Source organism: Streptomyces gobitricini (genome assembly GCF_039532985.1).
GTDB lineage: Bacteria > Actinomycetota > Actinomycetes > Streptomycetales > Streptomycetaceae > Streptomyces > Streptomyces gobitricini.
The window spans coordinates 1-55939 of the sequence record NZ_BAAASR010000003.1; the positions used below are offsets into that span (position 1 = coordinate 1).

General features: G+C 72.4%; 53 protein-coding genes (1 of these 53 cut by a window edge). 32 read left to right on the plus strand and 21 right to left on the minus strand.

Translation table 11 applies throughout. The features are described from left to right. Window positions 1-104: biotin carboxylase N-terminal domain-containing protein (locus ABD347_RS03995; protein ID WP_184742946.1), on the minus strand; the 104-nt coding region annotated here is incomplete at its 3' end. Between the two features lie 356 nt (window positions 105-460). Here ABD347_RS03995 and ABD347_RS04000 point away from each other — a divergent pair. Continuing rightward, window positions 461-904, plus strand: coding sequence for a hypothetical protein (locus ABD347_RS04000; protein WP_344356398.1), 444 nt, complete (start codon window positions 461-463; stop codon window positions 902-904). 15 nt (window positions 905-919) lie between these two features. On the opposite strand, the gene ABD347_RS04005 is transcribed toward ABD347_RS04000, so the two are convergent. The 4 genes from ABD347_RS04005 to ABD347_RS04020 all read right to left on the minus strand — a co-directional run bounded on the left by ABD347_RS04005 (window position 920) and on the right by ABD347_RS04020 (window position 3870). Beyond that, complete coding sequence (locus ABD347_RS04005; protein ID WP_344356400.1) at window positions 920-1528, minus strand: Maf family protein; 609 nt, start codon at window positions 1526-1528, stop codon at window positions 920-922. A gap of 68 nt (window positions 1529-1596) precedes the next feature. Further along, window positions 1597-1725 carry a morphogenic membrane protein MmpB gene (gene mmpB / locus ABD347_RS04010; protein ID WP_344356402.1) on the minus strand — a complete coding sequence of 43 codons (129 nt, stop codon included), beginning with the start codon at window positions 1723-1725 and terminating at the stop codon, window positions 1597-1599. 314 nt (window positions 1726-2039) lie between these two features. Continuing rightward, window positions 2040-2249 (minus strand): acyl-CoA carboxylase epsilon subunit, encoded by a 210-nt coding sequence (locus ABD347_RS04015; RefSeq protein ID WP_344356403.1) that lies wholly within the window; start codon window positions 2247-2249, stop codon window positions 2040-2042. 10 nt (window positions 2250-2259) lie between these two features. Then, on the minus strand, window positions 2260-3870 hold the full coding sequence (locus ABD347_RS04020) for an acyl-CoA carboxylase subunit beta (RefSeq protein ID WP_344356404.1): 1611 nt from the start codon (window positions 3868-3870) through the stop codon (window positions 2260-2262). Window positions 3871-3979: 109 nt separating this feature from the next. Here ABD347_RS04020 and ABD347_RS04025 point away from each other — a divergent pair, with 109 nt between their 5' ends. The 5 genes from ABD347_RS04025 to hutH all read left to right on the plus strand — a co-directional run bounded on the left by ABD347_RS04025 (window position 3980) and on the right by hutH (window position 10022). Then, the gene (locus ABD347_RS04025) at window positions 3980-4831 is read left to right on the plus strand and encodes a biotin--[acetyl-CoA-carboxylase] ligase (RefSeq protein ID WP_344356405.1); all 852 of its coding nucleotides are present in this window, start codon (window positions 3980-3982) and stop codon (window positions 4829-4831) included. 108 nt (window positions 4832-4939) lie between these two features. Continuing rightward, window positions 4940-6100 (plus strand): adenylate/guanylate cyclase domain-containing protein, encoded by a 1161-nt coding sequence (locus ABD347_RS04030; protein WP_344356406.1) that lies wholly within the window; start codon window positions 4940-4942, stop codon window positions 6098-6100. Between the two features lie 39 nt (window positions 6101-6139). After that, the gene (locus ABD347_RS04035; protein WP_344356407.1) at window positions 6140-6928 is read left to right on the plus strand and encodes an enoyl-CoA hydratase/isomerase family protein; all 789 of its coding nucleotides are present in this window, start codon (window positions 6140-6142) and stop codon (window positions 6926-6928) included. Between the two features lie 30 nt (window positions 6929-6958). Then, a complete protein-coding gene (locus tag ABD347_RS04040; RefSeq protein WP_344356408.1) occupies window positions 6959-8260 on the plus strand; it encodes a GGDEF domain-containing protein in 1302 nt (433 codons plus the stop codon). Between the two features lie 220 nt (window positions 8261-8480). Beyond that, window positions 8481-10022 carry a histidine ammonia-lyase gene (hutH, locus tag ABD347_RS04045; protein ID WP_344356735.1) on the plus strand — a complete coding sequence of 514 codons (1542 nt, stop codon included), beginning with the start codon at window positions 8481-8483 and terminating at the stop codon, window positions 10020-10022. A gap of 30 nt (window positions 10023-10052) precedes the next feature. On the opposite strand, the gene ABD347_RS04050 is transcribed toward hutH, so the two are convergent. Next, window positions 10053-10343, minus strand: a complete 291-nt coding sequence (locus ABD347_RS04050) for a hypothetical protein (protein WP_344356409.1) — start codon at window positions 10341-10343, stop codon at window positions 10053-10055. Between the two features lie 106 nt (window positions 10344-10449). Here ABD347_RS04050 and ABD347_RS04055 point away from each other — a divergent pair, with 106 nt between their 5' ends. The 3 genes from ABD347_RS04055 to ABD347_RS04065 all read left to right on the plus strand — a co-directional run bounded on the left by ABD347_RS04055 (window position 10450) and on the right by ABD347_RS04065 (window position 12773). Further along, window positions 10450-10791, plus strand: coding sequence for a hypothetical protein (locus ABD347_RS04055; RefSeq protein WP_344356411.1), 342 nt, complete (start codon window positions 10450-10452; stop codon window positions 10789-10791). Between the two features lie 214 nt (window positions 10792-11005). Further along, entirely contained in the window at window positions 11006-12271 is a 1266-nt protein-coding gene (locus tag ABD347_RS04060) for a L,D-transpeptidase (RefSeq protein WP_344356413.1), read from the plus strand. A 220-nt stretch (window positions 12272-12491) separates the two neighbouring features. Beyond that, the gene (locus ABD347_RS04065) at window positions 12492-12773 is read left to right on the plus strand and encodes a DUF1330 domain-containing protein (protein WP_344356737.1); all 282 of its coding nucleotides are present in this window, start codon (window positions 12492-12494) and stop codon (window positions 12771-12773) included. 43 nt (window positions 12774-12816) lie between these two features. Here the strand turns inward: ABD347_RS04065 and msrA are convergent, their stop codons facing one another. Both msrA and ABD347_RS04075 read right to left on the minus strand, forming a co-directional pair. Beyond that, complete coding sequence (msrA, locus tag ABD347_RS04070; protein ID WP_344356414.1) at window positions 12817-13479, minus strand: peptide-methionine (S)-S-oxide reductase MsrA; 663 nt, start codon at window positions 13477-13479, stop codon at window positions 12817-12819. Between the two features lie 219 nt (window positions 13480-13698). Further along, complete coding sequence (locus tag ABD347_RS04075; RefSeq protein WP_344356416.1) at window positions 13699-14808, minus strand: hypothetical protein; 1110 nt, start codon at window positions 14806-14808, stop codon at window positions 13699-13701. 60 nt (window positions 14809-14868) lie between these two features. Here ABD347_RS04075 and ABD347_RS04080 point away from each other — a divergent pair, with 60 nt between their 5' ends. Further along, the gene (locus tag ABD347_RS04080) at window positions 14869-16023 is read left to right on the plus strand and encodes a cystathionine gamma-synthase (protein WP_344356418.1); all 1155 of its coding nucleotides are present in this window, start codon (window positions 14869-14871) and stop codon (window positions 16021-16023) included. Window positions 16024-16046: 23 nt separating this feature from the next. On the opposite strand, the gene ABD347_RS04085 is transcribed toward ABD347_RS04080, so the two are convergent. Genes ABD347_RS04085 through ABD347_RS04095 form a run of 3 tightly spaced genes read right to left on the minus strand, consistent with a single transcriptional unit; the run spans window position 16047 to window position 17370 of the window. Further along, on the minus strand, window positions 16047-16301 hold the full coding sequence (locus ABD347_RS04085) for a hypothetical protein (RefSeq protein WP_344356420.1): 255 nt from the start codon (window positions 16299-16301) through the stop codon (window positions 16047-16049). After that, window positions 16298-16807 carry a sigma factor-like helix-turn-helix DNA-binding protein gene (locus ABD347_RS04090; RefSeq protein WP_344356422.1) on the minus strand — a complete coding sequence of 170 codons (510 nt, stop codon included), beginning with the start codon at window positions 16805-16807 and terminating at the stop codon, window positions 16298-16300. The genes ABD347_RS04085 and ABD347_RS04090 overlap by 4 nt, the downstream gene beginning before the upstream one ends. A 32-nt stretch (window positions 16808-16839) precedes the next feature. Continuing rightward, entirely contained in the window at window positions 16840-17370 is a 531-nt protein-coding gene (locus ABD347_RS04095; RefSeq protein WP_344356424.1) for a MarR family winged helix-turn-helix transcriptional regulator, read from the minus strand. A 114-nt stretch (window positions 17371-17484) separates the two neighbouring features. Here ABD347_RS04095 and ilvA point away from each other — a divergent pair, with 114 nt between their 5' ends. Further along, entirely contained in the window at window positions 17485-18714 is a 1230-nt protein-coding gene (ilvA, locus tag ABD347_RS04100; protein WP_344356426.1) for a threonine ammonia-lyase, read from the plus strand. A gap of 365 nt (window positions 18715-19079) precedes the next feature. On the opposite strand, the gene greA is transcribed toward ilvA, so the two are convergent. Then, complete coding sequence (greA, locus tag ABD347_RS04105) at window positions 19080-19577, minus strand: transcription elongation factor GreA (protein WP_344356427.1); 498 nt, start codon at window positions 19575-19577, stop codon at window positions 19080-19082. 177 nt (window positions 19578-19754) lie between these two features. Further along, window positions 19755-20156 carry a DUF4307 domain-containing protein gene (locus ABD347_RS04110; protein ID WP_344356428.1) on the minus strand — a complete coding sequence of 134 codons (402 nt, stop codon included), beginning with the start codon at window positions 20154-20156 and terminating at the stop codon, window positions 19755-19757. Between the two features lie 97 nt (window positions 20157-20253). Here ABD347_RS04110 and mca point away from each other — a divergent pair, with 97 nt between their 5' ends. From mca to ABD347_RS04145, 7 genes are all read left to right on the plus strand, one after another. Further along, on the plus strand, window positions 20254-21135 hold the full coding sequence (gene mca, locus ABD347_RS04115; protein WP_344356430.1) for a mycothiol conjugate amidase Mca: 882 nt from the start codon (window positions 20254-20256) through the stop codon (window positions 21133-21135). Beyond that, window positions 21128-21424 carry a hypothetical protein gene (locus tag ABD347_RS04120; protein WP_344356431.1) on the plus strand — a complete coding sequence of 99 codons (297 nt, stop codon included), beginning with the start codon at window positions 21128-21130 and terminating at the stop codon, window positions 21422-21424. Before mca ends, ABD347_RS04120 begins: the two co-directional genes overlap by 8 nt. 216 nt (window positions 21425-21640) lie before the next feature. Next, entirely contained in the window at window positions 21641-23671 is a 2031-nt protein-coding gene (locus ABD347_RS04125; RefSeq protein ID WP_344356433.1) for a thioredoxin domain-containing protein, read from the plus strand. Window positions 23672-23953: 282 nt separating this feature from the next. Continuing rightward, a complete protein-coding gene (locus tag ABD347_RS04130; protein ID WP_425575577.1) occupies window positions 23954-25198 on the plus strand; it encodes a glycosyltransferase in 1245 nt (414 codons plus the stop codon). After that, window positions 25195-26913, plus strand: a complete 1719-nt coding sequence (locus ABD347_RS04135; RefSeq protein WP_344356437.1) for an ArnT family glycosyltransferase — start codon at window positions 25195-25197, stop codon at window positions 26911-26913. Before ABD347_RS04130 ends, ABD347_RS04135 begins: the two co-directional genes overlap by 4 nt. Beyond that, a complete protein-coding gene (locus ABD347_RS04140) occupies window positions 26910-28091 on the plus strand; it encodes a glycosyltransferase (RefSeq protein ID WP_344356439.1) in 1182 nt (393 codons plus the stop codon). Before ABD347_RS04135 ends, ABD347_RS04140 begins: the two co-directional genes overlap by 4 nt. 50 nt (window positions 28092-28141) lie before the next feature. Continuing rightward, on the plus strand, window positions 28142-30577 hold the full coding sequence (locus ABD347_RS04145; protein WP_344356740.1) for a galactose oxidase early set domain-containing protein: 2436 nt from the start codon (window positions 28142-28144) through the stop codon (window positions 30575-30577). On the opposite strand, the gene ABD347_RS04150 is transcribed toward ABD347_RS04145, so the two are convergent. Both ABD347_RS04150 and trhA read right to left on the minus strand, forming a co-directional pair. Next, window positions 30567-31145 carry a TetR/AcrR family transcriptional regulator gene (locus ABD347_RS04150; RefSeq protein ID WP_344356743.1) on the minus strand — a complete coding sequence of 193 codons (579 nt, stop codon included), beginning with the start codon at window positions 31143-31145 and terminating at the stop codon, window positions 30567-30569. The genes ABD347_RS04145 and ABD347_RS04150 overlap by 11 nt on opposite strands. A gap of 154 nt (window positions 31146-31299) precedes the next feature. After that, a complete protein-coding gene (gene trhA, locus ABD347_RS04155; RefSeq protein WP_344356441.1) occupies window positions 31300-31977 on the minus strand; it encodes a PAQR family membrane homeostasis protein TrhA in 678 nt (225 codons plus the stop codon). Between the two features lie 206 nt (window positions 31978-32183). Between trhA and ABD347_RS04160 the strand changes: the two genes are divergently transcribed. Continuing rightward, window positions 32184-34061 carry a phosphoenolpyruvate carboxykinase (GTP) gene (locus ABD347_RS04160; RefSeq protein WP_344356443.1) on the plus strand — a complete coding sequence of 626 codons (1878 nt, stop codon included), beginning with the start codon at window positions 32184-32186 and terminating at the stop codon, window positions 34059-34061. A 384-nt stretch (window positions 34062-34445) separates the two neighbouring features. Here the strand turns inward: ABD347_RS04160 and ABD347_RS04165 are convergent, their stop codons facing one another. Continuing rightward, entirely contained in the window at window positions 34446-34838 is a 393-nt protein-coding gene (locus tag ABD347_RS04165; protein WP_344356444.1) for an SCO4983 family protein, read from the minus strand. A gap of 82 nt (window positions 34839-34920) precedes the next feature. Further along, the gene (locus tag ABD347_RS04170) at window positions 34921-36132 is read right to left on the minus strand and encodes a pyridoxal phosphate-dependent aminotransferase (RefSeq protein WP_344356446.1); all 1212 of its coding nucleotides are present in this window, start codon (window positions 36130-36132) and stop codon (window positions 34921-34923) included. Window positions 36133-36259: 127 nt separating this feature from the next. Here ABD347_RS04170 and ABD347_RS04175 point away from each other — a divergent pair, with 127 nt between their 5' ends. The 6 genes from ABD347_RS04175 (at window position 36260) to ABD347_RS04200 (ending at window position 42463) form a co-directional block, all read left to right on the plus strand. After that, window positions 36260-37042, plus strand: a complete 783-nt coding sequence (locus ABD347_RS04175) for an SDR family NAD(P)-dependent oxidoreductase (RefSeq protein ID WP_344356448.1) — start codon at window positions 36260-36262, stop codon at window positions 37040-37042. Between the two features lie 281 nt (window positions 37043-37323). Next, a complete protein-coding gene (gene mptB / locus ABD347_RS04180; RefSeq protein WP_344356450.1) occupies window positions 37324-38790 on the plus strand; it encodes a polyprenol phosphomannose-dependent alpha 1,6 mannosyltransferase MptB in 1467 nt (488 codons plus the stop codon). A 335-nt stretch (window positions 38791-39125) separates the two neighbouring features. Continuing rightward, window positions 39126-39644: a toxin-antitoxin system HicB family antitoxin gene (locus tag ABD347_RS04185; protein WP_344356452.1), complete on the plus strand. Its 519-nt coding sequence runs from the start codon at window positions 39126-39128 to the stop codon at window positions 39642-39644. 81 nt (window positions 39645-39725) lie between these two features. Next, on the plus strand, window positions 39726-40574 hold the full coding sequence (locus tag ABD347_RS04190; RefSeq protein WP_344356453.1) for a DUF4097 family beta strand repeat-containing protein: 849 nt from the start codon (window positions 39726-39728) through the stop codon (window positions 40572-40574). Between the two features lie 84 nt (window positions 40575-40658). Continuing rightward, on the plus strand, window positions 40659-41675 hold the full coding sequence (locus tag ABD347_RS04195; protein WP_344356455.1) for an ATP-binding cassette domain-containing protein: 1017 nt from the start codon (window positions 40659-40661) through the stop codon (window positions 41673-41675). Next, on the plus strand, window positions 41672-42463 hold the full coding sequence (locus tag ABD347_RS04200) for an ABC transporter permease (protein WP_344356457.1): 792 nt from the start codon (window positions 41672-41674) through the stop codon (window positions 42461-42463). The genes ABD347_RS04195 and ABD347_RS04200 overlap by 4 nt, the downstream gene beginning before the upstream one ends. 91 nt (window positions 42464-42554) lie before the next feature. Here the strand turns inward: ABD347_RS04200 and ABD347_RS04205 are convergent, their stop codons facing one another. Beyond that, the gene (locus ABD347_RS04205) at window positions 42555-44222 is read right to left on the minus strand and encodes an N-acyl-D-amino-acid deacylase family protein (RefSeq protein WP_344356459.1); all 1668 of its coding nucleotides are present in this window, start codon (window positions 44220-44222) and stop codon (window positions 42555-42557) included. Window positions 44223-44235: 13 nt separating this feature from the next. Continuing rightward, complete coding sequence (locus ABD347_RS04210) at window positions 44236-45522, minus strand: alanine racemase (RefSeq protein WP_344356461.1); 1287 nt, start codon at window positions 45520-45522, stop codon at window positions 44236-44238. A gap of 123 nt (window positions 45523-45645) precedes the next feature. Between ABD347_RS04210 and ABD347_RS04215 the strand changes: the two genes are divergently transcribed. The 3 genes from ABD347_RS04215 to ABD347_RS04225 are packed head-to-tail and all read left to right on the plus strand — an operon-like array spanning window position 45646 to window position 47923. Continuing rightward, window positions 45646-46764 (plus strand): sugar kinase, encoded by a 1119-nt coding sequence (locus tag ABD347_RS04215; protein ID WP_344356463.1) that lies wholly within the window; start codon window positions 45646-45648, stop codon window positions 46762-46764. Further along, window positions 46761-47522: an IclR family transcriptional regulator gene (locus tag ABD347_RS04220; protein ID WP_344356465.1), complete on the plus strand. Its 762-nt coding sequence runs from the start codon at window positions 46761-46763 to the stop codon at window positions 47520-47522. Before ABD347_RS04215 ends, ABD347_RS04220 begins: the two co-directional genes overlap by 4 nt. Next, window positions 47519-47923: a RidA family protein gene (locus ABD347_RS04225; RefSeq protein ID WP_344356467.1), complete on the plus strand. Its 405-nt coding sequence runs from the start codon at window positions 47519-47521 to the stop codon at window positions 47921-47923. The genes ABD347_RS04220 and ABD347_RS04225 overlap by 4 nt, the downstream gene beginning before the upstream one ends. 179 nt (window positions 47924-48102) lie before the next feature. Here the strand turns inward: ABD347_RS04225 and ABD347_RS04230 are convergent, their stop codons facing one another. After that, window positions 48103-49437, minus strand: a complete 1335-nt coding sequence (locus ABD347_RS04230; protein ID WP_344356469.1) for a M14 family metallopeptidase — start codon at window positions 49435-49437, stop codon at window positions 48103-48105. A 176-nt stretch (window positions 49438-49613) separates the two neighbouring features. Here ABD347_RS04230 and ABD347_RS04235 point away from each other — a divergent pair, with 176 nt between their 5' ends. Further along, window positions 49614-50909 (plus strand): Nramp family divalent metal transporter, encoded by a 1296-nt coding sequence (locus ABD347_RS04235; RefSeq protein WP_344356471.1) that lies wholly within the window; start codon window positions 49614-49616, stop codon window positions 50907-50909. Window positions 50910-51106: 197 nt separating this feature from the next. Here ABD347_RS04235 and ABD347_RS04240 read toward each other — a convergent pair whose 3' ends face one another. Then, a complete protein-coding gene (locus tag ABD347_RS04240; protein WP_425575573.1) occupies window positions 51107-52825 on the minus strand; it encodes a chitinase in 1719 nt (572 codons plus the stop codon). Window positions 52826-53136: 311 nt separating this feature from the next. Here ABD347_RS04240 and ABD347_RS04245 point away from each other — a divergent pair, with 311 nt between their 5' ends. From ABD347_RS04245 to ABD347_RS04255, 3 genes are all read left to right on the plus strand, one after another. After that, complete coding sequence (locus ABD347_RS04245; protein ID WP_344356473.1) at window positions 53137-53979, plus strand: hypothetical protein; 843 nt, start codon at window positions 53137-53139, stop codon at window positions 53977-53979. Between the two features lie 88 nt (window positions 53980-54067). Next, window positions 54068-54790 carry a Flp pilus assembly protein CpaB gene (gene cpaB / locus ABD347_RS04250; protein WP_344356475.1) on the plus strand — a complete coding sequence of 241 codons (723 nt, stop codon included), beginning with the start codon at window positions 54068-54070 and terminating at the stop codon, window positions 54788-54790. A 7-nt stretch (window positions 54791-54797) separates the two neighbouring features. Next, on the plus strand, window positions 54798-55939 hold the 5' portion of the coding sequence (locus ABD347_RS04255) for a CpaE/TadZ family protein (protein ID WP_344356477.1). 106 nt of this gene lie beyond the right edge of the window; only the first 1142 of its 1248 coding nucleotides appear in the window; its start codon is at window positions 54798-54800; its stop codon lies off the right edge, out of view.

Sequence of the window (55939 nt, forward strand, 5' to 3'; positions counted from 1 at the left end):
TCCGGATCGGCGTAGACCGCCACACTCCCGATCCCGGCATCCCGGCAAGCACGGGCGACACGGACAGCGATTTCGCCACGGTTGGCGATGAGCACCTTGCGCACGATGGCTCCCTCCTTGAAACAAGCTGAGTTTAGGGACAGCCGACACGGCGTTTCGACCCGTCCCCAATGGTGAGCTTGCCCACACGGAGCGTGATTCGAGGCGTAGTGGAGTCGTGAAATCCCTTGTCGCACCACGTTACGCAGGGCTTCTTGACGGAACAGTAACCCGCGGGTGTGGTCTAGGTCTCTGTCTTCCCGGTCAGCGCGGCATCCTGATTCTTTGTGGAGTCCCTACGAATGGGCGAATGATTCTTTGCCGCCCCGTCAGAACCCTTGTCCCAAGGTTTACCAGTCAGTAGCCTGCGCGCTGTCGTCGTACCGACTCGTCGCGGCAGGTAACAGGCAGGGGAGCGCCCATGGTGGCCCGCAGACCGATAGCGCTGGCGGCCGGGATCGTGCTCGTCCTCGAGGCGGCGGGGCTGGTGCTGTTGCACATGGTCCTCGCGGAGGTCCTCGCCGGACAGAAGATGTCGCTGGACGGTCTCGACCCGGATCTGATGGTCGTCGCGGTCTGGGTCATGGGCGGGGTCTTCGGGGCGTACACGGCGCTGTGCGGGGCGTTGCTGGTGCGTCTCGGGGTACGGGACCGCTCGCCGGGGCGGGCCGTCCGCATCCTGCTCGTCTCCTGCGCGATCACGCACGGGGTGCTGGGCGCGGTGGCGGTGGGCCTGGTCGGGTGGGCGGCGTTCGCGTACATGATGGTCGTGCTGGGGCTCGTCGTCGCGGCGCTGGTGCTGTACGCGCCGGAGGACGAGGAGCCCGCGCCGCCCGTGGAGCGGGGCGGCGTGGCGGCGGCGTGAGGAGGGTCCGGCGGGTCAGTCCCACAGGTCGGTGATCGCGACGCCCAGTTCGCCGAGCAGGCGGCGGAGCAACGGCAGCGACAGCCCGATCACATTGCCCGGGTCGCCGTCGATGCCGTCGATGAACGGGGCGGAGCGGCCGTCCAGGGTGAACGCGCCGGCCACGTGGAGGGGCTCGCCGCTGGCGACGTACGCCGCGATCTCCTCGTCCGTCGGGTCACCGAAGCGGACCAGGGTGGAGGCGGTCGCGGAGGCGTACCGCTTGGCGGCCGTGTCGTAGACGCAGTGGCCGGTCTGGAGGATGCCGGCGCGGCCGCGCATCGCCTTCCAGCGGGCGGTGGCCTCCTCGGCGTCCGAGGGCTTGCCCAGGGCCTGCTTGTCCAGTTCCAGCACCGAGTCGCAGCCGATCACCAGCGCGCCGCTCACCTCCGGCTTGGCGGCCACGTGGGCGGCCTTGGCCTCGGCGAGGGCGAGGGCCAGTTCGGCCGGGGTCGGGGCGGTGAACCTGTCCTCGTCCACCCCGCTGACGATCACCTCGGGGGCGAGCCCGGCCTGGCGCAGCAGGCCGAGGCGGGCGGGGGACGCGGAGGCCAGGACGAGGCGGCGGCGCTGAGCAGCAGTCATGGGCGCCATCGTACGGAAGGCCCCCCGGGCGGCGGAGCCTTCGGCGGGGCGGGGCGGGGCGGTACAGGTCAGTGCAGCCCCACCGCGAACATCGCCAGCACCATCGCCAGGGCCAGCACAATCCCCGCGCGGCGCAGCATCGCCTGCATGTCGCGCATCTCGTCGGGGGGTTCGTTCTCGGGGTCGGACCAGAGCATTCCTCGATCGTGCGGGCGCGGTCCGCACGGCGCCTGAGTACGCGTACTCAGGCGCCACGGTGCCAACGGACTAATCCGGGGGTGGTCAACCCCTCGCACCGGTCGCCGCGGGCGCCGCCGCGACCGCGCGTTCGGTGGCGGTGAGCGGCGGCGGTCAGCGGCGGTGGTCAGCGGCGGTGGTGGCGGCGCTGAGCGGCTCGTGCCGGCCCGGCCCGGGCGGCTGAACCTCGCGTACGCGTACGGCCTCCGTCCCGACGACACGGACGGACCGCGTCGCCCGGGCGGGGGCCGCCGCCGCTCCGCCGCAGTGACGGCTAGGCGGGCCAGTAGGAGCGCGCCCACGACCGCGGGCCGGGGTGGGGGCGGCTGCTCCGGGCGATCCTCGACGGGTCCGACCAGCCTTCGGGGACGCGCTCCGCGCCACCGGAGGCCGCCGAGGCGGTCGCGGCGGCCCGCGCCTGGACCACCGCCAGGGCGGCGGCCAGCTCCTCCGGGGTCGGGTTGCCCCGCAGAACCTTGATCATGGGGGGCTCCTTAGAGGGGGATGTTGCCGTGCTTCTTCGGAGGCAGGTTTTCCCGCTTCGTGCGCAGCTGACGCAGGCCCTTGACGATCTGGGTCCGGGTCTCGGACGGCATGACCACCGCGTCGATGTAACCGCGCTCGGCCGCCGTGTACGGGTTGAGCAGGGCGTCCTCGTACTCCTGGATCAGCCGCGCCCGGGTCGCCGCCGCCTCGTCCGGGTCCTTCGCCGCCTCGATGGTGCGGCGGTGCAGGATGTTGACCGCGCCCTGCGCGCCCATCACCGCGATCTGCGCGGTCGGCCACGCCAGGTTGAGGTCGGCGCCCAGGTGCTTGGAGCCCATGACGTCGTACGCCCCGCCGAACGCCTTGCGCGTGATCACGGTGATCAGCGGGACGGTCGCCTCGGCGTACGCGTAGATCAGCTTGGCGCCGCGCCGGATGATGCCCTCGTGCTCCTGGCCGACGCCCGGCAGGAAGCCGGGCACGTCGACGAAGGTGAGGACCGGGATGTTGAACGCGTCGCAGGTGCGGACGAAGCGGGCCGCCTTCTCGGAGGCGGCGATGTCCAGACAGCCGGCGAACTGCATCGGCTGGTTGGCGACGATGCCGACCGGATGCCCCTCGACCCGCCCGAAGCCGGTGAGGATGTTCGGCGCGAACATCGCCTGGGTCTCCAGGAACTCACCGTCGTCCAGGGCGTGCTCGATGACGGTGTGCATGTCGTACGGCTGGTTCGCCGAGTCCGGGATGAGGACGTCCAGCTCGCGGTCCTCGGCACTCACCTCGAGGTCCGCCTCCTCGGGGAAGACGGGCGCCTCGGAGAGGTTGTTCGACGGCAGGTAGGACAGCAGGGACTTGACGTACTCGATGGCGTCCTTCTCGTCCCCCGCCATGTGGTGCGCCACGCCGGAGGCGGTGTTGTGCGTCCGGGCGCCGCCCAGCTCCTCGAAGCCCACGTCCTCGCCCGTCACCGTCTTGATGACGTCGGGACCCGTGATGAACATGTGCGAGGTCTGGTCGACCATCACGGTGAAGTCGGTGATGGCGGGGGAGTAGACGGCACCTCCGGCGCACGGCCCCACCACCAGGCTGATCTGCGGGATCACGCCGGAGGCATGGGTGTTGCGGCGGAAGATCTCGCCGTACATGCCGAGGGCCATGACGCCCTCCTGGATGCGGGCGCCGCCCGAGTCGTTGATGCCGATGACCGGGCAGCCGGTCTTCAGGGCGAAGTCCATCACCTTGATGATCTTCTGTCCGAACACCTCGCCGAGAGCGCCGCCGAAGACGGTGAAGTCCTGCGAGAACACCGCCACGGGACGGCCGTCGACCGTTCCGTACCCGGTGACGACACCGTCTCCGTACGGGCGGTTCTTCTCCAGGCCGAAGCTGGTGGAGCGGTGCCGGGCGAACTCGTCCAGCTCGACGAAGGAGTCCTCGTCCAGCAACAGGGCGATCCGCTCCCGCGCCGTCAACTTGCCCTTCGCGTGCTGCTTCTCGACGGCGCGCTCGGAGCCCGCGTGCGTCGCCTCGTCGATACGGCGCTGCAGATCCGCGAGCTTGCCCGCGGTCGTATGGATGTCGATCTTCTGGGGCTCTTGGGGCTTGGCCGGCTCGGACATCGGGATGGCGCTCCCTGCCTGGTCACGGGTTTGTTGGCTACTGACCCGTAGCGTATCGGCGGCGATACCGTTCGGCAGTGCGGTGTTTACCACACCTACGCTGGCTTGCATGACGCCCTCACTTGGTCCAGGGAGCCCCTGGTCGGACCTCGAACGACCGCCCCTGAACGCCGCCTCCCTGCGCCGCGCCCTCCTCCGGCCCGGGTCCCGGTGGACCTCCCTCGACATCGTCCCCGCCACCGGCTCCACCAACTCCGACCTGGCCGCCCGCGCCGCCGCCCTCCCCGAGGGCGCCGTGCTGGTCGCCGAGGAGCAGACGGCCGGGCGCGGCCGGCTGGACCGTGTCTGGTCCGCGCCCGCCCGCTCCGGGCTGTTCTTCTCCGTCCTGCTCAAGCCGGACGTCCCCGTGAGCCGTCTCGCCTGGCTGCCGCTGCTCACCGGTGTCGCCGCCGCCACCGGCCTGGCACGCGCCGCCGGTGTCGACATGTCACTGAAGTGGCCCAACGACCTGATGGTGAAGGTCGGGGGCGAGGAGAGGAAGACCGGCGGCATCCTCGCCGAGCGCGCCGGCGACGACGGCGTCGTCGTGGGCGTCGGCCTCAACGTCACCCTCCACGAGGAGGAGCTGCCCGTACCCACCGCCGGCTCCCTCCTGCTCGCGAACGCGATCTCCACCGACCGCGACACCCTGCTGCGCGCCGTCCTGCGCTCCCTGGAGCAGTGGTACGGCCGGTGGACCGCCGCGGGCGGGGACCCGGTGGCGTCCGGGCTCCAGGAGGCGTACGCGGCGGGCTGCGCGACCCTCGGCCGTACCGTCCGGGCCGAGCTGCCCGGCGACCGCACGCTCACCGGCGAGGCCGTCGCGATCGACGGCGACGGCCGGCTGGTGGTGGCGCCGCCCGGCGGAGAAAGGGAGGCCGTGGGCGCGGGCGACGTCGTGCATCTGCGCCCGGTGGACTGACGCGCTGGGCCGTGGGGACGTGAGCCAGGGCACACCTGCCGTATCGTTGACGACGATCCAGCTACAGATCGGCAGGACAGTGCGCAGGGAACGGGCAGGAGGCGGCCGGTGACCGTCGACGACGCGAACTCGGACGGGTCCGGCTCCGGGCCGAGCGGGGCGGAGTACCCCACCCCCCACCATGTCGTCGACCACACGGCTGAGCCGACCGACGACCCCCTGGCCATCCGGCTGGAGCAGCTGATCCTCGGCGCCGAACGCCGCTACACCCCCTTCCAGGCGGCTCGCACCGCCGGCGTGTCCATGGACCTGGCCTCCCGGTTCTGGCGGGCCATGGGCTTCGCCGACATCGGGCAGGCCAAGGCGCTGACGGAGGCGGACGTGCTGGCGCTGCGGCGGCTGGCCGGCCTGGTCGAGGCGGGCCTGCTGAGCGAGCCGATGGCGGTGCAGGTGGCCCGGTCCACCGGTCAGACCACCGCCCGGCTGGCCGAATGGCAGATCGATTCCTTCCTGGAGGGTCTCACCGAGCCGCCCGAGCCGGGTATGACGCGCACGGAGGTCACGTATCCGCTGGTCGAGCTGTTGCTGCCGGAACTCCAGGAGTTCCTGGTGTACGTGTGGCGGCGGCAGCTCGCGGCGGCGACCGGGCGGGTGGTGCAGGCCGCCGACGACGAGGAGATGGTGGACCGGCGCCTGGCGGTCGGCTTCGCGGACCTCGTCGGCTTCACCCGGCTCACCCGGCGCCTGGAGGAGGAGGAGCTGGGCGAGCTCGTCGAGGCGTTCGAGACCACCTCCGCCGACCTGGTCGCCGCGCACGGCGGACGCCTGATCAAGACCCTCGGCGACGAGGTGCTCTACGCGGCCGACGACGCCGGTACGGCCGCGGAGATCGCGCTGCGGCTCATCGAGACGCTCACCCACGACGAGACGATGCCCGCGCTGCGCGTCGGCATCGCCTTCGGCACGGTCACGACCCGGATGGGCGACGTCTTCGGTACGACGGTGAACCTGGCGAGCCGGCTCACCTCCATAGCGCCCAAGGACGCGGTCCTGGTCGACGGGGCGTTCGCGAAGGAGCTGTCGCGCACGGGCGAGGCTCCGGTGTCGGAGGCCCAGGTCGCGGAGGAGGTGGCGCGCGCGGAGAAGGAGGGCGAGGCGCCGCCGTCGTACCGCTTCGCGCTCCAGCCCATGTGGCAGCGGCCGGTGCGCGGGCTCGGCGTGATCGAACCCTGGCTGCTGACGAGGCGGGAGCCTAAGATCCCCGGATAGCGGTCGCTGACGTTCGTTAACCGGGAGGGTGTGTCGCGCATGTCCGAGCAGCGCTTCGGGGAGTTCGTCGCCGTACGACGTCATGAGTACGTGGCGGAGCTGGTCCTCGACCGGCTCAAGGCCATGAACGCCGTCTCGACGGAGATGGCCCGCTCCCTCGGCGCCGCCTGTGACGCGCTGGCCGCCGACCCCTCGGCGCGCGTGACCGTGCTGACCTCCTCCAACGACAAGGCGTTCTGCGTGGGCGCCGACCTCAAGGAGCGCAACTCGCTGAGCGACGCCGAGCTGGTGCGTCAGCGGCCGGTGGCGCGCGGCGCCTACACCGGGGTGCTGGAGCTGCCGATGCCGACGGTCGCCGCCGTCCACGGCTTCGCGCTGGGCGGGGGGTTCGAGCTGGCGCTCGCGTGCGACATCATCGTGGCCGACTCGACGGCGGTCGTCGGGCTGCCGGAGGTGTCGGTGGGTGTCATTCCCGGCGGTGGGGGTACGCAGTTGCTGCCGCGCCGGGTGGGCGCCGCGCGGGCGGCGGAGCTGGTGTTCACGGCGCGGCGCGTGGCGGCGGCCGAGGCGGAGTCCCTGGGGCTGGTGGACCTGGTCGTGGACGACGCCCGGACCGGCGCCATGGAGCTCGCCGCCCGGATCGCCGCGAACTCGCCGGTCGGGCTGCGGGCCGCCAAGCGGGCCATGCGGCTGGGCCAGGGCCTGGACCTGCGGGCGGGTCTTGAGGTGGAGGACGCGGCATGGCGGTCGGTGGCCTTCTCGGGAGACCGTGCCGAGGGAGTGGCGGCGTTCAACGAGAAGCGGAAGCCGGAGTGGCCCGGGGAGTGAAAAGTCGGGGATCCTCCCTAAGCTTGAGGAATGGGTGAGGATGTCCGGCTACGCGCTGTAGTGGCGCTCGCGCAGGCCATGGCGTCGGCGCACACTCCGCGTGAGACCTGGCGGGCGGCGGCGCTGGGCGCGCGGGACGCGCTCGGTGGGTCGTTCGCCGCGCTCTCGATGTGGGAGCGCGACCTGGGCCGGCTCAAGGTGCTGGTGAACGCGGGTGCGCGGGCGCCGGGTGAGGAGGAGTTCCCGGACTCCGAGACGTACCCGGTCCACCAGTTCTGCGAGATCACCGAGTTCCTGCACGAACGGTGGGCGGGCGGCGGGGAGCCGAACGCCTGGGTGGAGACGGCCGAGGAGCGGGAAGCGCCCGGTGGGCCGGGGTACGCGGCGCTGCGCGGCAGGGTCGCGGCGCTGCGGCGGCGCGGCCGGGGCTGTTGTGTCGTCGCGCCGATAGTGATGCACGGCCGGGCCTGGGGCGAGCTGTACGTGGCGCGGCCGGTCGGCGCGCCGGTGTTCGACCGCCATGACGCGGACTTCGCGACCGTCCTCGCGTCGGTGGTCGCCGCGGGGATCGCGCAGACCGAACGGCTGGAGGAGGTCCGCCGGCTGGCCTTCACCGATCCGCTGACCGGGCTCGCCAACCGGCGGGCGGTGGACATGCGGCTGGACGAGGCGGTGGAGCGTTTCCTGGCGGACGGGACGGTGGTCAGCCTGGTGGTGTGCGACCTCAACGGCCTCAAGCGCGTCAACGACACCCATGGGCACGCGGTGGGGGACCGGCTGCTGGAGCGGTTCGGCTCGGTCCTGTCGTACTGCGGGGCGATGCTGCCGGGCGCGCTGGCGGCACGGCTGGGCGGTGACGAGTTCTGCCTGGTGTCGGTGGGCCCCGAGGCGGACGAGGTGGTGGCCGCCGCGGACGAGCTGTGCGTACGCGCCGGTGACCTGGAGCTGGGCGAGGGCGTGGCGTGCGGGGTGGCGTCGACCGGTGACCCGATCGGACCGGTGCGGTCGGCCCGGCGGCTGTTCCGGCTGGCGGACGCGGCGCAGTACCGGGCCAAGGCGGCTCGGTCCCCCAAGCCGGTGGTGGCCGGCCGCGACGGCACGGTGATCGCCCTCGCGGACCACCCCCCGGCCCCCTCCCGCGACCGCCGCAGCTTCCGCGACGCCCCGCCGGACCCGGCCGTCCTGTCGGAGCTGCCCGCGCCACCGGCGGTGGACACGGCGCGGGCGGTGGACGCGCCTGGAGGCGCGGGGGCCGTGCCGGACGCGGGGGCGGAGCGGGGTGCGGACGAGGCGGAGGGGCCGGAAGGCGCTGCGGGGCGGGAGCGGGGCTGAGGGCCGGAGGGGGTGAAGGGGGCTGATGGGGCGGAGTGAGGCCGAGGCCGGAGGGGGCCGGAGTGGGGCGCCGCGAGGTCCGGAGGGGCTGAGGGTGCCGAGCGCTCGGAGGGGGCTGGAGGGACCGGTGGGCCTTCTGGCGGTGGAGGGGCGTAAGGGGCTCCTGTGAGCCGGGGTAGTGACACGTTGGGATTCAGTCCGTACGCTGCTGAATATGGATATGCACACAGTCGTGGTGGGGACGTCCGGTACCACCGCCCAGGACGTCATCGCCGTGGCCCGCGGCAACGCCCGTGTCGAGCTCTCCCCGGAGGCGCTCACCGCGCTCGCCAAGGCCCGCGAGATCGTCGACGCCCTCGCCGCCAAGCCCGAGCCCGTCTACGGCGTGTCCACCGGCTTCGGGGCGCTCGCCACCCGGCACATCAGCCCCGAACTGCGGGCCCGGCTCCAGCGCAACATCGTGCGCTCGCACGCCGCCGGCATGGGCGCGCCCGTCGAGCGCGAGGTCGTACGGGCCCTGATGTTCCTGCGGCTGAAGACCGTCTGCTCCGGCCGCACCGGGGTCCGGCCCCAGGTCGCCCAGGCCATGGCGGACGTGCTCAACGCCGGGATCACCCCGGTCGTCCACGAGTACGGCTCCCTCGGCTGCTCCGGCGACCTCGCGCCGCTCAGCCACTGCGCGCTCACCCTGATGGGCGAAGGCGACGCCGAAGGCCCCGACGGGCGCGTCCGCCCCGCCGGCGAACTCCTCGCCGAGCACGGCATCGACCCCGTCGAGCTGCGCGAGAAGGAGGGCCTCGCCCTCCTCAACGGCACCGACGGCATGCTCGGCATGCTGATCATGGCCCTGGCCGACCTGGACAGGCTCTACAAGTCCGCCGACATCACCGCCGCGCTGTCGCTCGAGGCGCTCCTCGGCACGGAGAAGGTCCTCGCGCCCGAGCTGCACGCCATCCGCCCGCACCCCGGGCAGGGCGCCGCCGCCGCGAACATGCTCGCCGTGCTCCAGGGCTCCGGACTCACCGGCCACTTCCAGCAGGACGAGGCCCCGCGCGTGCAGGACGCCTACTCGGTGCGCTGCGCCCCCCAGGTCGCCGGCGCGGGCCGCGACACCATGGCGCACGCCCGGCTCGTCGCCGAGCGCGAGCTCGCCTCCGCCGTCGACAACCCGGTCGTCCTGCCCGACGGGCGCGTCGAGTCCAACGGCAACTTCCACGGCGCGCCCGTCGCCTACGTACTGGACTTCCTCGCCATCGCCGCCGCCGACCTCGGCTCCATCGCCGAGCGCCGCACCGACCGGCTGCTGGACAAGAACCGCTCCCACGGGCTGCCGCCGTTCCTCGCCGACGACGCGGGCGTCGACTCGGGCCTGATGATCGCCCAGTACACGCAGGCCGCCCTGGTCAGCGAGATGAAGCGGCTGGCCGTCCCGGCCTCCGCCGACTCCATCCCGTCCTCCGCCATGCAGGAGGACCACGTCTCGATGGGCTGGTCGGCCGCCCGCAAGCTGCGCACCGCCGTGGGCAACCTCGGCCGGATCATCGCCGTCGAGCTGTACGCCGCGACCCGGGCCATCGAGCTGCGCGAGGGGCTCACGCCGGCGCCCGCCTCCCGCGCCGCCGTCGAGGCGCTGCGCGCGGCCGGCGTCCAGGGCCCCGGGCCGGATCGTTTCCTCGCGCCCGACCTGGAGGCCGCCGACGCCTTCGTACGGGAGGGCAAGCTGGTCGAGGCCGTGGAGAAGGTCACCGGACCGCTGGCCTGACCCGGACGTCCACGCGCGGGGCGCGCACCGTCACAGGACGGTGTGCGCCCCGCGGCGTACGGCGAAGGCCACCAGCCCCGTACCGATCCCCAGGCAGGCGGCGCCCCCGAGGAGGTACGGGGTGGTGTCCACGCTTCCGGTGTCGGCGAGGACGAGGTCGCCGCGCGCCCCCGTGGGGGACGCCACCGCGGAGGCTCTCGTCTCGTGCCGCTCCGCGGGTGGCCGTTCGGCGGTGGCGTTGGCCGAGGGGACGAACCACAGCGCGCCGAGCAGGGTCCCGGCGGCGGTGGCGGTCAGCAGCGGTCGACGTGCGACGGACACGGATTCAGATCCCCTTGCGGAACCGAGAATTGGCTGTTGCGCCGATGCTAATGAACACAGCGGGTCGTAGGAAAGTCGTGGGTCCCGGCAGCTTACGCTCCGTCATATGAGCCCTGCTGAGACATCACGGTATGTGCGCCTTCGGGTGGAACTGCTGCTGGAAGTGACGGACCTCGATCAACTCGCCGGAGCCGCGCTGGAGCGCGTGGAAGCCGACGAATTCATGCCGGACGAGGAGCGTACGCACGCCCGCTCCGCGGTACGAGAAGACGAAGCGGAAGCTCTCGCGTACCTCGTCGAGCCGGTCGATCTGGTCGGCCGGGTGCCCGGCGTCGAACTCGCCCGGGCGTCGTGGACCAGCGAGCGGGTCGAGCGCGGCTCCGACGCGGACATGTGGGACCTGGACGAGGAGGATGATGAGGACCACCTCGACGACGTACGGCCGTAGCGTGTGAGCTCTGTCACGTCGCGAGTCCCGGACCGCCGCCCCCGGGGTGGGGTCCGGGGCCCGTTTCCCGCGCGTCCGTGTACCCCGGGAAGATCGGGAACCGGCGGCTCCCCCGGGTGCGTCGATCAGTGGTGTTCCCCACATCCATGCCTGTTGGGGAACTGGACGGGTTGTTATGGGTGTTGTTGAGACAGTTGGCAGGGATTCGGCGACGATGGAGAAGCGTGTGATGACGGACAGCAAGCGGCGCAGGGGTCTGACGGCTGCGTCCGCACTGCTCGGCGGCGTTCTTGTGCTCACCGGCTGCACCGGCGGTGAGGAGAAGGCCGACGCCTCCGACAGTCCGAAGACGTCACAGTCCCAGGTCGACGCGGCGGCGGCGAAGGACGCCTCACAGGCCCGAATAGCGATCACGCCCAAGAACGGCGCGCAGAACGCCGGCATCAACGACGACGCCAAGGTCACCGTCAGCGAGGGAACGCTCACCCAGGTGACCATGACCTCCCCCGACGGCAAGACCGTCAAGGGCGAGATGGCCGCCGACAACACGAGCTGGAAGCCCACCGAGCAGCTCGAGCGGGCGACCACCTACAAGATCGCCGTCACGGCCAAGGACTCCGAGGGCCGCGAGGCCCACGAGAACTCCTCCTTCACCACCGTCTCCAGGGAGAACAGCTTCATCGGGAACTTCACCCCCGAGGACGGCTCCACGGTCGGTGTCGGCATGCCGGTCTCCATCAACTTCAACAAGGCGATCACGGACAAGAAGACCGTGCAGTCCGCCATCGACGTCTCCTCCAGCAGCGGCCAGGAGGTCGTCGGGCACTGGTTCAACTCCCAGCGTCTCGACTTCCGCCCCGAGAACTACTGGGCCGAGGGCTCCAAGGTCACGCTGAAGCTGGACCTCGACGGCGTCGAGGGCTCCGACGGCGTCTACGGCGTCCAGAAGAAGACCGTCACCTTCACGATCGGCCGCAACCAGGTCTCCACCGTCGACGCCGCCGCCAAGACCATGACGGTCACCCAGGACGGCAAGACGATCAAGACCATCCCGATCTCCGCCGGCGCGCCGGAGACCCCGACGTACAACGGGCAGATGGTGATCTCCGAGAAGTTCAAGGAGACCCGGATGGACGGCTCGACGGTCGGCTTCACCAAGGAGGACGGCAAGGGCGAGTACGACATCAAGGACGTGCCGCACGCCATGCGGCTGTCCACGTCGGGCACCTTCATCCACGGCAACTACTGGGGATCCGACTCCATCTTCGGCAAGGTCAACACCAGCCACGGCTGCGTGGGCCTCAACGACGCCAAGGGCGCGGACGACCCGAAGCAGCCCGGCGCGTGGTTCTACGACAACTCCATCGTCGGTGACGTGGTCGTCGTGAAGAACTCCAAGGACAAGACCATCGCCCCGGACAACGGCCTCAACGGCTGGAACATGAGCTGGGCGGAGTGGAAGGCCGGCTCCGCGGTCTGATCCACCGGTACGACGAAGGCGGCGGTCCTCCTCACGGAGGGCCGCCGCCTCCGTCGTACCGGGATGGCGATGATCTCGGGGGTGATCGACTCCCGCCCGCGCGTCCCGGCAGGATGACGGACGTCCCAGCCGGCCAGCCACGAGGCCGGCCACCGCGCCCGCCTACGCCATCGGCAGCCTGCGGCCCCCGGCCGTGCTCGACGACGAGGTCCTCACCTGCATGGAGCGCATCCAGGCCACCCTCGACCCCTTCGGCGGGCGGTTCCTCGTGCACGGCGCGCCGGCCATGGAGGTCCTCGAAGGCGCGTGGACCACCGCGCTCTTGATCATCCGGTTCCCCACCATGGACCGGGCGCGCGCGTGGTACGACTCCGACGCCTACCAGCGGCTCGTCCCTCTGCCCACCCGCCACGTGCCCGGCGACGTCCTGCTCGTCGACGGCGTCGGCCCCGACTGCGACCCCTCGGCCACGGCGGCGCTGCTGCGAGCGGCACGTCCCTGACCGGCGCGCGTCGGACCGGGGGCCGGCACGGTCGCGGAACGGCTCAGCCGTCCGCCCTGGCCACGCCGATCGGGCAGGAGACGCCCGTGCCGCCGATGCCGCAGTAGCCGCCGGGGTTCTTGTCCAGGTACTGCTGGTGGTGGGCCTCGGCCGGGTAGAAGGGGCGGTCGCCGGCCGGGAGGATCTCGGTGGTGATCGTCCCGTACCCGGAGCCGTTCAGCACCCGCTGGTAGGCGTCGCGCGAGGACTCGGCCGCGGCCGCCTGGGCGGGGGAGTGGGTGTAGATCGCCGAGCGGTACTGCGTGCCCACGTCGTTGCCCTGGCGGAAGCCCTGGGTGGGGTCGTGGGACTCCCAGAAGAGCTTCAGCAGCGCGCCGTAGGAGACGACGGACGGGTCGAAGACCACCCGGACGACCTCCGTGTGGCCCGTCATGCCGGAGCAGACCTCCTCGTACGACGGGTTACGCGTATAGCCGCCCTGGTAGCCGGCGAGGGTCGTCCACACGCCTTCGGTCTGCCAGAACTTCCGCTCGGCGCCCCAGAAGCACCCCAGGGCGAAGTCCGCGACCTCCAGGCCCTCGGGGTAGGGGCCGACGAGGGGGTTGCCGAGGACGGTGTGGCGGGAGGGGACGGCGAACCCCGGCTCCGGGCGGCCGCGGAGGGCCTGGTCGGGGGTGGGAAGCACGGGGGTGCGGCCGAACAGCATGACTCGGTCTCCTTTTCGCGCGGACGCGGTGTGCGGGCGGCATCCGGACAACACTCCCGTGCGGAGCGGAATTCCACGACTCGCCAGGCGCGGGCGGACGGGCCGGCGCGGGCGGCCCGGCCGTAGGGCGGGTGGCGGCAGGGGGCGGTGGCGGGCCTCGGTGGCGGCCGTGGCCGTCGTGGCGGTCGCGACCGTCCGCGGGCGGTCCGCCCGCCGGGATCAGTGCGGCAGCGTCGCCGGGCTGCCGCCGTTCGCCTCGTACCCGGCGACGGCCAGCGCCCGGTACACCGCGTACTCCGCCGCCGGGTCCTCGCTCAGCGTCCACGGCAGGGCACCGATGTGGCCGTCCACGTGGACCAGCTGGTGCATGGCCTCCGACCAGCGCTCCGCCCGTACCAGGAAGTGGATCAGCAGGTGCCGCACATGCGCCAGCATCGGGTCGTCCGGGCGGGCCGAGTGCACCGCGTACAGGGCTCCCTCCATGGCCTTCGACACCACCTCGGTGCCGTAGAAGTCCCGCACCAGCGCCACCTCCGGCAGGTGCTCGAAGACCGCGAACAGCGGCAGCGCGGCCAGCAGCGAGCCCCGCGGGGCACGTGCGGCGGCCGCCGTCGCGAACCGGTCCGCGTCCTTCCGGGAGCCGTGCCACTTCTCGCACCAGTAGTGCAGCGCCGCCAGGTGCGCCCCCATGTGCTCCGGCGCCCGGTCGATGATTCTGGCCCACACCTGGTCGAACTGCTCGGGCGTGTACCCCAGACCCCGCGCGACCGCCAGCTCGGTGATGTACGGGACCGGGTCGCCCGGCGCCAGCAGCGCGGCCTCCTCGCAGACCGTGCGCGCCTCCTCCAGGATGATCCGGAAGTCGTCCGTGCCCGCCGCCGACGACCGCCACGCCTGCTGCACCAGGAACTCGGCGTGCACCTCGGCCCCGCCCGGGTCCTTCGGCTTCTCCGCGCGCCACGCCCGCAGCCACGCCCCGCCCCTGCCCGGCTGCTGGGCCAGCTCCAGCGAGGCGGCGCCGGCGAACGCCTGCACCCGCTGCCAGCGCACCTCGCCGTCCTTGTCGGTGCCCGCCAGCAGCTGGGACGCCGCCCGCCAGTCCTGGGTGCGCTGCACCACGTCCAGCACGTCCAGGAGGTCCTGGTCCGGCCCCGGCATCCGTACGTCCAGGTCCTCCTGAAGCACGAAGCCGTACGCGCTCGGGTCGGCGGCGTCCGGCGAACCGGGTGTCGCCAGCCGGATACCGCCACCGGCGCCGCGGCGCCTCAGCCACGACACGAGCACCATGCCGATCAGGCCCATCGCGAAGAGGAACCAGAGAATCTCCATACGGCCATTGTCCCGGACGCGCCCGGTGAGCACTGCCGCCCGCGACTACCCTCGGGACCCATGAGCGACCAGCACACCCACGAGCACTTCGAGACCCGCGCCATCCACGCGGGCAACACCGCCGACCCGCTGACCGGCGCGGTCGTCCCGCCCATCTACCAGGTGTCCACCTACAAGCAGGACGGTGTGGGCGGCCTGCGCGGCGGCTACGAGTACAGCCGCAGCGCCAACCCGACGCGCACCGCCCTGGAGGAGAACCTCGCGGCGCTGGAGGGCGGCCGGCGCGGCCTGGCCTTCGCCTCGGGCCTCGCCGCCGAGGACTGCCTGCTGCGCGCGCTCCTCGCCCCCGGCGACCACGTCGTCATCCCGAACGACGCCTACGGCGGCACCTTCCGGCTCTTCGCGAAGGTCGTCGCCCGGTGGGGCGTGGAGTGGTCGGTCGCCGACACCTCCGACCCGGCGGCGGTACGGGACGCGATCACCGACCGGACCAAGGCGATCTGGGTCGAGACGCCGTCGAACCCGCTGCTCGGCATCACCGACATCGCGGCCCTCGCGGACGTCGCCCGCACGGCCGGGGTCAGGCTCGTCGTCGACAACACCTTCGCCAGCCCCTACCTCCAGCAGCCGCTGGCGCTCGGCGCGGACGTCGTCGTGCACTCGCTGACCAAGTACATGGGCGGCCACTCCGACGTCGTCGGCGGCGCGCTGGTGACGGCCGACGAGACGCTCGGCGAGGAACTGGCCTACCACCAGAACGCGATGGGAGCGGTCGCCGGGCCGTTCGACTCGTGGATCGTGCTGCGCGGCATCAAGACCCTGGCCGTGCGCATGGACCGGCACAGCGAGAACGCCACCCGCGTCGCCGAGATGCTGACCCGCCACCCGAAGGTGACCGGCGTCCTCTACCCGGGCCTGCCCGAGCACCCGGGACACGAGGTCGCCGCCAAGCAGATGCGGAGCTTCGGCGGCATGATCTCCTTCCGCGTCCAGGGCGGCGAGGAGGCGGCCGTCGAGGTCTGCAACCGCGCCAAGCTCTTCACGCTGGGCGAGTCCCTGGGCGGCGTCGAGTCGCTCATCGAGCACCCGGGCCGGATGACCCACGCCAGCGTCGCCGGCTCGCTGCTGGAGGTCCCGGCGGACCTGGTGCGGCTGTCGGTCGGCATCGAGAACGTGGAGGACCTGCTGGCGGACCTGCGCCAGGCGCTCGGCTGAGCCGGAGGCCCTGGACGGTCACGTCACCAGCCCTGGAACGGTGGCGTGACCCCCGTCGGCGGCGTCCGCCACGGCTCGGCGGCCGACGCCCACACCGTGAACGCGACGGCCGCCGCCGTGAGCAGCACCCACAGCAGGCGGCGCGCCACGCGGGCCCGGCGCAGCGCGCGCGTGCCGTGGTCGAGGGCGCGGGGCAGCAGGTCCGGCGGGACCCGGCCGCGCGGTGTGGCGTCCAGCATGCGCCGCACCTCGTCCTCCTTGGGGTCGTGGCCGCTCATGACGCACCCCGCGTTCCGGGCGCTCGCCGCGCATCGGGCGTACTCCGCGTTCCGGGCGCTCGCCGCAGGGTGGTCACCGAGCGCGCACAGGTCGCCCGGACGCGTTCCACGGGGAGCCCGAGCAGCGCCGCCGTCTGCTCCTCGGCGACGCCCTCGTACAGGCGCAGCACGACGACCAGCCGCTCCAGCGGGGCCAGCGGGGACAGGACCCCGCCGCGGGGGCGGTGGAAGCGCCAGGCGGCGCGGGCGAACCGGGTGGCCAGCTCATGGCGGGTGAGGGCGTACGGATCCTCTCCGCGCAACCGGTCCCAGCGCGCGTACGTGGCCCCCAGCGCGGCGGTCAGCAGCGCCTGGGCGCGCGGGGCGCGGCCGGGCGGCTCGGTCGTCAGCAGCGTGGCGGCGTGCAGCAGCCTGCCCGCCGCGCCCGCGACGTACGTCTCGAAGTCCCGCTCCCGGGCGCCGGGGAGCCGCGCCGCCGTGGCCCGATGCCGCCGCTGCTCTCGCACGTCCTCATATCAGGCCAGTCGCCCCGCGCGGGTCAAGAGGCCGGAGCCGTCTCCGTCTCCCGGTCGGCCTCTCGCTCGGCCGGCGGCAGGCCGGCCTGCCGGGCGGAGAGGGCGGAGTTGAAACGGGTGAGCAGGGTGCAGAACGACTCGCGCTCCGCCTCCGTCCAGCCGTCCGTCACCTGGGCCATCAGCTCGCGCCGCGAGGAGCGGACCTCCTCCAGGCGGGCCTGCCCGCGCGGCGACAGCTGGAGCACGACGGCGCGGCCGTCCTCCGGGTGCGAGGTCCGCTTGACCAGGCCGGTGTCGACCAGCGGCGCGACCTGGCGGGTGACGGTGGACGAGTCGATGCCCATCCCCGCCGCCAGTGCCTTGACGCCCATCGGGCCTTCCTGGTCGAGGCGGTTGAGGAGCAGGTAGGCGGCCCGGTCCATCGAGTTGCGGAGCTGACCGGTGCCGCCGAGGCGGGTCTGTTCGGCGCGGCGGGCGAAGACGGCCACCTGGTGCTGGAGGGCATCGAGGAGACCGTGGTCGAGATCAGTCGTCATGTCCTGAGATGTGGGCATGGCTGCGGGGCTCTCTCGTGCGGCGGTGGTCGGTTGGTGGGGGACAGAGTACGCGGACCCGTGCGTCTTGGTACCAGCGCTGCACAAACGTGATGAGCTGCGAGACTTGATGTCATGAGCTTCGGTACGCCACACCCCTCACACCCCCTCATCCTCGACGATGTCCGCGGGGCTCAGAAGATGCTGTCCGGCGTCGCCAGGGTGACCCCCATGGAGGGCAGCCGGTACCTGTCGCGGCTGGTGGGCTCCCCGGTCCACTTCAAGTGCGAGAACCTCCAGCGGACGGGGTCGTTCAAGCTGCGGGGCGCGTACGTGCGGATCTCCGGGCTGTGCCCGGAGGAGCGGGCGGCGGGGGTCGTCGCGGCGTCGGCGGGCAACCACGCGCAGGGCGTCGCGCTGGCCTCCTCCCTGCAGGGCGTGCGGTCCACGGTCTTCATGCCGGTGGGGGCCCCGCTGCCGAAGGTGGCGGCGACGCGGGAGTACGGGGCGGAAGTGCGGCTGCACGGGCACGTGGTCGACGAGTCGCTGGCGGCGGCGCAGGAGTACGCGCACGACACCGGCGCGGTGTTCATCCACCCCTTCGACCACCGGGACGTCATCGCCGGGCAGGGCACGGTGGGGCTGGAGATCCTGGAGCAGTGCCCCGAGGTGCGGACGATCGTCGTCGGTGTCGGCGGCGGCGGGCTGGCCGCCGGCATCGCGGTGGCGGTGAAGGCGCTGCGGCCGGACGTGAAGGTGATCGGCGTACAGGCGGAGGCGGCGGCCGCGTACCCGCCGTCGCTGGCGGCGGGCCACCCGCTCGGGATCGGCACCTCGCCCACGATGGCCGACGGCATCCACGTGGGGCGCCCCGGGGACGTGCCGTTCGCGATCGTCCAGGAGCTGGTGGACGAGGTGCGCACGGTCACGGAGGACCAGCTGTCCTCGGCGCTGCTGCTCTGTCTGGAGCGGGCCAAGCTGGTGGTGGAGCCGGCCGGGGCGAGCCCGGTGGCGGCGCTGCTGGGCGCGCCGGAGACGTTCGACGGGCCGGTGGTGGCGGTGCTGTCGGGCGGGAACGTGGACCCGCTGCTGATGCAGCGCATCCTCCGGCACGGCATGGCGGCTGCCGGCCGCTACCTGAGCCTGCGGCTGCGGCTGACGGACCGCCCGGGTGCCCTGGCGACGCTGCTGGGTGTCCTGTCGGTGGCGGACGCGAACGTCCTGGACGTCGGCCATGTCCGTACGGACCCGCGCCTGGGGCTGACGGAGGTGGAGGTGGAGCTGCACCTCGAGACGAAGGGCCCCGAGCACTGCGACGAGGTCGCCGCGGCGCTCCGGGAGGCCGGCTACCTGATCCGGCCGTGAGGCGTCCGGGCAGTGAGGGCGTCCGGGCCGTGATGCGCGCGGGGCGTGAGGGTCCGGCCCGCGAGGGCGTCCGGGCCGTGATGCGCGCGGGGCCTGAGGGGTGCGGTCCGTGAGGCGCGGTCCGTGAGGCGCGGTGCGCGAGGCGTCCGGGGCGTGAGGGTCCGGCGTCACGGCCCGGACGGAAGGCGTGCGACCGCCGGTCACGGGCACCCGCGGCCGCTGCCCGTGACCGAGCGGTGACCCCGGCGGTGCGCGGGCGCGGGCCTACACGGTGCCCGCCGCGGACGGGGAGCGGCCGGGCGCGGAAGGGCGGGACGCGGAAGGGCCGGGCCGCACTGTGCGGCCCGGCCCTCCGCAGGGGCGTGTCAGCCCGAGTAGGGCTTCGCGTCGAGGATCTTCACCGAGGCCTTCTTGCCGTTCGGCAGCTCGTACTGCGCGTCCTCGCCGACCTTCTTGCCGTTGACGCCCGAGCCGAGCGGCGACTGCGGGGAGTAGGTCTCGATGTCGGAGCTCGCGTACTCCCGCGAGGCGAGCAGGAACGCCAGGGTGTCGTCCTCGTCGCCGTCGAACGCGATCGTGACCACCATGCCGGGCGCCACGACGCCGCTCTCCGCGGGAGCCTCGCCCACCTTCGCGTGCTCCAGGAGCTGGGTCAGCTGGCGTACGCGCAGTTCCTGCTTGCCCTGCTCCTCCTTGGCCGCGTGGTACCCGCCGTTCTCGCGCAGGTCGCCCTCCTCGCGCGCAGCCGCGATCTTGGCGGCGATCTCGGTTCGCGCGGGACCAGACAGGTACTCCAGCTCGGCCCTGAGCTGGTTGTACGCCTCCTGGGTGAGCCAGGTGACGTTTTCGCTGGTCTGGGTCACAGGTGCTCCTCGTCGGTACTGGGAATACAAGCATCGCCCTACCCAGAAGGATTGTGCCTTCCCGGATGGGCGAAACCACGAGCCTAACAATTTCGGCGGGCAAGGGGGAGGACGAAAGCCACGGAAAAGGTGTCCTCGCAGGTCACGGCGTGAACACGGGGCCGCCGCGCGGCGCGTCTACTCCGACGTGCAGCCGAGCAGCTCGACGCTCGTCGCCCTGGCCGTCGTACGCACGGTGACGACCTCGTCGATCCGGTCGACGGCCCGGTCGAACCGGACGTTCTTGTGGCCCACCTCGCCGCCGTCCTCCGCGAGGGCCCGCAGGGTGCAGGAGCCCTTGGCGTCCCGGTCCTTGCGCACCTCCAGGTGCGCCTGCACCCGGTCGTCGGCCGAGACGTCGAACTTGATCAGCTCGGCGCTGACCTTCTGGCCGGCGATGTAGTCGTACCCGAACCAGCCCACCAGGGCGAGCAGCGCGACGCCCAGCACCGAGCCGACGATCTTGAGTTTGCGGTCGGCGCGCTCGTCCGCCGAGTGGCCGTAACGGCCCTCGGGCAGCCCTTCCCGCACCGGACTCATGATCGTTCCTCTCCTCGGCCGGACGACGGAATTTTCCGCCCACCGATTCCGTCACTATAGAAGCCGCCCGATGTGACCATTCATTGAGGATCGAGTCTTGACTGAGCAGCTGCGACTGATGGCCGTTCACGCCCACCCCGACGACGAGTCGAGCAAGGGCGCGGCAACGATGGCCAAGTATGTGTCCGAGGGGGTGGACGTGCTGGTCGTGACCTGCACCGGAGGCGAGCGCGGTTCCATCCTCAACCCGAAGCTCCAGGGCGACCCGTACATCGAGGAGAACATCCACGAGGTGCGCCGCAAGGAGATGGACGAGGCCCGCGAGATCCTCGGCGTCAAGCAGGAGTGGCTGGGCTTCGTCGACTCGGGCCTGCCCGAGGGCGAGCCGCTGCCGCCGCTGCCCCAGGGCTGTTTCGCGCTGGAGGACGTGGACAAGGCCGCCGGGCGCCTGGTGAGGTCCATCCGGGCCTTCCGCCCGCAGGTGATCACCACGTACGACGAGAACGGCGGGTACCCGCACCCCGACCACATCATGACCCACAAGATCACGATGGTGGCCTTCGAGGGGGCGGCGGACGCCGGGAAGTACCCGGAGACGGAGTTCGGCCCCGTCTGGCAGCCGTCGAAGGTCTACTACAACCAGGGCTTCAACCGTCCTCGTACGGTCGCCCTGCACGAGGCGCTGCTCGCCCGTGGCCTGGAGTCGCCGTACGGCGAGTGGCTGGAGCGCTGGAAGGAGTTCGAGCGCGCCGAGCGGACCCTGACCACGCATGTGCCGTGCGCCGACTTCTTCGAGATCCGCGACAAGGCCCTGATCGCCCACGCGACGCAGATCGACCCCGACGGCGGCTGGTTCCGCGTGCCGATGGAGATCCAGAAGGAGGTCTGGCCGACGGAGGACTACGAGCTGGCCCGGTCCGTGGTGGACACCTCCCTCCCCGAGGACGACCTCTTCGCGGGCATCCGCGACAATGCATGACATGAGCGCACACCAGGCACTGACCCAGCTCGTCCCGCTCGCCGCCAAGGAGCTCGACGAGAACAAGGTGACCCCCGGCGTCCTCGGTTTCATCGTCTTCGCGGTCATGGCCGCGGGCGTATGGCTGCTGATGAAGTCGATGAACCGCCACATGGGCAAGGTCGACTTCGAGGAAGCCCCCGAAGCCTCCGAAGCCCCCGCGTCCCCCGAATCCCCTGAAGCTTCCGGAGCCTCGCAGCCGGCGGCGGTGCCGGGTGCCGAGCCCGCGCCCGGCAAGGGCGCGCGGTAGCGAACGCCGTCACGGCTCCATGACCTGCCGGACCTCCGGTCGGTGGTCATGGAGCCTTCCCGCGCCCGGCGGAGCACGGTTCGCGGCGGCGGTACGGGGCTTCGTCGAAGGCCGAAGGCCGGCCGCGGGCTCGTCTTCGGCGCTTCCGGGATTTGTGCCCATGACGCCGATCGAGAGCGCTGGGCGGGGCGGAGGCGGGTGCGCGAGGATGGGGGTATGCCCAATCGACTCGCGCAGGCCACGTCCCCTTACCTCCTCCAGCACGCCGACAACCCGGTCGACTGGTGGCCCTGGTCCGGCGAGGCGTTCGAGGAGGCCCGCCGCCGCGGGGTGCCCGTGCTGCTGAGCGTCGGTTACAGCGCGTGCCACTGGTGTCACGTCATGGCACACGAGTCCTTCGAGGACGAGACGACCGCCGCGTACATGAACGAGCACTTCGTCCCCGTCAAGGTCGACCGCGAGGAGCGCCCGGACGTCGACGCCGTCTACATGGAGGCCGTGCAGGCCGCCACCGGCCACGGCGGCTGGCCCATGACCGTCTTCCTGACGCCCGACGCCGAGCCGTTCTACTTCGGTACGTACTTCCCGCCCGCGCCCCGCCACGGCATGCCGTCGTTCCCCGAGGTCCTCCAGGGCGTCGCGGTCGCCTGGGCCGACCGGCGCGAGGAGGTCGACGAGGTCGCGCGGAACATCGTGCGGGAGCTGGCCGGGCGGTCCCTCGCCTACGGAGGGGCCGGGGCGCCCGGCGAGCAGGAGCTCGCCCAGGCGCTGCTCGGGCTCACCCGCGACTACGACGACCGGCACGGCGGCTTCGGCGGCGCGCCGAAGTTCCCGCCGTCCATGGTGATCGAGTTCCTGCTGCGCCACTACGCCCGCACCGGTGCCGAGGGCGCCCTGCAGATGGCCGCCGACACCTGCGAGGCGATGGCCAGGGGCGGTATCTACGACCAGCTCGGCGGCGGCTTCGCCCGCTACTCGGTGGACCGCGAGTGGGTCGTGCCGCACTTCGAGAAGATGCTGTACGACAACGCCCTGCTGTGCCGCGTGTACGCCCACCTGTGGCGGGTCACCGGCAGCGACCTGGCCCGCCGGGTGGCCCTGGAGACCGCGGACTTCATGGTGCGGGAGCTGCGCACCGCCGAGGGCGGCTTCGCCTCCGCGCTCGACGCCGACTCCGACGACGGGACGGGCAGGCACGTCGAGGGCGCCTTCTACGTGTGGACACCGGAGCAGCTGCGCGAGGTGCTCGGCGACGAGGACGCCGCGTACGCCGCCCAGCACTTCGGCGTCACCGAGGAGGGCACCTTCGAACACGGCGCCTCGGTGCTGCAACTGCCGCAGGGCGCCGGGGTCGTCGACGCCGATCGGCTGGACTCGATCCGCCGGCGGCTGCTCGCCGCCCGCGACGAACGCCCCCGTCCGGGCCGGGACGACAAGATCGTCGCCGCCTGGAACGGCCTCGCCATCGCCGCGCTCGCCGAGACCGGCGCCTACTTCGACCGCCCCGACCTCGTCGAGCGGGCCACGGAGGCCGCCGACCTGCTCGTACGGCTGCACCTGGGCTCCGGCGCGCGGCTCGGCCGCACCTCCAAGGACGGGCACGCCGGTGCCAACGCCGGGGTACTGGAGGACTACGCCGACGTCGCCGAGGGGTTCCTGGCGCTGGCCGCCGTGACCGGTGAAGGCGCCTGGCTGGAGTTCTCCGGTTTCCTCCTCGACATCGTGCTCGACCAGTTCACCGGTGAGGACGGCGCGCTGTACGACACCGCCCACGACGCCGAGCGGCTGATCCGCCGCCCCCAGGACCCCACCGACAACGCCGCCCCCTCCGGCTGGACCGCCGCCGCCGGGGCCCTGCTGTCGTACGCGGCCCACACCGGCTCCGAGGCCCACCGCGCCGCCGCCGAGGGCGCCCTGGGCGTGGTGAAGGCCCTCGGCCCGCGCGCGCCCCGTTTCATCGGCTGGGGCCTGGCCGTGGCCGAGGCGCTCCTCGACGGGCCGCGCGAGGTCGCCGTCGTCGGCCACCCGGACGACGACACCGCCCGCGCGCTGCACCGCACCGCGCTGCTGGGCACCGCCCCCGGCGCCGTCGTCGCCTTCGGCGCGCCGGCCGCCGACGAGGAGTTCCCCCTGCTCAGGGACCGTCCGCTGGTCGACGGGCGGCCCGCGGCGTACGTCTGCCGCCACTTCACCTGCGACGCGCCTACCACCGATCCGGCGGATCTGGCGGGAAAATTGGCCAACTGACGGGGGAAACAAAGTTTTTGTCGGGACGGGTCCTGACTGTCACTGTCTGCCTCTATTCTCATCGCACAAAGGAGTGGAGACTCCGCGCACGTTCTGGGGAGGGCGTGCGCGGACGTTGAACGAGGGCGTCGACGGCCAGGGGGGTCCTGCCGCGGCTCGCCCCTGACATGTCTCTTGGGGAACGACCGCACTGCGGCGGCGTGCCACCGGTACGACCACCGGTGGGCGCACCTGCTCCGTCGCGGCGTGGTCGGAGGGGGGAACCTTTCCGTGCTCATTTCCATGTCCGTCGCCGCCATATCGCTGGCGCTCTTCTGGATGGCCGCCTTCACCCTGTGGTGGCAGATGCACGCGTGGCGTACGCCCGAGACGCTCGCCGCCACCCGGTTCGAGAGTCCCGAAGGCCAACAGGAGCTCTCCTTCTCGCTGTTGCTGCCCGCCCGCCATGAGCAGCTCGTCCTGGAGCACACGATCGACCGGCTGCTGGAGTCCCGCCACCGGGACTTCGAGATCATCGTGATAGTCGGCCACGACGACCCCGGGACCGCCGAGGTCGCCGAACGGGCCGCGGCGCGCGACCCCGGCCGCGTACGGGTCGTGGTCGACACCCACGAGGCCAAGAACAAGCCCAAGGCGCTCAACACCGCCCTGCCGTACTGCCGGGGTACCGTCGTCGGCGTCTTCGACGCCGAGGACCAGGTCCACCCGGAGCTGCTCGCCCACGTCGACCACGCCTTCGGCGCCACCCGGGCCGACGTCGTCCAGGGAGGCGTCCAGCTGATCAACTTCCACTCCAGCTGGTACTCGCTGCGCAACTGCCTGGAGTACTTCTTCTGGTTCCGCTCCCGCCTCCACCTGCACGCCGCCAAGGGCTTCATCCCGCTCGGCGGCAACACCGTCTTCGTCCGCACCGACGTCCTGCGCGAGGCGGGCGGCTGGGACCAGAACTGCCTGGCCGAGGACTGCGACCTGGGGGTGCGGCTGTCCAGCGCCGGCAAGAAGGTCGTCGTCGCGTACGACGCCGACATGGTCACCCGTGAGGAGACCCCCGGCACCCTGATGAGCCTGCTCAAGCAGCGCACCCGCTGGAACCAGGGCTTCCTCCAGGTCTACCGGAAGAAGGACTGGAAACGGCTGCCCACGTTCGGGCAGCGGATGCTCGCCCGCCACACCCTGATGACGCCGTTCATGCAAGCCTTCACCGGCGTCATCATCCCGGTCAACATCGCTGTCGCGCTCTTCCTGGACGTCCCCGTCGGCGTCGCCGTCATCACCTTCCTCCCGCTGCTGACCGCGGTCGTGACGTTCGCCTTCGAGATCGTCGGACTGCACGACTTCGGCCGGCAGTACGGGCTGCGGGTACGCCTGCTCCACTACCTGAAGCTCATCGTCGGCGGCCCCTTCTACCAGGTGCTGCTGGCCGGCGCGGCGGTCCGCGCCGTCTGGCGCGAACAGCGCGGCCGCAACGAGTGGGAGCTCACCAGCCACGTCGGCGCCCACCTCGTCCGTGAGGAGGCCGCCCGGTGACCACCACCCTGCCCGCCGCTCCCGCGGCCACCGGCCCGGCCACCGGGCCGGCCACCGTCCCGGCCCCGCGCGACAAGAGACGGCTCGTCACCCGGCCGGTCGTCCGCTTCCGCGGCTCCCGTCCCGACCTGATCCTGTGCGGGGTGCTCCTCGCGGCGATCCTCCTCGTCCAGGGCTGGAACATCCAGCAGTACCCCACGCTCAGCGACGACGAGGGCACCTACCTCGCCCAGGCCTGGGCCGTGCAGAACGGCCGGGGTCTCGCCCACTACACGTACTGGTACGACCATCCGCCGCTCGGCTGGATACAGCTCGCCGTCCTCACCTGGATCCCGTCCCTGATCGCGCCCGAGACGATGACCGTCGCCTCGATGCGCATGGCGATGCTGGTGGTCAGCGCCGCCTCCGCGGTGATGCTGTACGTACTGGCGCGCCGCCTGTGGCTGCCGCGCTGGGCGGCGGGCCTGGCCATGGTGCTCTTCGGGCTCTCCCCGCTGTCGGTCGTCCTCCAGCGGGAGATCTTCCTCGACAACATCGCCGTGATGTGGATGCTGCTGGCGTTCTGCCTCGCCGCCTCGCCCAGCAGACACCTGTGGCACCACTTCGGTGCCGGTGTCGTCGCCGCCGTGGGCGTCCTGACCAAGGAGACGATGCTCGTCGTCCTGCCGGCGCTGCTGGTGACCATGTGGCGGCACAGCCACCGCGACACCCGCAAGTTCGCCGTCACCGGCGCCATCACCGCCTGCGCCCTGATCGGGTTCTCCTACCCGCTGTTCGCGCTCCTCAAGGGCGAGCTGCTGCCCGGCCCGGGGCACGTCTCGCTGTGGGACGGCATCACGTACCAGATGAGCCGCCCCGGCTCGGGCTTCATCCTGGAGCAGGGCACCGGCTCCAACGGTGTGCTCGGCTCCTGGCTCTACTACGACCGGGTCCTGCCGCTCGGCGGCCTCGCGGGCGCCGCCCTGCTCCTGGCCACCGTCCGCCGGTCGGTCACCGCCCGGGCGCTCGCCGGACCCGCGCTGGCGGTCGCCGTCCTGGCGCTCGTCGCCCTGCGCCCCTCCGGCTACCTGCCCGCCATGTACGTCATCCAGGCGCTCCCCTTCCTGGCCCTGGTCCTGGCCGGCGGCGCGGCGAGCGTCGCCCACGCCGTCCTGCGCAAGGGGCGCCGTACCCCGGCGCTCCTCCCGGTCCGCCGGGCGGCCGCCGTGCTCCTCGCGGCCGCCGCCGCCGTGTACGTCGTTCCGCGCTGGTACGAGGGCGACCGCACGGCCATGACCGCCGACGCCAACGCCCCCTACCGAGCCGCCGCGGCCTGGCTCGGCAGCGAGGTCCCCGATCCGTCCCGTACGCGCGTGCTGGTCGACGACGCGCTCTGGCTGGACCTCGTCCACGCCGGGTACGCCCCGGGGCACGGTGCCATCTGGTTCTACAAGGCCGACCTGGACCCCGCGGTGACGGAGACGATGCCGCGTGGCTGGCGGGACGTGGACTACGTCGTCGCCTCCCCGACCGTACGGCGCGACGCGCGGGACCTGCCGAACGTCAAGGCGGCGCTGGAACACTCGGCGCCGGTCGCGACCTTCGGCGAGGGCGAGGAACGGATCGAGATCCGGAAGATCACCGGGGTCCCGGCCACCGGGGTCCCGGCCACCGGGGTCCCGGCCACCGGCGACGGGACCACCGGAGACCGGGACAGGCGAGCGGAGGCCCCTTGACCATCCAGCCCACCGGCGCCGAGCACCCCGCCCCGGTCACCGACGGCGTTCCCGAACCGGGTGCCGTCACCGTCGTCGTCCCCACCTTCAACGAGTCCGCGAACGTGCGGGAGCTGCTGCGCCGGATCACCGCGTCCGTGCCCGGCCGGCTGCCCTGTGAGGTCGTCTTCGTCGACGACTCCACCGACGACACCCCCGCCGTGATCGCCGACGCCGCGCGGGACTGCCCCTTCCCCGTCTCCGTCATCCACCGCGACGCCCCGGACGGAGGCCTCGGTGGCGCCGTCGTCGAGGGCCTCAAGGCCGCCGCCTCGGAGTGGATCGTCGTCATGGACGCCGACCTCCAGCACCCGCCCGCCCTCGTCCCCGACCTGGTCGCCACCGGCGAGAAGGAGGACGCCGACCTCGTCGTCGCCGGCCGCTGCCTGCCCGGCGGCAGCCGCGCCGGACTCGCGGGCGGCCACCGCGTCGCGGTCTCGCGCGGGGCGACCCGGCTCGCCAAGGGGCTCTTCCCGCGTGCCCTCGGCGGCATCAGCGACCCCATGAGCGGGTTCTTCGCCGTCCGGCGCGGCGCGGTGACCGCGGAAGCCCTCCGTCCGCTCAGCCACAAGATCCTGTTGGAGCTGGCCGTCCGGTGCCGCCCGGCCCGCGTCGCCGAGGTGCCGTTCGTCTTCGAGGAACGGCACGCGGGCGAGGCCACGCCGAACGCCGGGGAGGGCCTGCGGTTCCTCCGTCACCTCGTCGAGCTGCGCACCGCGTCACCGTTCGCCCGCATGGTCGCCTTCGGGCTGATCGGCCTCACCGGCTTCGTCCCCAACCTCGCCGCCCTGTACCTCCTCACCGGCGCCGGGCTGCACTACCTGCCCGCCGAGATCCTCGCCAACCAGTCCGGCGTCGCCTGGAACTTCCTCCTCATCGAGGTGCTGCTGTTCCGCGACCGGCGGCACCACCGGCACTTCGCGGACCGCGCGGGGCGCTTCGCCCTCCTCGCCAACGCCGACCTCGTCCTGCGCATCCCGCTGATCGCCCTGTTCGTCGGGGAGCTCCACATGGCGGTCCTCCCCGCCACCGCCCTCGCGCTGCTGACCACCTTCGTCCTGCGCTTCGCCGGGACCGAGGCGCTGGTCTACCTGCCCCGCGGAGCGCGTGCGGCCCGCACAGGAAGGAACCCCCGGTGAAACGGTCCGCGTACCGGCGCCGGTCAGTCACCCTGCTGACCATCGGCGCCATGGCCTCCGGCCTGCTCCTGGCCGCCCAGCCCCCGGCCGCCGCCGGAACCAACCTCGTCAAGAACCCCGGCTTCGAGACCCCGGGCACCGGCCACGACGGCATGCCCGAGTGCTGGTCCGCATCGGGCTGGGGCGACAACGACTTCACCTTCACCACCACCACCGACGCCCACTCCGGCACCCGCGCCATGAAGGTCGAGCTGACCCGCCGCGCCGACGGCGACCGCAAGGCCCTCATCACCGAGTCGGCCTCCTGCGCCCCCACCGTCGTCGCCGAGCGGCAGTACGACCTGTCCCTCTGGTACAAGTCGACGACCCCCGACGCGGCGATCACGCTCTTCCGGTACGACACCACGGCCGGCTGGCAGTACTGGACCGACCTGAAGACCCTCCCGGTCGCCGGTGCCTACACCCGCGCGGAGGTGCGCACGCCGGTCGTGCCGCCCGGCACCGACCGGATCGCCTGGGGCGTGTCCGTCTTCGGCACCGGCGGCGTCACCACCGACGACTACGTGATGGAGGAGGTCGCCCGGCCCGTGCCCGACCCGGCGTGCACCGGCACCGCCGAGGAGTGCGCGAAGGGCAAATGGGAGGTCCTGGCCACCAAGAACCCGGTCCGCTCCATGCACTCGGTCGTCCTGCATGGGGGTACCTCCCAGGCCGGAGGCTCTGGGGGAGGCAAGGTGCTGCTGATCGCCGGCTCCGGCAACGACCCGGAGATGTTCGAGGCCGGGACCTTCACCTCGGCCGTGTACGACCCGGCGAACGGCTCGTTCAGGACCATCCCCACACCCGTCGACATGTTCTGCGCCGGCCATGTGCAGCTGTCCGACGGCCGGGTGCTGGTGATGAGCGGCAACAAGGGTTACCCCTCCGCCGACGGGAAGACCGGCTACCAGGGGCTGAGGGACTCGTACGTCTTCGACCCGGCCACCGAGACGTACAGCAGAACCAACGACATGCACGAGGGGCACTGGTACCCCTCGGCGACGATCCTCGGCAATGGTGACGTGATCTCCTTCGGGGGCCTGAAGGAGGACTCCACCGGCAATGTGACGGCGGAGAAGTTCTCCGCCGCGCAGAACAGGTGGCTGCCGGTGAACGAGGTCAAGCAGACCTGGTCGTACTGGGGGCTGTACCCGTCGATGATCCTCATGCAGGACGGGCGGCTGTTCTACTCCGGCAGCCACACCTTCGGCAACGGCACCCCGGGCACCGGCGCCTCCATCTACGACTACGACGCCAACACCATCACCGACGTGCCCGGCCTGAGGAACAAGGACCAGCGGGACGAGTCGGCGAGCGTCCTCCTGCCGCCCGCCCAGGACCAGCGGGTGCTGACCATCGGCGGCGGCAACAACGAGACGAACCCCGTCGCCAACCGCCTCACCGACATCATCGACCTCAAGCAGCCCGATCCGGCCTACGTCGCGGGGCCGCCGATCCCGCACGGCCTGGTCGACCAGGGCGCGGGCAAGCGCCCGCAGACCGGTGACGAGGGCAAGATGTACGTCTCGGCGGTGCTGCTGCCGGACGGCAAGGTCCTGGAGACCGGCGGCGCGCTGCACGACCGGGCCGACCCGGTGTACGAGGCGTCCCTCTTCGACCCGGCCACCGACACCTACCAGGCCGGCATGGCCGCCGACCCGGTGCCGCGCGGGTACCACTCCTCGGCGTTCCTGCTGCCCGACGGCCGCGTCATGGCGGTCGGCGACAACCCCGGCAACGGCTCGTACAACCACGACGTGTCGGTCTACACGCCGCCGTACCTGTTCAAGGGTCCGCGACCGCGGATCACTTCCGTGATCGACAGCCGGTGGAACTACGGCGACACCCAGCGGATCACCGTCGACCGGCCGATCGCCAGGGCCGAGCTGATCCGCCCGGCCGCCGTCACCCACTCCTCCGACCCCAACCAGCGGTTCGTGGACCTGCCGCTGTCCGTGATCGACGACCGGACGGTCGACCTGAACGTCACCGGCAACCCGAACCTCGCCCCGCCCGGCTGGTACATGCTCTTCGCGGTCGACGCCAACGGCGTCCCCTCCGTCGCCGAGTGGGTGCACCTGGGCGGACCGGCGGCCATGGCGGCCGAGGGGGAACGGTCGGCGCACGTTCACGACTTCGCGGACGATCTGGCCGCCGCCCCGAAGAAGCGGCTGAAGAAGCGGGACTCGGTTCCGGTCAGCCCGCGCATCGCCGGGTGCGACCGGCACTACGGCACGGCCGGGGTGTGCGTACCGACCGTGTTCCCGAAGGCGGTGAAGGCGACGACGGAGGCCCGGTGCGACTGGCTGGCGCGCCACGACTACGGCCGCCTGGCGGTCAACGGCAAGGACGACCCGCTGCGGCTCGACCCGGACCGGGACGGCGTGGCGTGCGGAGAGGGGGACGTCCGCGGACGGGACGTCCGTGGACCCCGGCTTACAAGATGAGGCCGCCCCTGAGCGTGTCCAGGGTGCGGTGCACGAGCGCGACCAGGTCGTCCCGCTGGTCGCGCTCGGCCCAGTAGACCATCGCCTCGCCGAGGGCACCCAGCACGGCGGCGGTGAGGACGCGCACCTCCAGGTCGTCCGCGCCCCGGCCGGTGCGGTCCGACAGCACCCCGGCCAGCAGCCGGGAGGTCCCGGCCATCGTCCCGGTCATCCGGGCGCGTACGGCCGGGACCTCCACCATCAGCCGGGCGCGCCGGCGGGTCTCCTCGGGCTCGTGCGCCAGCAGGGAAGCCATGGTCCGGGTCAGGACGGAGCGCAGGGATTCCAGCGGTTCCTCGCCGGCGGGCCGCCGGCGCAGTGCCTCCTCCATGACGGGGCCGTACTCGTCGGTGAGGACGATGTCCTCCTTGGAGGGGAAGTACCGGAAGACCGTGCTGGGCGACACCTCGGCCGCCTCGGCGATCCGCTCCACGGTGGTCGCCTCGTACCCCTGCTCGGCGATCAGCCGGTGGGTGGCCCGGCGGATGGCGATCCGGGTCTTGAGCTTCTTGCGCTCACGCAGCCCCATGGGCCGGTGCGCCGTGGTGAGCGGTTCGAGGAGGTCGAGGGCGTTGAGGGGGTCGAGGGGGTCGGCGGCCATGTGGCTCATTGTCCGCCATCACCCGCGCGTGCGAACGGCAGCGGCGGGGGCGTCAAGGCCGTTCCGGCACGGGTGACGGGGGTCATGCGTTCTGGTGTGTCACCAGCGAGATGCCCACGTAATGGGCGGTGAACGCGGCGAGCGTGAGGGAGTGGAAGACCTCGTGGAAGCCGAACCACGCCGGCGACGGGTTCGGGCGCTTGAGCCCGTAGACCACGCCGCCCAGGCTGTAGAGCAGCCCGCCGGCCACCACCAGGACGAGTACCGTGACGCCGCCCTCGCGCAGGAAGTCGGGCAGGAAGAAGACGGCCGCCCAGCCCATCGCGATGTAGCACGGGGTGTAGAGCCAGCGTGGCGCGCCGACCCACAACACCCGGAACGCGATGCCCGCCACCGCGGCCGCCCAGACCGCCCACAGGAGCACCCGCCCGGTGGAGTCGGGGAGCAGGAGCAGGGTCAGCGGGGTATAGGTGCCCGCGATGATCAGGAAGATATTGGCGTGGTCGAGGCGGCGCAGCACGGCCGTGGCGCGTGGGCCCCAGTCGCCCCGGTGGTACAGGGCGCTCACTCCGAAGAGCAGGCAGGCGGTGGCGGCGTAGATCGCGCAGGCGATCCGGGCGCGTGTCGAGCCGGCCTGCGCGGTGAGGACGATGCCGGCGACGAGGGCGGCGGGGAACATGCCCGCGTGCAGCCAGCCGCGCAGCCTCGGTTTCACCGGTGGAGGTGCTATCTCGGTCACTTCGGGCCCGGCTGCAGTCATATGCGGAATGCTACCGACGCCTCCGTAGGACCCGTGTCGAGTGGCCATGCTCACGTGAGAGGCCCTCTGGACATATGCGCACAAGGCACGGATGATCAGATGAGTGCGGTCGGCACCGGATGAGCGCCAGAGGTCCATGCAGTGAAGCATCCGGGTCGCAGCCCCCACGGGGCAGACAACCCAAAACCCCTCAACAAGGAGCAATCGTGGCGCGCGGTAATGCGGCTCCCACCACCGTCCCCACCAACCACCAGGGGCTGATCTCCTGGGTCGACGAGATCGCAGCAATCACGCAGCCGGACAACGTCGTCTGGTGTGACGGTTCCGAGGCCGAGTACGAGCGCCTGTGCGAGGAGCTCGTCGCCAAGGGCACGTTCCGCAGGCTCGACGCGGGCAAGCGTCCGAACTCGTACTACGCCGCGTCCGACCCGACCGACGTCGCGCGCGTGGAGGACCGCACCTTCATCTGCTCCGAGAAGGAGGAGGACGCGGGCCCGACCAACCACTGGAAGGCCCCGGCGGAGATGAAGGAGATCTTCGTCGGGCGGGGTGGGGACGCCTCCGGGGCCGAAGGCTCTGAGGGCTCCGAGGGAGGCATCTTCCGCGGTTCCATGAAGGGCCGCACGATGTACGTCGTGCCCTTCTGCATGGGCCCCGTCGGCTCGCCGCTCTCCGCCATCGGCGTCGAGATCACCGACTCCGCGTACGTCGCGGTCTCCATGCGCACCATGACCCGCATGGGCCAGGCGGTCCTCGACGAGCTGGGCGAGGACGGGTTCTTCGTCCGCGCCGTCCACACCCTGGGCGCGCCGCTCGCCGAGGGCGAGCAGGACGTCCCGTGGCCCTGCAACTCCACCAAGTACATCTCGCACTTCCCCGAGACCCGCGAGATCTGGTCGTTCGGCTCCGGCTACGGCGGCAACGCCCTCCTCGGCAAGAAGTGCTACGCCCTGCGCATCGCGTCCGTCATGGCCCGTGACGAGGGCTGGCTGGCCGAGCACATGCTGATCCTCAAGCTCACTCCGCCGCAGGGCGGGGCCGAGGACGTCAAGTACATCGCCGCCGCCTTCCCGTCCGCGTGCGGCAAGACGAACCTCGCGATGCTGGAGCCCACGATCTCCGGCTGGACCGTCGAGACGGTCGGTGACGACATCGCGTGGATGCGGTTCGGTGAGGACGGCCGGCTGTACGCGATCAACCCCGAGGCGGGCTTCTTCGGCGTCGCGCCCGGCACCGGCGAGCACACCAACGCCAACGCGATGAAGACGCTGTGGGGCAACGCCGTCTTCACCAACGTCGCGCTCACCGACGACAACGACGTGTGGTGGGAGGGCATGACCGAGAAGGCCCCGGGGCACCTCACGGACTGGAAGGGCAACGACTGGACGCCCGAGTCCGGCACCCCGGCCGCCCACCCCAACGCCCGCTTCACCGTCCCCGCCTCGCAGTGCCCGATCATCGCGCCCGAGTGGGAGGACCCCAAGGGCGTGCCGATCTCGGCGATCCTCTTCGGCGGCCGCCGCGCGACCGCCGTCCCGCTGGTCACCGAGTCCTTCGACTGGCAGCACGGCGTCTTCCTCGGCGCGAACGTGGCGAGCGAGAAGACCGCCGCCGCCGAGGGCAAGGTCGGCGAGCTGCGCCGCGACCCGTTCGCCATGCTGCCGTTCTGCGGCTACAACATGGGCGACTACATGGCCCACTGGATCAAGATCGGCAAGAACGCCGCCGACCGGTCCAAGCTGCCGAAGATCTACTACGTGAACTGGTTCCGCAAGAACGACGCCGGCGCGTTCGTCTGGCCCGGCTTCGGTGAGAACAGCCGCGTCCTGAAGTGGATCGTCGAGCGCCTGGACGGCAAGGCCGAGGGCGTCGAGACGCCGATCGGCATCCTGCCGACGCGCGAGGCCCTCGACACGGACGGACTCGACATGCCGGAGGAGGATCTCGACCTGCTGCTGAAGGTCGACACCGAGGTCTGGCGCGAGGAGGCCGCCCTGGTGCCAGACCACCTCAACACCTTCGGCGACCACACGCCCAAGGAGCTGTGGGACGAGTACCGCTCCCTGGTCGCCCGCCTGGGCTGACCTGACGGATCTCGCGGCGGGTCAGCCCGACATCCGCCCTGACCTGTGGGTTCACGAATGACCCGCCGCGATGCGATCGGCCCCTGAAGCCCCCTCAGGCTTCGGGGGCCGAGCTCTTGGGGCCGCCCGCGCCCCGTCCTAGCGGAGCCTGCCTCGCGGGGCCCGCCCCATGGCGGTGCGGGCGCCGCCGCCTGCGCGGGCTCCGGGTGGAGGTGGCCGGCCCGGTGGGGCCGTGCACCAGTGCGTCGTGCTCCGGTGGCGTCGTGCTCCGGCGGGGGGAGTGCCTGCCGCCGGCGGCCGCGCCGTTCCCGACCGCGTGGAGTACGTGCGTGGTGTGTGCGTGGCAACCCGGTCCGCGCCCTGCCCGGGCGCGGACCGGGGCCGTCAGAGGGCGCCGACCGGACGGAGTTCGTCCAGGGCGGCGGCGTGCGCGTCCATGCGCTCGGCGGCGAGGATCGCGGCGGCCGTGTCGGCCCGCGAGGCGGCGACGACCAGGGCGCGGCCCGCGAGGGCGTGGGCACGGCGGTGCAGGGTGACCGGGTCGGCGCCGGTGAGACCGGCGTGCCGGGCGGGCGGGGCGCCGCGCAGCCGGGCGACCTGCTGGGCGATGCGCTCCGCCGCGGCCGCGGCACCGAGCTCGTCGGTCACGGCGAGCAGGGCGGCGAGGTGACCGGCGAGCTGGATGTCCAGCTCCTCCTCGCGCGAGCGGTGCGGGATGCGGTCCGGGGCGTCGTCGGCCATCCGGTGGACCGACTTGGTGCGGATCGGTTCGTACATGGTGGACAGCCTCCTGCTCGGTGACAGGAGACCATCCTACATTGGATTCTGTCTAAAGTTGAGTTGACTCCATGCGCCGGGGTCAGTGCTGGCCGTAACCGTCCAGGAAGTTGCCGATCCTGGTCACCGCGTCCGCCAGGTCCGTCGCGTTCGGCAGCGTGACGATCCGGAAGTGGTCCGGCTCGTGCCAGTTGAAGCCCGTCCCGTGCACCACCATGATCTTCTCGGCCCGCAGCAGGTCCAGCACCATCTGCCGGTCGTCCTTGATCTTGTAGACGTCCGGGTCGAGCCGCGGGAACAGGTACAGCGCGCCCTTCGGCTTCACACACGTCACGCCCGGGATCTGCACCAGCAGCTCGTACGCCACGTCCCGCTGCTCCAGCAGCCGGCCGCCCGGCTGCACCAGCGCCTCGATCGACTGCCGCCCCTGGAGCGCGGCGGCGATCGCGTGCTGCGCGGGCATGTTGGCGCACAGCCGCATGTTGGCCAGGATCGTCAGCCCCTCGATGTAGGAGGAGGCGTGCGCCTTCGGGCCGCAGACCGCCAGCCAGCCGCTGCGGTAGCCGGCCACCCGGTAGTTCTTCGACATGCCGTTGAACGTCAGCACCAGCAGGTCGGGAGCGATCGCGGCGGTCGGGGTGTGCGTGGCGCCGTCGTAGAGGATCTTGTCGTAGATCTCGTCGGAGCAGACGACCAGGTTGTGCCGGCGGGCGATCTCGGTGAGGCCGCGCAGCATCTCGTCGTCGTACACCGCACCGGTCGGGTTGTTCGGGTTGATGATGACGAGCGCCTTGGTGCGGTCGGTGATCTTCCGCTCGATGTCGGCGAGGTCCGGCATCCAGTCGGCCTGCTCGTCGCAGCGGTAGTGCACCGCCGTACCGCCGGCGAGGGAGACCGACGCCGTCCACAGCGGGTAGTCCGGAGCCGGTACGAGGACCTCGTCGCCGTCGTCGAGCAGCGCCTGCATCGCCATCTGGATCAGCTCGGATACGCCGTTGCCGAGGTAGATGTCCTCGACCGAGAGCGGGATGCCCTTGGTCTCGTAGTGGCTCATCACCGCCCGGCGGGCCGACAACAGGCCCTTGGCGTCGCCGTAGCCGTGCGACTCGCCGAGGTTGCGGAGCATGTCCTCGAGGATGGCGGGCGGGCACTCGAAGCCGAAGGCGGCGGGGTTGCCGGTGTTCAGCTTCAGGATCCGGTGCCCCGCAGCCTCCAGCCGCATCGCCTCCTCGAGCACCGGGCCGCGGATTTCGTAACAGACGTTGGCGAGCTTCGTGGACTGGATCACCTGCATGTCGCGAGCTTACGGCGGTGGCGGGTGGGGCGCCTCGTGTTTTGTGCCACTGCGCCCACTGCGCCCACTGCGCCCACGCGCGGGCGCCCCCTTGATCGCCTCGCGCCGCCGCGGGCATCATCGGCGGATGGTCGCTGTGGGGCGTTTCGACGGGTACGGCGTACTGGTCACCGGCGCGGCGCGCGGGGTCGGTGAGGCCACCGCGCGCCGGTTCGGTTCCGAAGGGGCCCGGGTACTGGTCGTGGACCTCGACGAGGGGCCCGCGCGCGAGGCGGCCGGGACGATCCCCGGGGCGGTGGCGTACGGGTGCGACGTGGCCGACCGCGCGGCCGTCGAGGCGGCGGTGGCGTACGCCGTGGAGACCTTCGGCCGGCTGGACGTCCTGGTCAACAACGCCTTCGCGCGCGTACCGGACGCCCCCCGCTTCGAGGACGAGGCCGACGACACCTGGCGGCGGTCCCTGGACGTGACCCTGCTCGGCGCGCTGAGGTGCGCGCGTGCGGCGCTCTGGCACCTGGCGGCGTCGGGCCGCGGTGCGATCGTCAACATCGGGTCGGTCAACGCCGAGCAGGCCTTCGGCGGCCACGCGTACAGCGCCGCCAAGGGCGGGCTCACCTCGCTCACCCGCACCCTCGCGGCCGACGCCGCCCCGCGCGGCGTCCGCGTCAACCAGGTCAACCCCGGCACGATCCGCACCCGTGGCTGGGAAGGCCGGGAGCGCGAGCTGGAGGCGCTCGCCGACCGGGTCTACCCGTTGGGCCGGGTGGGTGAACCCGAGGACATCGCGGCGGCGGTCGCCTTCCTCGCCTCGGCGGACGCGTCCTGGATCACGGGGACGACGCTAGGCCGCGTCGACGGCGGCCTCCTGGCGGTGAACACCGGCTTCGCGCAGGTCCTCGCGGACGACTGACCCCCGGCCCCCGCCCCCGGCGGGGGCCGCGTCCGCCGGGCGCACCCGGCGCGGGCGGCGCGTCGCCCGCGCCGGCACCGGCGACCGGCCCGGCCGGGCGCGTCGAGTCCTGCCCATACCCTGGCCGCGGGCCGGGCCCTGCGCATGCCCGGGCCGAACGGGCCGGGCCCGCCGGCACCGGCGACAGACCTGCCGGGCGCGTCGAGCCCTGCGCGTGCCCGGGCCGCGCCCTGCGCATGCCCGGGCCGAGCGTGCCGGAGCGCCCGATAGGTTGGCGGGTCATGTGGGCAATGAGCGCTGTCGGGTACCGCCGGCTGGGTGCGGCCGGATCGGCCGCGGCAGCCGCGGGCGGCTGGGTCGCCGGAACGCTGCCGTCCCGCGACCCGTGGGGGATCTGGGTCCCCCACGGGCCGGGCGCCACGGTGGCCGCCACCGTCCTCGCCTCCGCCGGGCTGACCCTCCTCGTGGTCGCCTGGTGGGGGTACGGGCGGGCCGGCGCGACCGTACGCGAGACGCTGACCACGCTCGCCTGGTGGACGGCTCCCTTCCTCTTCGCCCCGCCCCTCTACAGCGCCGACGTGTACAGCTACATCGCCCAGGGCGCGATGGTCCTGGAGGGCCACGACGTGTACGGCGCCGGGCCCTCCGTACTCGATCCGGCCGGTATCGGCGGGGACGCCGCCGCGAGCGTCGGCGGGCACTGGACGGACACGCCCGCCCCGTACGGGCCGGTCTTCCTGGTGCTGGCACAGGCGGTGGCCCGGGTGACCGGCGGGACGATCGTGCCCGCGGTGCTCGCCATGCGGCTGATCTCCGTGGCGGCGCTGGCCCTGATCGTCTGGGCGCTGCGCCGGCTGGGCCGCGAGCGCGGGGAGGACGGCGAGCGCGGTGCCCTCTGGCTCGGGGCGCTCAACCCGCTGCTGCTCATGCACGTGGCCGGCGGTATGCACAACGACGGGCTGATGATCGCCCTCATGCTGGCGGGCGTCGTCCTCGCCCGGCGCGGCGGCTGGGTACGGGGCAGCGCGGTCGTCGGGCTCGCGATGATGGTCAAGTCCCCGGCCGCCGTGGCGCTCCTCTTCATCGGTGTCGTCGTCGGCCGTGCGGCCACCGGCCGGCCGGTCGTCCACCGGGTCGTGAAGGGGCTGCTCGGACCGGGGCTGGTCGCCGGGGCGGTCGCCGTCGGCGCGACGCTGCTGGCGGGCACCGGGTTCGGCTGGCTGCGGACGCAGGGCGTCGCCGGGACGATCCACACCGCGCTGTCGGTCACCAGCGACCTGGGCCTCGCCCTCGGCGAGCTGCTGCGCCTGCTGCTGGGTACCGGCCCGGACCCGGTCAAGGCCGCCGTCCAGCACCTCGGTCTCGCGGCGGCGCTCGCGCTCATCGCGTACCTGGCGTGGCGTTCGGCGCGCGGGCGCCTGGACCCCGTCCACGCCCTGGGGCTGTCGCTCGTCGCCCTGGTGGCCCTCTCGCCGATGGTCCAGCCCTGGTACCTGCTGTGGGGCGCCACCGTGGTGGCCGCCACCGCCTGGGACGGCCGCGCGGGCCGTGTCGTGCTGGTGCTGAGCGCCGCCCTCGTCCACGTGACGGCGCCCTCGGGCCGCACCCCGGCGTACGGCTTCGCCCTGGCGGCCGTCGCGTGCGCCGTCGGGGTGCTGATGCTGCGCCGGGAGGCGGCCACCGCGCCCCGGCGCGGGCGGATCCCCGGTCCGCGCGCCGCGGCGCGGGACGAGGTCCGCGCTCCCTGAGGCGCCGTCCCGCCGGGGCGGGCCGCCGGGGGCGGGCCTGGTCCGGGCCGGCGCGTCCGTCCCGTCCGCACCCGCACCCGCGCCCTGCGCCCCGGCGGGGCGGGCGGTCCGGCCGCGCCGGCCCCTTCCGAGCACGCATGGTGCCGGATGGTGCCACGTGGCGCCAGATGGCACCGCATGGCACAGGGTGGCGCTATGCGGTGCCACCTGGCGCCACCGTCCCTCCACTCGACGCTTCCGTGTTCTTGCTGGTCAGAGCCTTTTCGGCGCGCGTGTGTCACGTGGTGCTGCCATGCGGCTTGCATGTAGAGCCATTGTGGTGCCATGATGGCGTCATGGACCTCACCCCGTATGTCGACACCCTCCGCCGCGAACTCGCGGTGGCCGCCGAGGCCGGCGGCGACGAAGCCCGCGAGCTGGCAGAGAGGCTCACCGCTCCGCTGGAGTCGGCGACCCGGCTGGCCATGCTCAATGTGCTCTCCGCCGCGACGGCCGAGATCACCCGCGAACTCGCCCCCGGTTCGGTCGACGTACGGCTGCGCGGACTCGACCCCGACTTCGTGGTCACGCCGCCGCCCGCCGACGGCGGTGCTCCCGCGGAAGCGGCCGCGCCCGTCGAGCCGCTCAGGACCCCGGCTCCGGCCGACGGCGACGAGGGCGGCATCGCCCGCGTCAACCTGCGCCTGCCGGCCCACCTCAAGGCCCGCGCCGAGGAGGCCGCGACCCGCGAGGGCCTGTCGGTCAACGCGTGGCTGGTGCGCGCCGTGTCGGCGGCGGTCGACGGCGGCACCCGGCCGCGCACGCCGGAGAAGACCCGGACCATCGGCCAGAGCTTCACGGGCTGGGTGCGCTAGCAGCACCCGCCCGCCCCACTTCACCCCACACCACGTCCCACCAGCAGGGACGTTCCGAAGCCCCAAGAGGACGGGACAGCCATGCCTTCTTTCGACACTCCCGCACCGATCTCGGTCACCGCGCACGTGGACGCCGGTTCCCTCCAGTTCACCGCGGGCGACCGCCCCGGCACCGACGTCGAGGTGCGCCCCCGCGACCCGAAGCGGGACCAGGACGTACGAGCGGCCGACCAGACCGAGGTCGGCTACGCGAACGGCGTCCTGACCATCAGGACGCCCAAGCCCGGTCTGCTCGGCCTCGGCCGCACCGGCACCGTCGACGTGACGGTCGGGCTGCCCGCCGGCTCGCACGTCGACACGACCGGCGCGTGGGTCCAGGTGCTCGGTGAGGGCCGGCTCGGCGAGGTCCGCGTGAAGACCTCGTCCGGTGACGTCCGCCTCGACACGACGGGCTCGCTGAACCTGACCGCGTCGCACGGCTCCATCACCGTGGACCGGGTCGAGGGCGCGGCGGAGATCACCACCAGCTCCGGCAGCCTGCGCGTCGGCCTCGTGGACGGTCCCGCCGTCCTGAAGAACTCGCACGGCACCACGACCGTCGGCGCCGTGACCGGTGAGCTGCGGGTGAGTGGTGCCAACGGCGACATCGAGATCCGGCGCGCCGAGGACTCGGTCACCGCCACCACCGCCCACGGCACCCTGCGCGTCGGTGAAGTGGCCCGCGGGACCGTCCAGCTGGAGACCTCCTACGGCGCCATCGAGGTCGGTGTCCGCGAGGGCACGGCCGCCTGGCTCGACGTCAGCTCGGGCTCCGGTCAGGTGCGCAACACGCTCACCGCCTCCGAGGCCCCGGAGGAGGCCGAGGACACCGTCAAGGTCCGCGCCCGCACCCGGTTCGGCAACATCGACGTCCGCCGCGCCCGGGCCTGAGGCCCCGGTCCGGCCCCGCGAACCCGCCCCTTCGCCCCAGTCGCCCCACTCCTCGAAAGGGAGGGCTCCATGCCTTCGTCTGTCATGTCCACATCCAATTGGGGGCACGGCCCGCAGCCGCCCACCGCCGTCCCCACCGCCGTCTCGACCGTCGGTCTGCGCAAGTCGTACGGTGACAAGGTCGTGCTCGACGGCATCGACCTGCGGATCCCGGCCGGTTCCGTCTTCGCCCTGCTCGGACCGAACGGCGCCGGCAAGACCACCGCCGTGAAGATCCTCTCCACGCTCGTCTCCGCCGACGGCGGACAGTCCCGGGTCGCGGGCCACGACCTCGCCGCCGACCCGCAGGCGGTCCGCGCCGCGATCGGCGTCACCGGGCAGTTCTCCGCCGTCGACGGCCTGATCACCGGTGAGGAGAACATGCTCCTCATGGCGGACCTGCACCACCTGTCCAAGCGCGAGGGGCGGCGGGTCACCGCGGAGTTGCTGGAGCGCTTCGACCTGGTCGACGCCGCGAAGAAGCCCGCCTCCACCTACTCCGGCGGCATGAAGCGCCGCCTCGACATCGCCATGACCCTGGTCGGCAACCCGCGGATCATCTTCCTCGACGAACCGACCACCGGCCTCGACCCGCGCAGCCGCCACAACATGTGGCGGATCATCCGCGAACTCGTCTCCGACGGCGTCACCGTCTTCCTCACCACCCAGTACCTGGAGGAGGCCGACGAGCTCGCCGACCGCATCGCCGTGCTCAACGACGGCAGGATCGCCGCCGAGGGCACCGCCGAGGAGCTCAAGCGGCTGATCCCCGGCGGTCACGTCCGGCTCCGCTTCTCCGACCCGGCCGCGTACCAGGGCGCCGCCTCCGCTCTGCGCGAGGCCACCCGGGACGACGAGGCGCTGGCCCTGCAGATCCCCAGCGACGGCAGCCAGCGCGAGCTGCGCTCCATCCTCGACTGGCTGGACGCGGCCGGTGTCGAGGCCGACGAACTGACCGTCCACACCCCCGACCTCGACGACGTGTTCTTCGCCCTGACCGGCACCAACCCGCAGCCCGGCCGGCCCGGCCGGGCGGGCCCGACCAAGGAGGATGTCCGATGAGCTCCCTCTCCCTCGCCGTGCGCGACTCGTCCACGATGCTCCGGCGCAACCTCCTGCACGCGCGGCGCTATCCGTCCCTGACGCTGAACCTGCTGCTCACGCCGGTCATGCTGCTGCTGCTCTTCGTCTACGTCTTCGGCGACGTGATGAGCGCCGGCATCGGGGGCGGCGGGGCGGACCGGTCCAGGTACCTCGCGTATCTCGTCCCCGGCATCCTGCTGCTGACCATCGGCGGCACCGCGATCGGCACCGCCGTGTCCGTCTCCAACGACATGTCCGAGGGCATCATCGCCCGCTTCCGCACGATGGCGATCCACCGGGGCTCGGTGCTGGTCGGGCACGTCGTCGGCAGCGTGCTGCAGTGTGTGATGAGCGTGGTCCTCGTCGGCGCCGTCGCGGTGGCCATCGGGTTCCGGGCCAGGAACGCCACCGCCCTGGAGTGGATCCTGGCGGTGGGGCTGCTGACGCTCGTCGCCCTGGCGCTGACCTGGATCGCGGTCGGCATGGGCCTGTCCAGCCCGAACGCCGAGGCGGCCAGCAACAACGCCCTGCCGCTGATGGTCCTGCCGCTCCTCTCCAGCGCCTTCGTGCCGCTCGACGCGATGCCGGGCTGGTTCCGGCCGGTCGCCGAGTACCAGCCGTTCACCCCGGCCATCGAGACGCTGCGCGGGCTGCTGCTCGGCACCGGGATCGGCCACAACGGGTGGCTGGCCGTCGGCTGGTGCCTGGGCCTGGTCGTGCTCGGCTCCTTCTGGTCCAGGTCGCTGTTCGACCGCGACCCGAAGTAGCGCCCGACGCAGCGGCGGAAGCAGCGCCCGAAGCAGCGGCGGAAGAGCCGGTCGGCGGCCCGGATGCCGCACCCTCGCGGGCCCGCCACGATCAGGGCGGCGTACTCCGGCACCGTGTCGGCGTACGCCGCCCCGTCGGTGTCGTCGGCCGCCCTCCGGGGCCGCCCCGGCGGGCCTGACGCGCGGGGGTGCGCCGGACGGCCCGGCCGGCCAGGACGTCCGTGCGGCGGCCGTCCTCGATGACGAAGCGGCCGTCGATCAGGACGTGCGGGATACCGGTCGGCAGGGTGCGGGGGGCTTCGAAGGTGGAGCCCGCCGCGACCGTGTCCGGGTCGAAGAGGACCAGGTCGGCGCGGTGGCCCTCGCGGACCCGGCCCCGGTCGGGGAGGCGCAGGCGCGCGGCCGGGCGGGCGGTGAGGTGGGCGACCGCCTCCTCCAGCGACAGGACGCCCAGCTCACGCGCGTACCGCCCCAGGTAGTGGGGGAACGTGCCGTAGGCGCGCGGGTGCGGCTTGCTGCCCTGGAGGATGCCGTCGGAGCCGCCCGTGTGGACGCGGTGGCGCATGATGGCCCGCACGTTCTCCTCGTGGCCGACGTGCTGGAGGATCGTCGTGCCCAGCCGGTCGGCGATCAGCAGGCGCCGGGCGGTGGGCCAGCCGTCGAGACGCCGGCCGGTGAAGCCGGCCAGCCCCGGCTCGCGGACGCCCGAGATCTCGATGGTGTCCCACTCGACGGGTACGCCATGACAGCCGTCCGAGCCGGTCACCTCCAGGTGGTGGCGGATCGACTCGGCCGTCGCGTCGTCCCGGAGCCGGGCCAGGACCGCTTCGGGGCCGCCCTCGCTCGCCCAGCCGGGCAGTATCGCGACGAGCGTGGTGCAGCCGGGGGTGTAGGGGTAGCTGTCGAGCGAGATGTCCGACCCCGCCGCCAGCGCCTCGTCGAGCAGTGCGAGCAGCTCGGGCGCCCTGCCCTCGTTCACCCCGAAGTTCATGGTCGCGTGGGCCAGGTGCAGGGCGCAGCCGGCCTCCCGGGTGAGGGTGACCATCTCCGCGTACGCGTCGAGGGCGCCCGCGCCGTAACTGCGGTGGTGCGGGCAGTAGTAACCGTCGTACGCCGCCACGACCCGGCACAGTTCGGTCAGTTCGGTGTCCCGGGCGTACATCCCGGGCGTATACGTGAGGCCGGACGACATGCCGACCGCGCCCTGCTCCAGGCCCTGTGCCACCAGCTGCTTCATCCGGGTCAACTCGGCGCCGGTCGGCGGGCGGTCCTCCCAGCCCATGACGTACGCGCGGACGGTGCCCTGCGGGACGAGGTAGGCGGCGTTGACCGCGATGCCCCGGCGGTCCAGCCGGTCCAGGTACTCGCCGACGGTCCGCCAGTCGAAGTCGACGCTCGTGTCCCCGGGCGCGCCGCCGTTCCAGCCGCTGATCGCCCGGCGGACCTCGTCGAGGGTGCGGTCGTCGGCCGGCGCGTACGACAGGCCGTCCTGGCCCAGCACTTCGAGCGTGACGCCCTGCGCGGCCTTGGCGCTGTGGTCCGGGTCCCGGAGCAGCGCGAGGTCGCTGTGGGCGTGCATGTCGATGAAGCCGGGGGCGAGGGCCAGCCCGTGCGCGTCCAGGACGCGCCGCCCGGACAGCGCCGGGTCCCCCGCGCGGCGGATCGTGGCGATCCGGCCGCCGGTGACGCCGACGTCGGCGCGGTACGACGGGCCACCGGTGCCGTCGATGACGCGTGCGCCCCGTATGACGAGATCCATGCGGAGACCGCTCCTAGAAGAAGGTGCGGACGAGGTCGACGACCGTGCCGTCCGCCTCGACCAGCGGGATCAACTGCCACTTGTCGAACACCGTGCACGGGTGCGAGAGCCCCATGCCGATCCAGTCGCCCACCTCCAGCCCGGCGTCCGGCGCGGTCTCCAGCCAGGCGTGCTGGTCGGACAGGCGGCTCACCGTGATCCCGTCCGCCGGGCGTACCGATCCGTCCCGCGCGGAGCGGACGACCTGCGCCTCGGGGAGATGGAGGTCGTACGCCGCGTCCCGCTTGCCCGCGTTGACGAACGCCTGCCCGCCCGTGGGCCGGGACACCACCTGGGCCCACAGCCGGAACGCGGGCCTGAGGGCGCCCTCCTCCGGGATCCGGTTGAAGGGCGTGAGGTCGCGGTACTGGCCGTCGTCGTGGGACACGTACGCCCCGGAACGCAGCAGCTTCAGCACCGGGCGGGACAGCGCCGGGAGTTCCGCGAACACCTCGGCGACCGTGTCGAACCAGGCGCTGCCGCCGGCGCTGACCACGATCTCGTCGAGGCCGTCCGCGAACCGGCCCGCCCCGTCGAACGCGACGGCCAGGGCGGTCAGGCGGCGCAGCCAGGCCCGCACCGCGTCGGGCGTCGCGTCCGGCACCTCGCCCTCGTACCCGGCGACGCCGGCCAGGCGGAGCGTGCCGCTGGCGGCGACCGCGTCCGCGACGGCGGCGCAGTCCGCCTCCGTGCGCGCCCCGGTGCGCGCGCCGTCGCCCGCGCCGAGCTCGACGACGACGTCGACGGGGCGGGACGCGGCCGCCCCGGTCAGGGCCTGGTCCATCAGCTCGACGCCGCGCACCGAGTCGACGTAGCAGAGGAAACGGAAGTCCGGGTCCCGGTCCAGCTCGGCGGCCACCCAGCGCAGCGCGGCGGCGTCGACGAGCTCGTTGGCGAGGAAGATCCGCCGGATGCCGAAGGCCCGGTAGACGCGGGCCTGGTGCGGCACGGCCGCCGTGATGCCCCAGGCGCCGTACGCGATCTGCCGGTCGAACAGCTGCGGCGCCATGGAGGTCTTGCCGTGCGGGGCGAAGGCGAGGCCGTGCCGTTCGGCGTAGGTCTCCAGCAGCGCCAGGTTGTGCTCCAGGGCCTCGGCGGAGAGGGCGAGCACGGGGGTGGTGAAACCACCGGTGAAGAGGTTGCGGCGCTGGGCTGCCAGCTCGCCCACGGTGAGGCCCTCGGCGTCCGCGGGGAGCCCCTTGAAGCGGTGGTCGACGCGCTCGGCCCGGAGGTGCTCGGCCTTGAGGTGTTCGGCCGCCATGGCCACCCCTCCCCATCTGTTGCAATATATGCAACGGTCATTGCGTGTGTCGCTCGGTGGTGTCTAACATCCGGCGCAGCGCCGGGTCAACGGATCCGGAGGACCCGGTGAGGAGCCCCCAGCGTGACCGCAACCGACGTCGTCTGTCTCGGCGAGTCCATGGTCACCTTCCTGCCCTCCCGCCCCGGACGCCTCGCCGACGTGCCGTCCTTCACCCGCGCCATCGGAGGGGCGGAGTCCAACGTCGCCTGCGCGCTGGCCGCGGCGGGCCACCGGGTGAAGTGGGTCAGCCGGGTCGGCGCCGACGGCTTCGGCGACCACCTGGTGCGGGCCGTCGCCGCGTACGGGGTCGACACCACCGCCGTACGCCGGGACCCGCACCGCCCGACCGGCGTCTACTTCCGCACGGCCACCGACCGCGCCGACGACCGCCACGAGCTCGTCTACTACCGCGCGGGCTCCGCCGCCTCCGCCATGTCCCCGGACACCGTCCCGTACGAGGACCTCACCGCCACGCACGTCCTGCACCTGACCGGCATCACCGCCGCGCTCTCCGCCGGCTGCCTTGCCCTGGTGCGGGGCCTCACCGCCCGCCGCCCCGGCCGCCCGCTGCTCTCCTTCGACGTCAACCACCGGCCCGGCCTCTGGCGTGGCGCCGACCCCTCGGTGCTGCTGGACCTGGCGCGGGGCGCCGACCTCGTCCTCGTCGGCGACGACGAGGCGGAGGCGGCGTGGGGCCTGCGGGGCGCGGCGGCGCTCCGCGAGGCGCTGCCGGAGCCGTCGGTCCTGGTCGTCAAGCACGGCGGGCGGGGCGCGACGGCGTACGCCCGCGGGGCGGGGCGCCCCCGGGACGGCACCGGCGCCCGGACGGGCGCACACACCGGCACGGGCGCACACACCGGCACGGGCGCCCACACGGGCACGGGCGCACACACCGGCACCGACACCGTCGCCTTCGTGCCCGCCCCCCGGGTGGAGGTGGTCGCCCCCGTCGGCGCCGGGGACGCCTTCGCCGCCGGGTTCCTGTCCGCGACCCTCCGGCGGCTGGACCTCACGCGCCGCCTCCGCCACGGGCACCTCATGGCCGCCGTCGCGCTCACCGTCCCCGGCGACCTCGGGGCCCCGCCCGCCCGCGCGCACGCCGACCGGCTCGCCGCCCTGGACGACGACGCCTGGGGGAGACTGCACCTCGCCCCCGGCTGGACGCGGACCGGGGAGGACCAGGAGGTACGCACGCCATGAGCCAGACCGTCGACCGCGCGCTCAGCATCCTTCCGCTGCTCGCGCGAGGCCCCGCCGACCTCGGACAGGTCGCGGGCTCCCTCGGGGTGCACAAGTCGACCGCCCTGCGGCTGCTGCGCACCCTGCACGAACACGGCCTGGTCTACCGCCAGGAGGATCAGCGCTACCGCCTCGGCGCCCGGCTGTTCGCCCTCGCGCAGGAGGCCGTCGAGAGCCTCGACATCCGCGAGATCGCGCACCCCCACCTCGTACGGCTCAACGAGGAGACCGGGCACACCGTCCACCTCGCCGTGCACGAGGAGAGCGAGGTGCTCTACATCGACAAGGTCGACAGCCGCTACCCCGTCCGCATGTACTCGCGCGTCGGCAGGCCCGTCGCCATCACCGTCGCCGCCGTGGCGAAGCTGCTGCTGGCCGACCTGCCCGAGCCGGAGCGGCGCGCGCTCGCCGCGAAGCTCGACTACCCCATGTACACCCCCCGTTCGGTCCCGGACGCCGCCGCCTTCCTCCGGGAGCTGGCGGCCGTACGCGAGCAGGGCTGGGCCACCGACCTCGGCGGCCACGAGGAGTCGATCAACTGCGTCGCGGCCCCCGTCCGCGGCGCGGACGGCCGGGTCGTCGCCGCCATGTCGGTGTCCGCGCCGAACGTCGTCGTCACCGCCGACGAACTCCTCACCCTCCTGCCCCTGGTGCGCCGCACCGCCGACGCCATCAGCCGGGAGTACTCCGGCACCACACCCGCGAAGGACACCGCATGACCGAGAAGACCGCGATCATCCCCGCCGGCCACACCGCCCCGCCCGCCCGGTTCTCCCACGGCGTGCGCAAGGGGAACATCCTCCAGGTCGCCGGCCAGGTCGGCTTCCTCCCGGCCGTCGAGGGCCGGGCCCCGGTCCCGGCCGGCCCGACCCTGCGCGAGCAGACCCTCCAGACCCTCGCCAACGTCGAGGCGGTCCTCGAGGCAGGCGGCGCGAGCTGGGACGACGTGATGATGCTGCGCGTCTACCTCACCGACACGGCGCACTTCGCCGAGATGAACGAGATCTACGACGAGTACTTCGCGCACCTGACCGTACCCCCCGCCGCCCGCACCACGGTCTACGTCGGGCTCCCCGCCGGCCTGCTCGTCGAGATCGACGCCATGGCGGTGCTGGGCTGATCCCGCGCGCACGAGCTTCCGTGCGCGCGGTGTCCGTCCGCCCGAGGTGCCCGTGCCGCGCCCGAGACGCCGGTGTTCCGAGACGCCGGTATCCCGGGGCGGGGCGGGGCGGGCGGGGCACCCCCGGGCACCGGCGCGCCGCGGCCCCGCGAAGGGCCGCGCCGCGCCGGTCGTCGCCCTTAGGCGCAGTACTGCTGCTCCTTGCCGATGGAGCGGTACATGCAGTCGGCGTTCTCGACCAGTTGCAGCACCGCGTCGCGGTTGCGGCTGGTCTCGCGCTCGATGACCTCGTCGGGCGGGTAGAAGCCGCCGCCGGAGGCGGAACGCGGATACATCTCGAAGGTGTAGCCGAAGATCTTGTGCGCGCCCCACAGGTAGTCGTCGATGGAACCATCGGTGATGTACAGGTCGCTCGACTGCTGGGGCGTGTAGCCGTTGCTCGCGGCCATCTTGCGGCCGACCGCGGCGAAGGCGTCATGGTCGTCCCGGGTCAGGCCGGGGGCGGTGTCGTCGTACGTGTAGCCGTAGGGCCACAGCACCAGTTCGCTGTAGGTGTGGAAGTCGATGCCCGCCTTGATCTGCTGCTTGCCGCCGACGACCCGGGAGCGGACGAAGTCGGCGACGACCTTCACCTCGGGGGCGGACTCGGCGGCGCGGCCCCGGTAGGTGTCGGAGCCGGGCGAGCCGGAGGAGCCGCCGCAGCAGCCCCACTTGTAGTTCCAGTTGCGGTTCATGTCGGTGCCGACGTACGACGAGCCGGAGTTGGGCTGCCGGTTCTTGCGCCAGCTGCGGTAGGAGCCGGAGGCGATGTCGTACTCGCCGCCGTCCGGGTTCAGGTCCGGCACGATCCAGATCTCGCGGCTGTTGACGGCGTTGGTGATACGGGGGTCGGAGCCGTATCCGGCACCGAACTCGCGCAGCAGGTACAGGGCCATCTCGACCGTGAGGTGCTCGCGGGCGTGCTGGTGGTGGGTGAAGAGGATCTCCGGCTCGTTCTCGTCCGCCGCCACGTTGTCGCTGATCTTGATGGCGACGATGTCACGGCCCTGGTACGACTTGCCGATGACGCGGCGGCTCATGATGCCCGGGTACTGCTGGAGCCGCTGGGCGATCTCCGCGTTCATCTCCGCGTAGTTGTGGTAGCGGGCGTCGGCGGAGGGGAAGTCCATGGCGCCGGTGGTCTTGCCGCCGGACCGGTCGGGCGGGGCGGGCAGGGCCTTGAGCGTGTGGCCGAGGGCGCGGAGCTTCCGCGCCTGCCCGGCGTTGGCGCTGACGACGACCGCGTGGGAGTCTGCCTCGTCGATCGAGACGCCGGTGGCGGCGAGGGCGGTCCGTTCGGCGGGGGTGGAGGGGCCGTGGATCTCGTACTGCCGGATGACCTCCTCCACGGTGGCGGCGGGGGTAACCGCCACGTCCGTGGGTGTGGTGGCGGTGGCGGTGAGCGGTGCCGCGACGGCGAGGGCGAGCAGGGCCGTGAGGGTGGCGGACCTTCTGCCACGTATGCGCATGCGCATGCTGTCTCCTGCGGTGGGGGGTACGGGGCGGGTCTCCCCGTGCGAGGCATCGTCCGGCGGTGGCATGACCGCGTCAAGTACCCCTCGGCCGGGTTCGCCACGCGCCGCCCCCTTGCGCGATCACCGCGGGGCGCGCTTTGGTGACGTGACGTCGGGTGAGGGAAGGGCACACACGCATGGCAGACACCGCACGACAGGGCGAGGCCGAGAGCACGGGCGGCCCCCGGCAGCGCAAGGCGAGCTGGCGCTACATCGGGCCCGGCATCGTCGTGGCCGCGACCGGCGTGGGCGCCGGGGACCTCGTCGCCACTCTCATCGCGGGCAGCAAGTTCGGCTACACGCTCCTGTGGGCCGCCGTCGTCGGCTGCCTCGTCAAGATCTCGCTCGCCGAGGCCGCCGGCCGCTGGCACCTGGCCACCGGCCGCACGCTCTTCGACGGCTGGCGCAGCCTCGGCGTCTGGACCACCTTCTACTTCGCCGGATACGTCGCCATCTGGGGCTTCGTGTACGGCGCGGCCGCCATGTCCTCCAGCGCACTGCCCCTCCAGGCGCTCTTCCCGGGCGTCATGGACCTCAAGTGGTGGGCCGTCCTGTGCGGTGTGACCGGGCTGGTCTTCGTCTGGTTCAACCGGTACGCCGTCTTCGAGAAGATCATGACGATCCTCGTCGGTGTCATGTTCGTCGTGACCGTCTACCTCGCCGTCCGTGTCACCCCGAACCTCGGCGAGGCGTTCGCCGGGTTGGCGCCGGTCCTGCCGGACGGGTCGCTGATCTACACCCTCGGTCTGATCGGCGGCGTCGGCGGCACCATCACGCTGGCCGCGTACGGCTACTGGGTCAACGCCAAGGGCTGGACGGACACCTCCTGGATGAAGGTGATGCGCCTGGACAACCGCGTCGCCTACATCACCACCGGGATCTTCGTCGTCGCCATGCTCTTCGTCGGTGCCGAGCTGCTCCACTCCTCCGGTCTCGCGCTCGCCAAGGGCGACAAGGGGCTCCTGGACCTCGGCGGGATCCTGGAGGACCAGTACGGCGCGGCCACGGCGAAACTGTTCCTCATCGGCTTCTTCGCCGCCTCCATCACCTCCCTCATCGGCGTCTGGCACGGCGTGAGCCTGATGTTCGCCGACTTCGTGACCCGCTTCGGCAAGCGCGGCGCCACCACGGGCGCGGAGGTCGCCGCCGGCGCCCGCGAGAAGTCGCTGCCCTTCCGGGCCTACCTGCTGTGGCTGACGTTCCCGCCCATGTCCCTGCTCTTCCTGGACCAGCCGTTCGGGCTGGTCATCGTCTACGGGGTGATCGGCGCCTTCTTCATGCCGTTCCTCGCCCTCACCCTGGTCTGGCTCCTCAACTCCTCCCGCACCCCGCGCGAATGGCGCAACGGCTGGCTGAGCAACGGCGTCCTGGGCACCGCCGGGGTGCTGTTCCTGGTGCTGTGCGTCCAGCAGGTGCGCGAGCTGCCCTGGTAGGGGCCCGGTGGGCGGGGAGCGCGACGGCGCGATGCGCCCCGGCCCCGTACGGCCAGGTGCTCATGGTGGCCGTCGCCCATCCCGGCGGCATGCTGTACGAGTGCCGGGCCGGCGCACGCCGCGGGGCCCGGCTCCACCAGTGGCCGGCGGAACCGGGCCCCGTACCGCGTCACTACCTCGCCAACCGGACCTGAGCGCTACGGCAGGTTGTGGACGTGCGGTCCGACCGCGTCGGACCAGGCGTTGCCGGCCGTGGCGTCCCAGTTCGTGGACCAGGTCATCGCCCCGCGCAGCGCCGGGTAGGTCTTCGACGGCTTGAACGAGCCGCAGCCGGTGCCGCGCGTCAGGCAGTCCAGCGCGTTCTTCACGATGCGCGGGTCGACGTAGCCGCTGCCCGCGCCGCGCGTCGAGGCGGGGACGCCGAGGCCGACCTGGGAGGCGTCCAGGCCGCCCTCCAGCTGGATGCAGGCGAGCGCCGTCAGGAAGTCCACGGACCCCTGGGAGTACACCTTGCCGTCACAGCCCAGCATCGAACCGCTGTTGTAGTACTGCATGTTGACCACCGTGAGGATGTCCTTCACGGCCAGGGCCGTCTTGAAGTACTCCGTCCCGGTGTTCTGCATGTCGATGGTCTGCGGTGCCATCGTCAGCACCATCCCCGGCCCCGCCTTCGCCGACAGCTGGCGCAGCGCCTTCGTCAGGTACGTGGAGTTGATGCCGTGCTCCAGGTCGATGTCGACGCCGCTGAAGCCGTACTCCCGCATCAGGGCGTACGCGCTGTCCGCGAAGGCCGTCGCCGAGGCGTCACTGTTGATGGTGACGTTGCCCTTCTCGCCGCCCACCGAGATGATCACCGACTTGCCGGCCGCCTTCTTGGCCGCGATGTCGGCCTTGAAGTCGGCGACCGAGGCGTAGCCGACGGCCGGGTCGAGGTTGAAGACGATCTGGCCCGGCGTGGCGGTCGAGTCGGCGAACGACACGGCGATGATGTCGTACTGCGCCTGCACGTCCCGCAGCTTCTGCACGGTGGCGCCGTTGTCGAAGTTCTGCCAGTAGCCGGTCACCGCGTGGCGCGGCACCACGGGGTGGGGGCTGGGCCCGGTGGTCGAGGTGCGGGCGGTGACCGCCGTCGACTTCGCCGACTCACCGGCCGCGTTCGTGGCGCTGACCTGGAAGCTGTACGAGGTGTTCGCGGCCAGCCCGGTCACGGTCGCCGACGTCCCGGTCACCGACTGGACCCTGGCGCCGTCCCGGTAGATGTGGTAGCCGGTCGCGCCGGAGACGGGGTTCCAGCCGAGGGCGACGGAGGACGAGGTCACCGCGCCGGCGGTGAGCCCGGCGGGCGTGGCGGGCACCACCGGGTCGGGGTCGCCGCCCCCGCCCCCGTCGGGTCCGAAGACCGAGACGTCGTCCGCGTAGTAGGCGGCCTGCCCGTACCAGCCGTGCGTGTGGACGGTCACGGACGTGGTGGCCGCGCCGGTCGTGAAGCGGGTGGTCAGCTGCTTCCAGTCGGCCGAGTCCGGCGTCCACGTCGAGACGTCCGTCGTCCCGGTGCCGCTCGCGCCGAGGTACGCGTACCCGCCCCGCACCCAGGCGCTCAGGGTGTACGTCGAGTTGGGCCTCACCGCCACGGTCTGCGCGCACCGGGCGTTGTCCTGCCCGCCGGGGGTGGCCTTGAGCGCGGCGGCACCGCTGCGGACGGGCGAGGAGACCGTGGCCCCGCTCCCCGCCGAGCAGGTCCAGTTGGCGAGGCCGGATTCGAAGCCGGCGTTCTTGGCGACGTTGACGTCGGCGGCGTGCGCGGTGCCGGCCGCCGCGCCGGTCAGGGCGAGCCCGGCGCTCACGGCCAGCGCCAGGCCTCCTCCGAGCCATCGGCCGTGACGTATGTGCGCGGATCTGCGGTGTGAGGGGTCCACGTGCTGCCTCCGGTGGGGAGTCGGGGGAGGTGCTGGGGAACGGTGGCCACCGCCGTTTCCGTAAAACTGGTCCAGACCAATCGTCTTGTCAAGACCTCCGGAAAGAAACAGGAGTTAACCACTGACGCCTTCGTCCTGATTGGTCACCCACGGGCCGTCCACGCGGTGCGACCGAGCGATCCGAAAGCTGTTCTCTGCCCCCTGAGACGTGGCTAAAGTGCGGGTGGGCAGGAGTGAGCGTGGAGGAGCAGGCAGAGCAGGTGTCTGCGGTTCGCCGGAATCCCGGCGGCCGGAGCTGAACGGGGAACAGCGTGCCGACCGCAATTGCCGTCACCAGCGCCGATCTGGTGCTGCCGCCGACCGACCACCAGACCCCCACCGCGGCGCTGCTGCCTTCACCCGACGCACAGCCGCTGGACGCCGCCGTCGCCGACATGCAGGTCATGGTCGAGCAGCACGGTTACGTGGTCGCCCTCTACCCCGCCTCCCTCCCGGCCCGTCACGAACGCCGCCTGCACACCGTCCGGGCCGTGCTGGAGACCGACCGTGTCGCGCTGCTGAGACTGGACCTCCCCCCGCTCGGCGTCGCCGTCCTCGTACGTCAGCTGCGCCAGTTGTCCGTCTGCGACTTCAGCGCCGGCGTCATCGCCTCGGCCGCCCGCCTGCTCTCCCACTACATCTACGCCGGAGCGCTGCTGAACACGGTCGCCCGGCTCGACCGCGTGCCCGTGAGCCTCCGGTCGCACGCCAAGTCATGGGTCCCCGGCTCACAGTTCGGGGTGCTGGCCAACCCGGCGCCCCAGCTGATCCGGGTGGGCACCGGCGAGCAGCTGGCCGGGCCCGAGTTCGGTACGCACCTGATGCTGGCGCGGGGTCAGTCGGCTTCCGAGTGGGTGACGGAATCCCTCGCCCCCGCCTGGCGGGTGGGGGGAATCGCGGAGAGCGCGCTGCCGGGCGAATCACCGAAATGGTGGGGTACCGCGAAACTCGTCGAATTCGCCGCCTTCCTCCCCGACCTCTCGGTGCTCTACCAACTCGTCGCATCCGTGAGGCGGGAGATCTGTTCCTGGTGCGGGACGGACCTCATAGGAGACCGGTGCGGATTCTGCTCGGCCCCGCTCGTGCCGCCCGGGCTCGGTCAGGGCACGGCATGACGCCCCCGCCGCACGCCCGCCTGTCACGCCGGTCACGCCCGTCACGCCAACGTCTTCGCCCACGTCTCCTCACGAGGTCGCCCCGCCCATGAATTCACGTCAGCGTCGCGGTGTCATTCTCCTGCTCCTTTCCCTCCTGTGCGCCCTCGGCGCGTTCGCCGGCGTGGTCACGGTGATCAGCGACGTGAATTCCAAGGTCGGTCCGGAAGTCGACGCGTACGAACTCAAAGCCGACGTGGCGGCCTACACGGCACTCCAGCCCGGCCAGTTCCGGAAGATAACGATGCCCGAACGCTGGCTCTCCGCGAACGCCGTCACCGACCTGTCGGTCGTCAAGGACAGGATCGCCGTCACCGACCTCAAGAAGGGCTCGCTGCTCCAGGAGGACATGATCGCCCGACGGCCCGCGCTGGAGAGCGGCCAGCAGGAGATCGCCATCATGATCGACGCCGCCACCGGCGTCGCCGGGAAGATCACGGCCGGCTCCCTGGTGAACATCTTCGCCACCTTCGACGACGACGACCGCGGGAAGAACGCCGTCGCCGAGTCCCGGATCATCGTCGCCAACGCCCGCGTCCTGGACGTCGGCAAGCTCACCCCGCTCGACGGCAAGCGCGACGACAACCGGGGCATCGGCATCCGGGAAGCCGTACCGATCACCTTCGCGCTCAGCACCACCGACGCCCAGCGCGTGGCGTACGCCGAGTCGTTCGCCCAGCACGTACGGCTGGCGCTGCTGCCCCGGAACAGCCCCACCGTCCTGCGGCCCGGCGAGGGCAGCTACACGCTCGACGAAGACAGGAACAAGTGAGGGCCGGATGACCACACGCATCCTCCCGGCCGTCGGCGACGCCGACGCCGCCCGCTCCATCACCACCCTCCTCGGCCAGCTCCCGGACGCCGAACCGGCCGGGCCCGTCGGCGACTCCACCTCACTGATCGACACCCTCGCCCGGCTCGCCGCCGAGTCCCTGGACGAACTGCCCGAAGTGGTGCTGGTCCACGAGCGGATCGGACCCGTCCCGGCCCTCGACCTCATCCGGGAGGTGGCCCTCCGCTTCCCCGCGGTCGGGGTCGTCCTCGTCACCGCCGACGCGGGCCCCGGCCTCTACTCGGCCGCCATGGACTCCGGAGCCCGCGGCCTGGTCGGCATGCCCCTGTCGTACGAGGAGCTCGCCCAGCGCGTCCAGTCGGCCGCCGCCTGGTCCACGGGCGTACGGCGCCACCTCGGACAGGGCGGTGACGCCCTCGCCGGGCCGGGCGGCCGGGTCGTCGCCGTCAGCGGCGCCAAGGGCGGGGTCGGCACCACCGTCACCTCGGTGCAGCTCGCCCTCGCCGCCCGGGCGTCCGGGCTGAGCGTCGCGCTCGCGGACCTGGACCTCCAGTCCGGGGACGTCGCCTCCTACCTGGATGTGCAGTTCCGGCGGTCCATCGTGGACCTCGCGGCCATCCAGGACATATCCCCCCGCGTGCTCCAGGACGCCCTGTACGCCCACCCGTCCGGCATCGCCCTGCTGCTGGCACCGGGGGAGGGGGAGCGCGGCGAGGACGTCACCGACCGGTCGGTGCGCCAGATCGTCAGCGCCCTGCGCAACCGCTACGAGGTCGTCGTCATCGACTGCGGTACGCACCTGAACGGCGCCAACGCCGCCGCCATCGAGATGGCCGACACCACGCTGCTCCTGGTCACGCCGGACGTGGTGGCGGTGCGCGCCGCCAAGCGGATGGTCAGGCTCTGGGACCGGCTCCAGATCCGCAAGGCCGAGGAGACCATGACGGTGGTCAACCGGCACATCCGGAACTCCGAGATCCAGCCGCCGCTCGTCGAGAGGATCACCGGCACGCGCGCCGCGAGGACCTCCGTACCCGCCAATTCCAAGGAGCTCCAGTCGGTCGTCGACGCCGGCCGGATGCAGGACCTGGAGGCCAAGTCCTCCGTCAAGCAGGCGCTGTGGGCACT

Bases quoted from the DNA above. Each gene is read 5' to 3' on its own strand.
- ABD347_RS04120 (WP_344356431.1), top strand. From the start codon at position 21,128: ATGCATGACATGAGCGCACACCAGGCACTGACCCAGCTCGTCCCGCTC.
- ABD347_RS04230 (WP_344356469.1), bottom strand. From the start codon at position 49,437: ATGCGCATGCGCATACGTGGCAGAAGGTCCGCCACCCTCACGGCCCTG.
- ABD347_RS04080 (WP_344356418.1), top strand. From the start codon at position 14,869: ATGAGCGACCAGCACACCCACGAGCACTTCGAGACCCGCGCCATCCAC.
- ABD347_RS04085 (WP_344356420.1), bottom strand. From the start codon at position 16,301: ATGAGCGGCCACGACCCCAAGGAGGACGAGGTGCGGCGCATGCTGGAC.
- ABD347_RS04075 (WP_344356416.1), bottom strand. From the start codon at position 14,808: ATGGAGATTCTCTGGTTCCTCTTCGCGATGGGCCTGATCGGCATGGTG.
- ABD347_RS04040 (WP_344356408.1), top strand. From the start codon at position 6,959: ATGGGTGAGGATGTCCGGCTACGCGCTGTAGTGGCGCTCGCGCAGGCC.
- hutH (WP_344356735.1), top strand. From the start codon at position 8,481: ATGCACACAGTCGTGGTGGGGACGTCCGGTACCACCGCCCAGGACGTC.
- ABD347_RS04060 (WP_344356413.1), top strand. From the start codon at position 11,006: ATGGAGAAGCGTGTGATGACGGACAGCAAGCGGCGCAGGGGTCTGACG.
- ABD347_RS04185 (WP_344356452.1), top strand. From the start codon at position 39,126: ATGGACCTCACCCCGTATGTCGACACCCTCCGCCGCGAACTCGCGGTG.
- ABD347_RS04150 (WP_344356743.1), bottom strand. From the start codon at position 31,145: ATGGGGCTGCGTGAGCGCAAGAAGCTCAAGACCCGGATCGCCATCCGC.
- msrA (WP_344356414.1), bottom strand. From the start codon at position 13,479: ATGCTGTTCGGCCGCACCCCCGTGCTTCCCACCCCCGACCAGGCCCTC.
- ABD347_RS04190 (WP_344356453.1), top strand. From the start codon at position 39,726: ATGCCTTCTTTCGACACTCCCGCACCGATCTCGGTCACCGCGCACGTG.
- ABD347_RS04015 (WP_344356403.1), bottom strand. From the start codon at position 2,249: ATGATCAAGGTTCTGCGGGGCAACCCGACCCCGGAGGAGCTGGCCGCC.
- ABD347_RS04020 (WP_344356404.1), bottom strand. From the start codon at position 3,870: ATGTCCGAGCCGGCCAAGCCCCAAGAGCCCCAGAAGATCGACATCCAT.
- ABD347_RS04125 (WP_344356433.1), top strand. From the start codon at position 21,641: ATGCCCAATCGACTCGCGCAGGCCACGTCCCCTTACCTCCTCCAGCAC.
- ABD347_RS04225 (WP_344356467.1), top strand. From the start codon at position 47,519: ATGACCGAGAAGACCGCGATCATCCCCGCCGGCCACACCGCCCCGCCC.
- trhA (WP_344356441.1), bottom strand. From the start codon at position 31,977: ATGACTGCAGCCGGGCCCGAAGTGACCGAGATAGCACCTCCACCGGTG.
- ABD347_RS04205 (WP_344356459.1), bottom strand. From the start codon at position 44,222: ATGGATCTCGTCATACGGGGCGCACGCGTCATCGACGGCACCGGTGGC.
- ABD347_RS04065 (WP_344356737.1), top strand. From the start codon at position 12,492: ATGGAGCGCATCCAGGCCACCCTCGACCCCTTCGGCGGGCGGTTCCTC.
- ABD347_RS04175 (WP_344356448.1), top strand. From the start codon at position 36,260: ATGGTCGCTGTGGGGCGTTTCGACGGGTACGGCGTACTGGTCACCGGC.
- ABD347_RS04095 (WP_344356424.1), bottom strand. From the start codon at position 17,370: ATGCCCACATCTCAGGACATGACGACTGATCTCGACCACGGTCTCCTC.
- ABD347_RS04165 (WP_344356444.1), bottom strand. From the start codon at position 34,838: ATGTACGAACCGATCCGCACCAAGTCGGTCCACCGGATGGCCGACGAC.
- ABD347_RS04025 (WP_344356405.1), top strand. From the start codon at position 3,980: ATGACGCCCTCACTTGGTCCAGGGAGCCCCTGGTCGGACCTCGAACGA.
- ABD347_RS04220 (WP_344356465.1), top strand. From the start codon at position 46,761: ATGAGCCAGACCGTCGACCGCGCGCTCAGCATCCTTCCGCTGCTCGCG.
- mmpB (WP_344356402.1), bottom strand. From the start codon at position 1,725: ATGCTCTGGTCCGACCCCGAGAACGAACCCCCCGACGAGATGCGCGAC.
- ABD347_RS04000 (WP_344356398.1), top strand. From the start codon at position 461: ATGGTGGCCCGCAGACCGATAGCGCTGGCGGCCGGGATCGTGCTCGTC.
- cpaB (WP_344356475.1), top strand. From the start codon at position 54,068: ATGAATTCACGTCAGCGTCGCGGTGTCATTCTCCTGCTCCTTTCCCTC.
- ABD347_RS04035 (WP_344356407.1), top strand. From the start codon at position 6,140: ATGTCCGAGCAGCGCTTCGGGGAGTTCGTCGCCGTACGACGTCATGAG.
- ABD347_RS04200 (WP_344356457.1), top strand. From the start codon at position 41,672: ATGAGCTCCCTCTCCCTCGCCGTGCGCGACTCGTCCACGATGCTCCGG.
- ilvA (WP_344356426.1), top strand. From the start codon at position 17,485: ATGAGCTTCGGTACGCCACACCCCTCACACCCCCTCATCCTCGACGAT.
- ABD347_RS04055 (WP_344356411.1), top strand. From the start codon at position 10,450: ATGAGCCCTGCTGAGACATCACGGTATGTGCGCCTTCGGGTGGAACTG.
- mptB (WP_344356450.1), top strand. From the start codon at position 37,324: ATGTGGGCAATGAGCGCTGTCGGGTACCGCCGGCTGGGTGCGGCCGGA.
- ABD347_RS04170 (WP_344356446.1), bottom strand. From the start codon at position 36,132: ATGCAGGTGATCCAGTCCACGAAGCTCGCCAACGTCTGTTACGAAATC.
- ABD347_RS04130 (WP_425575577.1), top strand. From the start codon at position 23,954: ATGTCCGTCGCCGCCATATCGCTGGCGCTCTTCTGGATGGCCGCCTTC.
- ABD347_RS04210 (WP_344356461.1), bottom strand. From the start codon at position 45,522: ATGGCGGCCGAACACCTCAAGGCCGAGCACCTCCGGGCCGAGCGCGTC.
- ABD347_RS04235 (WP_344356471.1), top strand. From the start codon at position 49,614: ATGGCAGACACCGCACGACAGGGCGAGGCCGAGAGCACGGGCGGCCCC.
- ABD347_RS04145 (WP_344356740.1), top strand. From the start codon at position 28,142: ATGGCCTCCGGCCTGCTCCTGGCCGCCCAGCCCCCGGCCGCCGCCGGA.
- ABD347_RS04110 (WP_344356428.1), bottom strand. From the start codon at position 20,156: ATGAGTCCGGTGCGGGAAGGGCTGCCCGAGGGCCGTTACGGCCACTCG.
- ABD347_RS04005 (WP_344356400.1), bottom strand. From the start codon at position 1,528: ATGACTGCTGCTCAGCGCCGCCGCCTCGTCCTGGCCTCCGCGTCCCCC.
- ABD347_RS04195 (WP_344356455.1), top strand. From the start codon at position 40,659: ATGTCCACATCCAATTGGGGGCACGGCCCGCAGCCGCCCACCGCCGTC.